The organism is Alkalihalobacillus pseudalcaliphilus, assembly GCF_028610675.1.
GTDB lineage: Bacteria > Bacillota > Bacilli > Bacillales > Bacillaceae_D > Alkalihalobacillus > Alkalihalobacillus pseudalcaliphilus.
The window spans coordinates 57,672-115,342 of record NZ_JAQQWS010000007.1; the positions used below are offsets into that span (position 1 = coordinate 57,672).

The 57,671-nt window shown below is 37.4% G+C and carries 54 protein-coding genes, 1 pseudogene and 1 other annotated feature (2 of these 56 cut by a window edge); of the genes and pseudogenes, 18 read left to right on the plus strand and 37 right to left on the minus strand.

Annotated elements, in window-relative coordinates:
* The 8 genes from PQ479_RS14675 to PQ479_RS14710 all read right to left on the minus strand — a co-directional run.
* Positions 1 to 1,147, minus strand: partial view of an ABC transporter permease gene (locus PQ479_RS14675; RefSeq protein ID WP_047988405.1) — the 5' portion only. The gene continues 95 nt to the left of window position 1, outside the view; 1,147 of the gene's 1,242 nt are visible here — the first part of the coding sequence; its start codon is at positions 1,145 to 1,147; its stop codon lies beyond the left edge, outside the window.
* Positions 1,140 to 1,835 carry an ABC transporter ATP-binding protein gene (locus tag PQ479_RS14680; RefSeq protein WP_047988404.1) on the minus strand — a complete coding sequence of 232 codons (696 nt, stop codon included), beginning with the start codon at positions 1,833 to 1,835 and terminating at the stop codon, positions 1,140 to 1,142. Before PQ479_RS14680 ends, PQ479_RS14675 begins: the two co-directional genes overlap by 8 nt.
* The gene (locus PQ479_RS14685) at positions 1,810 to 3,057 is read right to left on the minus strand and encodes an efflux RND transporter periplasmic adaptor subunit (RefSeq protein WP_047988403.1); all 1,248 of its coding nucleotides are present in this window, start codon (positions 3,055 to 3,057) and stop codon (positions 1,810 to 1,812) included. Before PQ479_RS14685 ends, PQ479_RS14680 begins: the two co-directional genes overlap by 26 nt.
* Positions 3,058 to 3,661: 604 nt before the next feature.
* Positions 3,662 to 4,495 carry a metallophosphoesterase gene (locus PQ479_RS14690; protein WP_047988402.1) on the minus strand — a complete coding sequence of 278 codons (834 nt, stop codon included), beginning with the start codon at positions 4,493 to 4,495 and terminating at the stop codon, positions 3,662 to 3,664.
* A 46-nt stretch (positions 4,496 to 4,541) separates the two neighbouring features.
* Complete coding sequence (locus PQ479_RS14695; RefSeq protein WP_047988401.1) at positions 4,542 to 5,192, minus strand: pentapeptide repeat-containing protein; 651 nt, start codon at positions 5,190 to 5,192, stop codon at positions 4,542 to 4,544.
* 4 nt (positions 5,193 to 5,196) lie between these two features.
* Positions 5,197 to 5,985: a hypothetical protein gene (locus tag PQ479_RS14700; RefSeq protein WP_047988400.1), complete on the minus strand. Its 789-nt coding sequence runs from the start codon at positions 5,983 to 5,985 to the stop codon at positions 5,197 to 5,199.
* Positions 5,986 to 6,139: 154 nt separating this feature from the next.
* Positions 6,140 to 6,838 carry a chitin disaccharide deacetylase gene (gene chbG / locus PQ479_RS14705; protein WP_047988399.1) on the minus strand — a complete coding sequence of 233 codons (699 nt, stop codon included), beginning with the start codon at positions 6,836 to 6,838 and terminating at the stop codon, positions 6,140 to 6,142.
* Positions 6,839 to 6,866: 28 nt separating this feature from the next.
* Positions 6,867 to 7,595 carry a GntR family transcriptional regulator gene (locus PQ479_RS14710; RefSeq protein WP_273717064.1) on the minus strand — a complete coding sequence of 243 codons (729 nt, stop codon included), beginning with the start codon at positions 7,593 to 7,595 and terminating at the stop codon, positions 6,867 to 6,869.
* A gap of 282 nt (positions 7,596 to 7,877) precedes the next feature.
* On the opposite strand from PQ479_RS14710, the gene PQ479_RS14715 reads away from it, so the two are divergent.
* From PQ479_RS14715 to PQ479_RS14740, 6 genes are all read left to right on the plus strand, one after another.
* Positions 7,878 to 9,170: a PTS sugar transporter subunit IIC gene (locus PQ479_RS14715; RefSeq protein ID WP_047988397.1), complete on the plus strand. Its 1,293-nt coding sequence runs from the start codon at positions 7,878 to 7,880 to the stop codon at positions 9,168 to 9,170.
* Positions 9,171 to 9,185: 15 nt separating this feature from the next.
* Positions 9,186 to 9,509 carry a PTS lactose/cellobiose transporter subunit IIA gene (locus tag PQ479_RS14720; protein WP_047988396.1) on the plus strand — a complete coding sequence of 108 codons (324 nt, stop codon included), beginning with the start codon at positions 9,186 to 9,188 and terminating at the stop codon, positions 9,507 to 9,509.
* Positions 9,510 to 10,051: 542 nt separating this feature from the next.
* On the plus strand, positions 10,052 to 10,357 hold the full coding sequence (locus PQ479_RS14725) for a PTS sugar transporter subunit IIB (protein ID WP_047988395.1): 306 nt from the start codon (positions 10,052 to 10,054) through the stop codon (positions 10,355 to 10,357).
* 267 nt (positions 10,358 to 10,624) lie between these two features.
* Positions 10,625 to 11,824: an N-acetylglucosamine-6-phosphate deacetylase gene (gene nagA, locus PQ479_RS14730; RefSeq protein WP_047988394.1), complete on the plus strand. Its 1,200-nt coding sequence runs from the start codon at positions 10,625 to 10,627 to the stop codon at positions 11,822 to 11,824.
* The gene (nagB, locus tag PQ479_RS14735) at positions 11,811 to 12,551 is read left to right on the plus strand and encodes a glucosamine-6-phosphate deaminase (RefSeq protein ID WP_047988393.1); all 741 of its coding nucleotides are present in this window, start codon (positions 11,811 to 11,813) and stop codon (positions 12,549 to 12,551) included. The genes nagA and nagB overlap by 14 nt, the downstream gene beginning before the upstream one ends.
* A 4-nt stretch (positions 12,552 to 12,555) precedes the next feature.
* A complete protein-coding gene (locus PQ479_RS14740) occupies positions 12,556 to 13,296 on the plus strand; it encodes an SIS domain-containing protein (protein ID WP_273717065.1) in 741 nt (246 codons plus the stop codon).
* A 487-nt stretch (positions 13,297 to 13,783) separates the two neighbouring features.
* Here PQ479_RS14740 and PQ479_RS14745 read toward each other — a convergent pair whose 3' ends face one another.
* The 4 genes from PQ479_RS14745 to PQ479_RS14760 all read right to left on the minus strand — a co-directional run bounded on the left by PQ479_RS14745 (position 13,784) and on the right by PQ479_RS14760 (position 20,133).
* The gene (locus PQ479_RS14745; protein WP_047988391.1) at positions 13,784 to 14,512 is read right to left on the minus strand and encodes a GntR family transcriptional regulator; all 729 of its coding nucleotides are present in this window, start codon (positions 14,510 to 14,512) and stop codon (positions 13,784 to 13,786) included.
* A 108-nt stretch (positions 14,513 to 14,620) separates the two neighbouring features.
* Complete coding sequence (locus PQ479_RS14750; RefSeq protein WP_053070370.1) at positions 14,621 to 16,420, minus strand: putative bifunctional diguanylate cyclase/phosphodiesterase; 1,800 nt, start codon at positions 16,418 to 16,420, stop codon at positions 14,621 to 14,623.
* A 762-nt stretch (positions 16,421 to 17,182) separates the two neighbouring features.
* On the minus strand, positions 17,183 to 18,166 hold the full coding sequence (gene trhO / locus PQ479_RS14755; RefSeq protein ID WP_420535553.1) for an oxygen-dependent tRNA uridine(34) hydroxylase TrhO: 984 nt from the start codon (positions 18,164 to 18,166) through the stop codon (positions 17,183 to 17,185).
* A 281-nt stretch (positions 18,167 to 18,447) separates the two neighbouring features.
* The gene (locus tag PQ479_RS14760; protein ID WP_047988389.1) at positions 18,448 to 20,133 is read right to left on the minus strand and encodes a 2-isopropylmalate synthase; all 1,686 of its coding nucleotides are present in this window, start codon (positions 20,131 to 20,133) and stop codon (positions 18,448 to 18,450) included.
* 96 nt (positions 20,134 to 20,229) lie between these two features.
* Positions 20,230 to 20,471: a binding site (T-box leader), on the minus strand.
* A gap of 765 nt (positions 20,472 to 21,236) precedes the next feature.
* Here PQ479_RS14760 and abc-f point away from each other — a divergent pair.
* Together abc-f and PQ479_RS14770 are read left to right on the plus strand one after the other, a co-directional pair.
* Positions 21,237 to 23,101, plus strand: a pseudogene (gene abc-f, locus PQ479_RS14765) (ribosomal protection-like ABC-F family protein).
* Position 23,102: 1 nt separating this feature from the next.
* The gene (locus PQ479_RS14770; protein WP_047988388.1) at positions 23,103 to 23,858 is read left to right on the plus strand and encodes a GNAT family N-acetyltransferase; all 756 of its coding nucleotides are present in this window, start codon (positions 23,103 to 23,105) and stop codon (positions 23,856 to 23,858) included.
* A gap of 208 nt (positions 23,859 to 24,066) precedes the next feature.
* Here the strand turns inward: PQ479_RS14770 and PQ479_RS14775 are convergent, their stop codons facing one another.
* The gene (locus tag PQ479_RS14775) at positions 24,067 to 25,134 is read right to left on the minus strand and encodes an undecaprenyldiphospho-muramoylpentapeptide beta-N-acetylglucosaminyltransferase (protein WP_047988387.1); all 1,068 of its coding nucleotides are present in this window, start codon (positions 25,132 to 25,134) and stop codon (positions 24,067 to 24,069) included.
* A gap of 360 nt (positions 25,135 to 25,494) precedes the next feature.
* Between PQ479_RS14775 and PQ479_RS14780 the strand changes: the two genes are divergently transcribed.
* Both PQ479_RS14780 and PQ479_RS14785 read left to right on the plus strand, forming a co-directional pair.
* Positions 25,495 to 26,883 carry a TldD/PmbA family protein gene (locus PQ479_RS14780; RefSeq protein ID WP_047988386.1) on the plus strand — a complete coding sequence of 463 codons (1,389 nt, stop codon included), beginning with the start codon at positions 25,495 to 25,497 and terminating at the stop codon, positions 26,881 to 26,883.
* Positions 26,883 to 28,235 (plus strand): TldD/PmbA family protein, encoded by a 1,353-nt coding sequence (locus tag PQ479_RS14785; RefSeq protein WP_053070369.1) that lies wholly within the window; start codon positions 26,883 to 26,885, stop codon positions 28,233 to 28,235. The genes PQ479_RS14780 and PQ479_RS14785 overlap by 1 nt, the downstream gene beginning before the upstream one ends.
* A gap of 108 nt (positions 28,236 to 28,343) precedes the next feature.
* On the opposite strand, the gene PQ479_RS14790 is transcribed toward PQ479_RS14785, so the two are convergent.
* From PQ479_RS14790 to PQ479_RS14805, 4 genes are all read right to left on the minus strand, one after another.
* A complete protein-coding gene (locus tag PQ479_RS14790; protein ID WP_047988385.1) occupies positions 28,344 to 29,177 on the minus strand; it encodes a hypothetical protein in 834 nt (277 codons plus the stop codon).
* A 196-nt stretch (positions 29,178 to 29,373) separates the two neighbouring features.
* The gene (locus PQ479_RS14795; RefSeq protein WP_047988384.1) at positions 29,374 to 30,138 is read right to left on the minus strand and encodes a hypothetical protein; all 765 of its coding nucleotides are present in this window, start codon (positions 30,136 to 30,138) and stop codon (positions 29,374 to 29,376) included.
* A gap of 222 nt (positions 30,139 to 30,360) precedes the next feature.
* Positions 30,361 to 31,179: a hypothetical protein gene (locus PQ479_RS14800; RefSeq protein ID WP_047988383.1), complete on the minus strand. Its 819-nt coding sequence runs from the start codon at positions 31,177 to 31,179 to the stop codon at positions 30,361 to 30,363.
* A complete protein-coding gene (locus PQ479_RS14805; protein WP_047988382.1) occupies positions 31,172 to 31,726 on the minus strand; it encodes an RNA polymerase sigma factor in 555 nt (184 codons plus the stop codon). The genes PQ479_RS14800 and PQ479_RS14805 overlap by 8 nt, the downstream gene beginning before the upstream one ends.
* 139 nt (positions 31,727 to 31,865) lie before the next feature.
* On the opposite strand from PQ479_RS14805, the gene PQ479_RS14810 reads away from it, so the two are divergent.
* A complete protein-coding gene (locus PQ479_RS14810; protein WP_047988381.1) occupies positions 31,866 to 32,633 on the plus strand; it encodes an alpha/beta hydrolase in 768 nt (255 codons plus the stop codon).
* Positions 32,634 to 32,674: 41 nt separating this feature from the next.
* Here PQ479_RS14810 and PQ479_RS14815 read toward each other — a convergent pair whose 3' ends face one another.
* Together PQ479_RS14815 and PQ479_RS14820 are read right to left on the minus strand one after the other, a co-directional pair.
* The gene (locus PQ479_RS14815) at positions 32,675 to 33,541 is read right to left on the minus strand and encodes an aminoglycoside 6-adenylyltransferase (protein WP_047988380.1); all 867 of its coding nucleotides are present in this window, start codon (positions 33,539 to 33,541) and stop codon (positions 32,675 to 32,677) included.
* Positions 33,516 to 34,058 (minus strand): GNAT family N-acetyltransferase, encoded by a 543-nt coding sequence (locus tag PQ479_RS14820; RefSeq protein WP_047988379.1) that lies wholly within the window; start codon positions 34,056 to 34,058, stop codon positions 33,516 to 33,518. Before PQ479_RS14820 ends, PQ479_RS14815 begins: the two co-directional genes overlap by 26 nt.
* 302 nt (positions 34,059 to 34,360) lie before the next feature.
* Here PQ479_RS14820 and PQ479_RS14825 point away from each other — a divergent pair, with 302 nt between their 5' ends.
* Together PQ479_RS14825 and PQ479_RS14830 are read left to right on the plus strand one after the other, a co-directional pair.
* Entirely contained in the window at positions 34,361 to 35,236 is an 876-nt protein-coding gene (locus PQ479_RS14825) for an AraC family transcriptional regulator (protein WP_047988378.1), read from the plus strand.
* Between the two features lie 269 nt (positions 35,237 to 35,505).
* On the plus strand, positions 35,506 to 35,694 hold the full coding sequence (locus PQ479_RS14830) for a hypothetical protein (protein WP_047988377.1): 189 nt from the start codon (positions 35,506 to 35,508) through the stop codon (positions 35,692 to 35,694).
* A 46-nt stretch (positions 35,695 to 35,740) separates the two neighbouring features.
* On the opposite strand, the gene PQ479_RS14835 is transcribed toward PQ479_RS14830, so the two are convergent.
* The 3 genes from PQ479_RS14835 to PQ479_RS14845 form a co-directional block, all read right to left on the minus strand.
* On the minus strand, positions 35,741 to 36,037 hold the full coding sequence (locus PQ479_RS14835; RefSeq protein WP_047988376.1) for a TIGR04104 family putative zinc finger protein: 297 nt from the start codon (positions 36,035 to 36,037) through the stop codon (positions 35,741 to 35,743).
* Positions 36,038 to 36,101: 64 nt separating this feature from the next.
* Positions 36,102 to 36,812 (minus strand): DUF3784 domain-containing protein, encoded by a 711-nt coding sequence (locus tag PQ479_RS14840; RefSeq protein ID WP_047988375.1) that lies wholly within the window; start codon positions 36,810 to 36,812, stop codon positions 36,102 to 36,104.
* A gap of 66 nt (positions 36,813 to 36,878) precedes the next feature.
* Positions 36,879 to 37,886, minus strand: coding sequence for a S66 family peptidase (locus tag PQ479_RS14845; RefSeq protein ID WP_047988374.1), 1,008 nt, complete (start codon positions 37,884 to 37,886; stop codon positions 36,879 to 36,881).
* A 787-nt stretch (positions 37,887 to 38,673) separates the two neighbouring features.
* Here PQ479_RS14845 and PQ479_RS14850 point away from each other — a divergent pair.
* From PQ479_RS14850 to PQ479_RS14860, 3 genes are all read left to right on the plus strand, one after another.
* Positions 38,674 to 39,417: an ABC transporter ATP-binding protein gene (locus PQ479_RS14850; RefSeq protein ID WP_047988373.1), complete on the plus strand. Its 744-nt coding sequence runs from the start codon at positions 38,674 to 38,676 to the stop codon at positions 39,415 to 39,417.
* Entirely contained in the window at positions 39,414 to 40,580 is a 1,167-nt protein-coding gene (locus PQ479_RS14855; protein WP_047988372.1) for an ABC transporter permease, read from the plus strand. The genes PQ479_RS14850 and PQ479_RS14855 overlap by 4 nt, the downstream gene beginning before the upstream one ends.
* Positions 40,581 to 40,770: 190 nt before the next feature.
* Complete coding sequence (locus tag PQ479_RS14860) at positions 40,771 to 41,679, plus strand: PhzF family phenazine biosynthesis protein (RefSeq protein ID WP_047988371.1); 909 nt, start codon at positions 40,771 to 40,773, stop codon at positions 41,677 to 41,679.
* Positions 41,680 to 41,789: 110 nt separating this feature from the next.
* Here PQ479_RS14860 and PQ479_RS14865 read toward each other — a convergent pair whose 3' ends face one another.
* The 10 genes from PQ479_RS14865 to PQ479_RS14910 all read right to left on the minus strand — a co-directional run bounded on the left by PQ479_RS14865 (position 41,790) and on the right by PQ479_RS14910 (position 50,820).
* Positions 41,790 to 42,512: an ABC transporter permease gene (locus tag PQ479_RS14865; protein WP_047988370.1), complete on the minus strand. Its 723-nt coding sequence runs from the start codon at positions 42,510 to 42,512 to the stop codon at positions 41,790 to 41,792.
* A gap of 1 nt (position 42,513) precedes the next feature.
* The gene (locus PQ479_RS14870) at positions 42,514 to 43,221 is read right to left on the minus strand and encodes an ABC transporter permease (protein ID WP_047988369.1); all 708 of its coding nucleotides are present in this window, start codon (positions 43,219 to 43,221) and stop codon (positions 42,514 to 42,516) included.
* Positions 43,214 to 44,134 carry an ABC transporter ATP-binding protein gene (locus tag PQ479_RS14875; RefSeq protein WP_047989501.1) on the minus strand — a complete coding sequence of 307 codons (921 nt, stop codon included), beginning with the start codon at positions 44,132 to 44,134 and terminating at the stop codon, positions 43,214 to 43,216. The genes PQ479_RS14870 and PQ479_RS14875 overlap by 8 nt, the downstream gene beginning before the upstream one ends.
* A 127-nt stretch (positions 44,135 to 44,261) precedes the next feature.
* Positions 44,262 to 45,611 (minus strand): sensor histidine kinase, encoded by a 1,350-nt coding sequence (locus PQ479_RS14880; protein WP_047988368.1) that lies wholly within the window; start codon positions 45,609 to 45,611, stop codon positions 44,262 to 44,264.
* Positions 45,608 to 46,270, minus strand: a complete 663-nt coding sequence (locus PQ479_RS14885) for a response regulator transcription factor (RefSeq protein ID WP_047988367.1) — start codon at positions 46,268 to 46,270, stop codon at positions 45,608 to 45,610. Before PQ479_RS14885 ends, PQ479_RS14880 begins: the two co-directional genes overlap by 4 nt.
* A 195-nt stretch (positions 46,271 to 46,465) precedes the next feature.
* Positions 46,466 to 47,683 (minus strand): ABC transporter permease, encoded by a 1,218-nt coding sequence (locus tag PQ479_RS14890; RefSeq protein ID WP_273717066.1) that lies wholly within the window; start codon positions 47,681 to 47,683, stop codon positions 46,466 to 46,468.
* A 14-nt stretch (positions 47,684 to 47,697) separates the two neighbouring features.
* Positions 47,698 to 48,396, minus strand: coding sequence for an ABC transporter ATP-binding protein (locus PQ479_RS14895; protein ID WP_047988365.1), 699 nt, complete (start codon positions 48,394 to 48,396; stop codon positions 47,698 to 47,700).
* A gap of 65 nt (positions 48,397 to 48,461) precedes the next feature.
* On the minus strand, positions 48,462 to 48,902 hold the full coding sequence (locus tag PQ479_RS14900) for a DUF4064 domain-containing protein (RefSeq protein ID WP_053070368.1): 441 nt from the start codon (positions 48,900 to 48,902) through the stop codon (positions 48,462 to 48,464).
* Positions 48,903 to 48,926: 24 nt separating this feature from the next.
* Entirely contained in the window at positions 48,927 to 49,907 is a 981-nt protein-coding gene (locus tag PQ479_RS14905) for an ABC transporter permease (RefSeq protein WP_047988364.1), read from the minus strand.
* On the minus strand, positions 49,900 to 50,820 hold the full coding sequence (locus PQ479_RS14910; protein ID WP_273717067.1) for an ABC transporter ATP-binding protein: 921 nt from the start codon (positions 50,818 to 50,820) through the stop codon (positions 49,900 to 49,902). Before PQ479_RS14910 ends, PQ479_RS14905 begins: the two co-directional genes overlap by 8 nt.
* Before the next feature lie 814 nt (positions 50,821 to 51,634).
* Between PQ479_RS14910 and PQ479_RS14915 the strand changes: the two genes are divergently transcribed.
* The gene (locus PQ479_RS14915) at positions 51,635 to 52,009 is read left to right on the plus strand and encodes a hypothetical protein (protein WP_047988362.1); all 375 of its coding nucleotides are present in this window, start codon (positions 51,635 to 51,637) and stop codon (positions 52,007 to 52,009) included.
* A gap of 82 nt (positions 52,010 to 52,091) precedes the next feature.
* On the opposite strand, the gene PQ479_RS14920 is transcribed toward PQ479_RS14915, so the two are convergent.
* The gene (locus PQ479_RS14920; RefSeq protein WP_047988361.1) at positions 52,092 to 52,811 is read right to left on the minus strand and encodes a YesL family protein; all 720 of its coding nucleotides are present in this window, start codon (positions 52,809 to 52,811) and stop codon (positions 52,092 to 52,094) included.
* A 252-nt stretch (positions 52,812 to 53,063) separates the two neighbouring features.
* Here PQ479_RS14920 and PQ479_RS14925 point away from each other — a divergent pair, with 252 nt between their 5' ends.
* Positions 53,064 to 53,363, plus strand: a complete 300-nt coding sequence (locus PQ479_RS14925) for a hypothetical protein (protein WP_047988360.1) — start codon at positions 53,064 to 53,066, stop codon at positions 53,361 to 53,363.
* 243 nt (positions 53,364 to 53,606) lie between these two features.
* Here PQ479_RS14925 and PQ479_RS14930 read toward each other — a convergent pair whose 3' ends face one another.
* The 4 genes from PQ479_RS14930 to PQ479_RS14945 form a co-directional block, all read right to left on the minus strand.
* Complete coding sequence (locus PQ479_RS14930) at positions 53,607 to 55,280, minus strand: extracellular solute-binding protein (RefSeq protein WP_337957113.1); 1,674 nt, start codon at positions 55,278 to 55,280, stop codon at positions 53,607 to 53,609.
* Between the two features lie 82 nt (positions 55,281 to 55,362).
* The gene (locus tag PQ479_RS14935; RefSeq protein WP_047988359.1) at positions 55,363 to 56,259 is read right to left on the minus strand and encodes a carbohydrate ABC transporter permease; all 897 of its coding nucleotides are present in this window, start codon (positions 56,257 to 56,259) and stop codon (positions 55,363 to 55,365) included.
* Between the two features lie 27 nt (positions 56,260 to 56,286).
* Positions 56,287 to 57,252 (minus strand): ABC transporter permease, encoded by a 966-nt coding sequence (locus tag PQ479_RS14940; RefSeq protein WP_047988358.1) that lies wholly within the window; start codon positions 57,250 to 57,252, stop codon positions 56,287 to 56,289.
* Between the two features lie 59 nt (positions 57,253 to 57,311).
* Positions 57,312 to 57,671 carry the end of a beta-N-acetylhexosaminidase gene (locus tag PQ479_RS14945; protein ID WP_047988357.1) on the minus strand. 1,548 nt of this gene lie beyond the right edge of the window, so the window shows 360 of its 1,908 coding nt (coding positions 1,549–1,908); the start codon falls outside the window, past its right edge; the stop codon is at positions 57,312 to 57,314.

Below are 57,671 nucleotides of genomic sequence, written 5' to 3' on the forward strand. Positions count from 1 at the left end.
AACCGATGAGCATTGATGGGATCGAGAGCATAAATGGCAATCCATAAAAGTGAGAAATTAGTTTGGCCACTCCAACTCCAACACCTATCCCAATAGCTCCTCCTAAGCTCGTTAATACTGATGCTTCAGTTAAAAACTGAAATAATATCACATGTCTTTTAGCTCCTAATGCTTTCTTAATACCAATTTCTCTTGTACGCTCTGTCACTGAAACAAGCATAATGTTCATAACCCCAATTCCACCTACTAATAATGAGATACTTGCAATCCCAATTAACAGAAATGTGAAGGTACGCTCATATGCTTCCATCTCTTGAGCAATTCTTTCTAAATCCATTACTACATATGATGCTTTCTCTGCATCAATGAAATGCAAGTCTTGGTTTAATAGTTCGGCAGCCATTACACCAGCCGCTTGGATAGAATCTGTATCAACAGCTTGAACAGCAATCTGAGTCGCTGAATCAAACCCTCCGACCAAAGGCCAAATACCTTTAGGAATCATAATCTTAGATTGTTCCCACCAGCCCCAATACGGGTCTTCTTCATCCCTATCTGGACGATCATTATAAATACCAATAACTCGAAACGGACTACCTGAAATATCGATATAACTTCCTAAAATAAACCCGTCAGGAAATAACTCATCACGAGCTGTTTCATTAATAATTACGAATTGATTTTTCCCTAATAGCTCTTCATCGGTAAAACCTCTACCCTCTACGATTTCAACTGGGAATAATTCTAAATATGTTTGATCGACTCCGTATAACTCTGGCCATGACATATTCGCTAAATGATAGGCTTCTCCCCATGACTGATGGTAAGTTGAGATTAAATTTACACGTGGATCACTCTTAATCATATCTAAAGTTTCGGACTTAATAGGTGGTGCAGCTATATAGGACATGCCTGATCCACTCCACGGGTCATCCTCACCATACATGTTGTTTTCTTCATATACAACATTAATAGTATTGTCCCCCATACCAATTAAATCACGCTTCATCGCCTCACTATTTCCTTCAATAATTGAAACGATTGCAATGACTGCGGCAATCCCAATAATGACACCCAACATCGTAAGTAAAGAACGCATTTTATGAGCAAAGATAGATTGAAAGGATAATTTAATATTTTCAAACATTTGAACTCACCTCTTCCACTTGCTCCTGACTACGCAGTTCACCATCTCGAATATAAACAATCCGATCAGCTTTATCCGCTACCTCTTTATCATGCGTAATCATAATAACTGTAACGCCTTCTTTATTTAATTCCGCAAAAAGGCTAAGAATTTGCTCACCTGTTTTTGTATCTAATGCTCCTGTTGGTTCATCTGCCAAAATAAAGCGTGGATTATTCACTAGTGCACGTGCAATCGCTACACGTTGCTTTTGCCCACCCGATAGTCGAGTCGGCGAAAAACCTACTCGGTCAGCAAGACCCACCTTTTGTAAAACGTCTAACGCACGTTGCCTTCGTTCTTTTTTTCTCATTCCTGCGTAAACTAAAGGCAATTCAACGTTTTGGAGGGCTGTTAATCTAGGTAATAAGTGAAAAGTTTGAAAAACAAATCCAATTTCATTATTACGAAGCTTAGCTAGTTTCCCTTCTTTACCTTGTAACATATCATTTTCATCTAAAAAATACTCGCCACTCGTTGGCTTATCTAAGCAGCCAATTATATTCATAAGTGTTGATTTACCTGATCCAGACGGTCCCATTATCGCAAGGAATTCACCCTCTTTTACGTGTAATTGAATATCACGTAAAATCGGCACATCATCCTTACCTACTTTGTATGATTTATTCAAATTCTTCAATGAAATCATCAAACATCTGAACCTCGCTTCCTTCTTTGATGCTCGGATCTGGATACACCACATAATCATCCATCGTTAAACCACTTATAATCTCAATTAAACCAAACTCATTAACTTCTCCAACTTCAACGATTTGTTTGACCGTCTGATTGTTTTCATCCACTTTCCATACATATGGCTCTTCTTCATCCATACCTACATACCAATCATAAATTTGAACGTGCTCACTAGTTGGCACCTCTTGCTCCATATAAGGCTCTATATTCACATGAAAACCAATTTCTAAGCCTTCATGCTCATCAATTTGAACCGTAAATGGATAATTCGATGATTGCGGATTCCCACCACCATAATACATGTCCATCATCATATCATCGCCACCTTCTTCAAAACCAACAGGCAGCTTTCCGATATCAGTAATCGTACCAAACCATTCTTGACCGTCATAAACCTTTTTCATAATTCTAACTTGACTACCTACTTCTAAAGAATCTAATAAAAATTCATTTACCTGACTTTTAATAAAATAAGATCCTGTCGAAACAATCGAGATAACAGGGGTTTGAGCTCCTTCTCCAATTGCCCCTTCAATAATATCGTGGTTAATAGTCTGCACAATACCTGCTTGCTTTGCTACAACAATATGGTCATTTCCTTCTTTTTCCTTCTCTATCGCTTCAATTTGTTTTTGCGTATGTCCAGCTTCAAGATTCTGTGAGCGCAAGTCAAAATTAACCTGCTCAAGTTCTTCTTCAAATATTTCTTTCTCTTCTTTAGATTCTGCTTCTTTTATTGATTTTTCTAATCTCGTTTTTTGTTTCGTTGTTCGATTAATTTGCATATAAGCCATCTCTAATGAGATCTTTAATTGGTCGAGCTCTAAGGAGTCATCTTCCATTACCTCATATTCAAATAAAGGTGTTCCTTCCTCAACGGTATCACCTTCAGCTACAAGGAGCTCCGCAATTTTCCCTTTTTCCGGTTCATAATAAACTCGCTCTGATTTCTCAGGTTCAATTTTCCCTGAGTATGTATACGGTGAATACATATCCATGCCCATCGCCATCATTGACACAGGCTCCGCGTAAAGCTCCGATCCATGATCATCAAACCCTCCACCAGCTTGGACAGAACTATTCCAATACATATAAGCTCCAAAACCAGTTCCACCTAAAGCTAGTACACCTGCAATTGACAGCGTGACAATTAAACCAACTTTTTTCTTTGTCATAACCTAACCCCTTTAAATTAAATTCTTTTTCTTTTTAGCAATCTATAAAAATAGATTCATATAAGAGACGCTTTAGGATGGTAAAAAGTTTCAATATTTTTCAATTTTTTTTAAATATTTTACATTACCCTTCTTAAGAGCTCTTTCTTGACCATTTCCCTTGACGAAATGTCTTGGTTTACAGTCTATCGGCACCATAAAATTAATAGCCATTCTTTTTCGGTTACATACAATCGAGTAGTCACTGAGAGTGTGAGAGATCGTCATTATATGCGGTTATTTGCAACTAGTAGGCTTCCAGTAGCTTTAGGAATTGCCATTAAACCCCTTTTATCTACTACTCGTTCTTCTCTTCCACCTTCACCAGTTGCCATTAACCACTCTACACCTCAAACCACACGCCTCTACCAGCAAAAATGAGAGTTCAGGCAGCTCTGTACAACACGGCTTTTCATGCAATGTGTTGTTTACTCTCGTCAATTGGTGCAATATGATCGAGCCTAATCCCTTTCGTTGACCCCTATCAAACAAAGAGCCGTTGCCACATTACCTCGGTAATATGACAACGGCATTAAATCAGATTTTGCTCCGACTAAAATAAGATTCATTTGATGGAAATTCGAATAACTTCTGGCTGATTAAATAACCTCTGAGGAATGATACTGTTTCCTAAACCACGATGCACAATCATTATCGTCTCATCTTCCTCATAGGCCCCTTTTACATATTTCGGAAAGAAGCCTTGATTTGGAGCAACTAACCCACCATTATAAGGCAAACCTATCTGACCACCATGGGCATGGCCTGAAAGAACTAGATCAATATCAAATTCTTGATACAAATAAAAAAAATCCGGTCGGTGTGCTAGCAAAAGTGTGAAATCGGTTTCAGCGTTATTTCCGTCCATTGCCTGCTGCATAAATTCCACGACAGTTTGCTCCTCTTCTTGATTTAGCATTGCCGGATCATCAATTCCGATCAAGGTAAATTCCCTCTCATGCACCGTGACATTCATAGATTCATTCCTTAACACGACCACTCCTAGCTGGTCTAACGCTTGCTCTAATTGCCCATACTCACCTGACCACCATTCATGATTACCCGTTACAAAATAAACAGGGGCCAATTGGACTAAGCCTCTCATAAGTTCAAGCGGTTCTTTAGAATCAGCTTTTTTAGCATCGATAAGGTCACCCGTCATAAAAATAAGATCCGGTTTCTCGGCACTTACTTTTGTTAAAAGCTTTTGTTGCTGTGTCCCGAATCCCTTACTGTGAAGATCTGAAAGATGAACAACCGCCAATTCCTGACCGTGCTGAATATCCAAATCAATTTCATGCTCCGTCACGACAATACGGTTATTTTGGTCATGAAAGAATAACGCCCCTACTAATACGGCTATTAACACACCTATAAACCATTTAATTCTTCTCCTCATACGACCGAAACCTACCTGATTATATTTGTCCTTCTTTCACACATGTTCATCCCTTTTCATTAACGACCATTCCAAACGCCTTCACAAAACCGATCGCTTGTTCAGGAGAAATGATGCAGCCTTTAAGCTTACCACTTGTCACAGCAATTCGTTCGAAGTAGCTTGCACTTAAATCGATTCCAGCTAAATCGACTTCATAAAAAGAAGCTTCATCAAGCTGACATTCTTGAAATTCTACTTTCATTAATTTCGCCTCAAAAAAGTTTGCATGTTTTAACACCGATTTCTCCAGCATGACATGTTTGAAGCTTGTAAATTGGCACTCTAGATAAGGAGCTAACGTATCTACAAATAATACATGCTGAAAATGTGCCTCTGCTAGCTGTGTACCCGCCATTTTACATTGACGGAATTCAACTCGATGAAATACAGCCTGATTTAACCGAGCATTTGAAAAGTCACAATGGTCAAAAATAACATCCACACATTCTAATAGCTGAAAAAAGCTACCAATAAATGTTACGTTTTTAAAAATCATTTGGTCAAAGAAAACTTTATCATATTCTTCTACTTGAATCATCTCGTTTTCTATGACACAGCTATCCATATATTTATCTTGCTCATAACAATCAGACCAAGACTTCACCTCTAGGTGTTGCTTGATTTTGGGTAATTGTCTCTTAAATGAGGCAGCCATTACATCACTTCTCCCCTTGTTTTTTCGGCGTAAATCTTATTAAAGCTTTATAACCAAGCCTCGTTAATTTATATTGTTCGTCCAAATATCCATCTTTTTGTAAAGTATGAACATGTGAATCTTTCAGTAGACTTTTAATTGATTTAATTCTCTGGTTTAATTGCTCCAGATTAGGGTCTTCAAAACTATCTAACTCTAATAATGTGGCTAACTCCTTAACTGGATCCTCTTTTACAAACAAACTCTTCGTATCAAGAAATGCCTGCTGAATTTTTGCTTTAGCGTTACTTAGTTCGGTAAGTAAGGTTGTGCGTTCTACTTGTTTTTCTTCAAATCGGCTTCGGAATTGCTGCTTCTCAATCTCATCGAGGTCCGCTTTTTTAAATAAATCTTCCATTAATAACGTTTGATCCAGTTCAATTTTACGTAAAGCTTGTTCCTTTTCCTTAACCCCTTCAAAAATCCGCGTTTGCTCATTCGTTGCCTCGACAGTCACAGTAGCTTCTTCTTCCCCTACTTCGTTTGCAATCGGAGCTGTTTGCTCTCCTTCCTTATCCTGTTTTCGTTCTAATAAACTCTTCATTTCTCTTAATTTTTGTAACACAATAACCGCAAAGCTGACTAAAAATAAAAGGACGGTAGCTCGGTAGACAACTTCATAAAAAACTGATAAATAAATGATACCTAAACTAGTCATCCAGCCAACGAGGCATATAGCCCATTCCTTGCCAGACTTTGGCTTAAGCATCATAAGTGATAATGGTTTAATTTCTGTAGATTGTTCTTGCTTCATCTTTATACTCCTTTATCTTACATCTCTCATTCATTAGATTTTACTTACTTCTACTATATCATAATTAAAAACCGTTCTTTTTATAAAACTACTGACAAATGAAGTGAAATCATGAGTTAAATAACACGACGTAAAAAAAGAAAAGGGAGCAACGTTAGGAGCTCACCTTTTCCTCTTTCATCCACTCTTTTAAAATGCGCAACTCTTCTCTTCTTTTTTCCACATAAGATGATTGCCTTTTTAAGGAGTCATCCACATATCCAGGGTGACACATGATTTCCAACGTGTGATAACGATGTTTATTGATTATTTCTTGTAAATGCTCTAGCTTTAAATTTTCACCATAAAACTGATCATGAAAATAGCTTGTTCTTTTTGTAATGAGTAAATCCCTAATGCCAGTGAGGTGACGAAAAGGGAGCTGGTATCGTTTCGCTAACCGAACAAGAACGGGGTGCAGCTTGCTCCACCCATGAATATGGTGATGACTATCTATATGATTAGGTAAATATTGAAACTGTTTATAAAAACACTCAATCTGTTTCATCCATTCTTGCTCTACTTCATCTAAGTTAATTTCCCAGTCTTCTTGTTCAAATCGACTCGACAACTTAAAATAACCTGTTTCGTCTACTAAACTAGGAACATCAGTAATAGGCTTTCCTGATGTTAATGTTAAATGGATACCAACTATTAAATTTGGATTTTGCAAGGATAATTGCCTGGCATGTTCACTGGCTTCTCCCGTTATCATAAACGAGGTTGAAGTTATTGCCCCAGCTTGAAAGCCATCAATGATTCCCAAATTGACACCTTCGCATAAACCGAAATCATCGGCATTGACGATAAGCATTTATAGTCTCCTTTCTCTTATAGGCAAGTTAATAGGAGCGCTCAATAATAAAGTTAGCTTTATCACCACGGAAATAAGCCTTTGAATACTCAATCTTTTTTCCATTCTCTAAATAAGCATCGGTTTCAATCATAAAACACGGCGATCCTTCTTCAATTTCCAGCACCTGTGCTGTGTACGGATCCGCTAAAATGATTTCAATTTGTTCAACCGTTTTCTTAATCATAAGTTGATAATCATCTCGTATTAAAGAATATAACGAAACTTCACAAGCATCCCTATTTAGCCCTGGGGTATCAGCCCATGGTAAATAAGATACTTCATATTGAATAGGAATATCATCGGCAAAACGAACACGTTCTAACTTATTAACAGGTGCTCCCTTATCTAATCCTAATCCTCTGCTAATGAAATCATCACTTGGAATAACTAATAAATTCGTCACCTTAATAGATGGACTTTTCCCCTGTAATTGCAGCTGAGTATTAAAATTATCGACTGTGGCTGTTAAAGATTGTTTGACTTTATTGTCGGCTACATACGTGCCACTACCTTGAATTTTATATACATACCCTTCAATATGTAATTGATTTAAAGCCGTTCTCACGGTTGTTCTACTCACATCAAACATTTCACAAAAATCTGCCTCAGTAGGTAGTTTTGTATTAATTCGATATTCACCGCTTTTAATCGCTTGTTTAATTTCATCTTTTACACGAATATGTAAGGCTTTTCCCTCTAATTTGTCTGGTTTCAACTCACTATCTCCCATTCATACCATTTTCATATCTTTTATTGTAACATATTTTCAGAAAACAAGTACAAGTTTGTCAATTCAATTGGATAGCATTATCTCAACTTGTCGTGACAAATAAAAAGTGGTTAGGTTTTCAGCGAATAAATGTGGATAGGCTGTGGCTTTCATGACAAAACCTTGCTATCATAAGTAATAGATTCAACATTTAGGTATATAGCAACAGAGCCTTGGTCATGTACATTTTCCGTACATCTTACCGAAACTATATTCGGAGGATAAGTCATGAATAAATTAATGGAAATATTAGAAAAGCGATTACTCCCACTAGCTGCGAGAATAGGTTCACAGCGTCACTTGACTGCGATTAGAGATGGTTTTGTCGCGATTATGCCGATTATGATTATTGGTTCCTTTGCGATCTTGATTAATAATCTGCCAATTGAAAGTTTCCAACGCATCATGTTAACTTCATTTGGCGAGCAATGGAAAGTAATTGGGACGGCGATAAGTAATAGCTCGTATGCCGTTGTTAGTCTTTTAATTACTTTTTCTATTAGTTATAAGCTTGCACGCTCCTATAAGCTTGATGGCTTATCGGTAGCCCTCATATCTATATGCTCCTTATTTATTTTGTTACCGATTACAGATACTCGTACACTGACATTAGATTGGACGAGCTCTCAGGGATTATTTGTGGCTATCCTTACTTCCATCTTGGTTCCTGAATTATTTCGTTACTTTATCCGCTCTAAATGGACGATTTCGATGCCAGAAAGTGTACCAGAGGGCGTTCAACGCTCATTTCGTGCATTAGTTCCGGCATTGCTCATTTTATTAATATTTAGCTCACTCAAAGCTGTACTACTTTTTTTCTTTAATCAAAGTGTACATCAATTTATTTATTCCATTATTCAGCTACCGTTACATGAGTTATCTAATACGTTATTCAGTGCACTCATAGTCGCTTTTATGAGCCACCTACTTTGGTTTTTCGGGTTGCACGGTTCCAATATTTTAAGCCCGATTATTGAACCTCTCTATCTTCCCTTAATTCTAGAGAACCAAAGCTTTTTCCACCAAGGGATGAGTGCTTTTGATGTTCCATATATTATTACGAAACCTTTCTTTGATACCTTTGTTTATATGGGTGGGATTGGCACAACTTTAGCTTTGCTCATAGCGATTCTCCTCATTGCCAAAACACGGCATTATCGTTCGATTGGTAAGTTAAGTGCACCTGCAGCTGTTTTTAATATCAATGAACCGATGTTATTTGGACTACCGATTGTATTAAATCCATTTTTGCTTATTCCTTTTGTCCTTGTGCCCATCATTTTAACGATGATAAGCTATTGGGCACTATCCCTTGGTATCGTTCCTAAAACCGTCGCGATTTTACCTTGGACAACTCCCCCTTTTATTAGCGGATACTTAGTAACAGGTGGAGATATTCGGGGGGCTTTTTTGCAAGCCTTCAATTTAGTAATAGCTATCATTATCTATATTCCTTTTATTTTACTTTCTGAGAAAAGTGTCATGAGTAAGCACTTTCTACTAAACTTACACCGACAATGAAAGAGTGAGTCAAACATGGAACTTAATGAACAACTAGCATTTTCGCTAATTTTACACGCTGGTGAAGGTAAATCACTTGCCTTCTCCGCCTTACAAAAAGCCAAAAAAGGGGAATTTGAACAAGCTAAAATGGATCTTGAAGCGAGCAAAAAAGAAATCAGTAAAGCACACCAACAACAAACCAAGCTCATTTCATCGAACAGCAAACAACTACCATCGCTACTGCTCATTCATGCCCAAGACCACGTCATGAATGCTATGAACAGCCTAGAACTAATAACAGAACTGATAGACATGCACCATCAATTACAAACACAGATAACACCCCAAAAAAGATGAAAGACGTTTTAGCTCAGCGCCTCCCCCAACAGGACGCACAGCATGATTTCCGGGAGCAACGAGCAACGCACCATGTTCGCCGGTAACTTTCATATAAAATGCCCATGGCGGAGCAAAAACCTGCTCCGCCACCAACAAACATGAAAGTAGCGGATCGCCCTTAACAACTCGGCTTTTTATTTAATTGATGCTTTTGAGAATTCTCATATTCAGCTGTAACCATGCCCAACTAAGGAAGACCTCGAAGAGTGCTTCCAAAACTAATTTCAGTTCACCGCACACGAGCCCCAACCAACTAAAAAAATAGTTTGTACGTTTTGGGATTAGTATTCAATATCCAAGTGTTTTTGGACCGTTAGCCATGCTCGCTTGGCTACTTCACGCTCGCGTGAAGTTTTGAAAATCGAAACCGCCATTCAGATGAATTCATTCATCTGATAAGGCGATTTCGATTTTCAAAAACGGACCAAAAACAAAGACCGAAAGGTCAACATACATGAGCATTAGCACTAACTTTCATATAAAAGAAAGGACACACATAAATGAAAATACTACTCATCTGTTCAGCAGGCATGTCAAGCAGTATCTTAGCAAAGAAACTCCAACAAACCGTTCATACAAACAATTTAGACTACCAGATCCAATCCTGTTCTGAGTCAACCTACGAAGAAATGTTAGAAAATACCAGTATCATCTTAATAAGCCCACAAATTCGCTTTCTCGAAAACCGTATTAAAGCATCAGTCGCACATACACCGATCCAAGTAGCTATCCTCGACCGAGCTGCATTCGGAACACTCAATACCCAAATAATTATCGAACAAATTCAAAGCCTGTCATATGAATGAACAAAACGAAAGCAAATACCTCCAACTAGGTATTTGCTTATTCACTCCACTCTGGTCTATACACATTCCAGTAACCTTCATCTCCTATCAATCCAATAACACACCTTTACTAGCTATTGATAAGAACTAGTCATTGTCTCTTCTCATCTTTCTAAATTTAGACAGCCTATTTACATTAGTTTTACATGCATTATCAATATTGGTCTATACAACTATTCAAATAATTGTTATACTATTCATATAAGTAAAACAAAAGGAGCTCTTGAAATGACCAATAGTTTTGTTTTAAGTGGTGCAACCATCATCTCAGAAGATCGTACCCATACAAATAGTACCCTTTACATTGAGAACGGAAAGATTGTGAACATTCTTCCGCAATCACATGAACATGTCACTCATTCTAATCTTGAAATCACTCTCCCTGACAACGCCTTCATTCTGCCAGGTTTTATCGACCTCCATATTCACGGAGCAAATGGTTCCGATGTGATGGATGCAACACCCGAGGCTCTATCTAATATCGCTCATACAATTGCCCAAGAAGGAACGACTTCTTTTTTAGCAACAACGATTACCCAGTCGCCTGAACTTATTAAAGAGGCACTCAAAAATGTTGCATCCACCGTACAAAATGAACAACAAAATACGGGAGCGAAAATACTTGGAGTCCATCTTGAAGGTCCATTTATTTCAGCTCCGCGTGCCGGCGCTCAACCGCTCCATTATATAACAAACCCATCAATTGAACAGTTCAATGATTGGTACACTGCATCTAATGAGTTGATTCATCTTGTTACCTATGCACCTGAAAAGGAAAATGGTCTTACCTTTACAAGACACCTAAAAGAGCTTGGTGTAATCCCTTCTATCGGCCATTCAGATGCTGTTTTTACAGAAGTAAAGGATGCTATTTGTGCCGGTGCTCGTCATATCACCCATCTATACAATGGAATGAGAGGCTTCCACCATCGTGAACCAGGCGTAGCAGGAACTGCTCTTTCCAGCTCAGAGCTATTTGTGGAACTTATCGTGGATGGCATTCACGTCCATCCTGATGTTGTGAAAACTACTTTGGCCGCAAAAGGTGCTGATAAAATCATTTTAATCACCGACTCTATGAGAGCAAAATGGCTTGAAGAGGGAACCTATGACTTAGGTGGTCAAACAGTGAAGTATCAAAACGGGCAAGCTTTATTGGATAATGGCTCATTAGCGGGAAGTGTTTTAAAAATGAATGAAGCTGTTAAAAATATGGTGCATTTCTCAGGTTGTTCATTAGAAGAAGTGGCCGTCATGGCAAGTGCAAACCCAGCAAAACAACTTGGTCTTTTCGACTCAAAAGGCAGTATTCGAAATGGTAAAGATGCTGACCTTACTGTTCTTAGCCACGATTTTGAAGTACTCCTAACAATCTCAGAAGGAAGAATAGTCTATGATAAAAGAGGTGTTGCACATGAAAATCATTGAAACGAACAACTATCAAGAAATGAGTGAAAAAGCTGCTCATTTTTTAATAAAAAAAGTCCAGGATAATCCTGCTATTATACTCGGTATGGCAACAGGTGGCACACCCGAAGGAATGTATCGTTTATTAATTGATGACCATAAAAATAACCATACCTCGTATCAGGGTGTTACAACTTTTAATTTAGACGAATATATAGGACTTCCTAAGGACGACGCAAATAGTTATTATTCATATATGTGGAAAACATTATTTGATCATATTGATATCAACGATGAACACGTACATTTACCGAATGGTTTAGCAACAAATATTGAAGAAGAGTGCAAAAATTACGAACGTCTAATCAAACAATACGGTGGTATTGACGTCCAAGTTTTAGGTATTGGAGAAAATGGGCATATCGGTTTTAATGAACCAGGCACTGCTTTTGATTCACACACACATGTTATCGAACTAACCGACTCAACAAGAGAAGCGAATTCACGCTATTTTTCTAACATTTATGAAGTGCCTAAAGAGGCAATCACAATGGGTATTCATACGATTATGCAAGCAAAAGAAATTGTCCTACTCGCATCTGGAGAGAGAAAAGCAGAAGCTCTTAACCAACTTTTACATGCAGAAATCAGTGAAGCTTTTCCTGCATCTATTTTGCAGAAGCATTCAAATGTAACCATCATCGCTGACCGCGATGCACTGAAGCATATTTCTCACGTAACCGTATAAAGGAGTGAATCTATTGTTTTCACGCTATTTGCAGCAGCTTCAGAACCTGCTGAAAGATATCGAAATCAATGAAAAAGAAGTTATTTTAACTACAGCAAAAAAAATCGCAAATACGTTAGCCGATGATGGTTTACTTTATGTGTTTGGCTGTGGGCATTCACACATGCTCGCTGAGGAAGTGTTTTACAGAGCAGGCGGACTTGTTCCTATATATCCCGTCCTAATCGAAGACCTAATGTTACATCGAGGTGGTGCACGCTCATCCGATTTTGAAAAGGATCCTGATTTTGCATTCACTTTTCTAAAGGACATTCATTTTACCGAAAAAGATCTTCTAATAGTCGCTTCTACATCAGGAAGAAACCCAGTTCCCATTGATGTAAGTCTTTATGCTAAAAATAAAGGGACACACGTAGTAGGTATTACATCAATCTATTATAAGGAACAACAGAGCTCCAGACATTCAACTGGCTCCCACCTATCGGAAGTCGTCGATACGGTGATTCATAATCATATTCCTGTTGGTGACGCATTAATTCAATTCGACAATGAAAGTATTGGCGTTGGACCAGGCTCTTCTGTCACAGGTATCGCGATTATGAATAGTTTAATCGTAGAAGCAACAAACCAACTTTTACAATTAGGTGTGAATCCTCCCATTTTTCGAAGCGGTAATGTGGATGGTGGAGCCGAGCATAATGAAGCCTTGCTTGCCAAATACCAGCCGCTCATTGATAAGCTTTGAACAACCTTATTGGTGCTTTCTATCATAGTTCCCCCTAAGATAGTTAGTTATAGACGGCAGAAATGCCAAAAAACCCGCATTTCACGTGCGGGTTTTTATATGGAAGTTATTTAATGCTGGTATGCGGAGTTCTACTCGTCGCTACCGAAAATCATGCTCCGCGTCCTATGGGGTGGCGCTGAGCTAATCGGCTACGCCGCTGGATCTCAGCTCTGCCACTACGTCCCATGGGAGTCTCCGCATGACTCGTCCGCTGGGTTACTGCTCATTCTCAAGTTCTCAAAACAATCTAACACTATTCATTTAAAATGAGAATGAAAAAAACTAATTAATTAAAGTGCCAACAGTTAAAGTGCCAAAACCTACTTTCATCTTTGTTGGTAGCGAAGTGAATTGGGCTTCGCCATGCGAGTTTTGTATGAAAGTGCGAACATAGAGCGTTAATCATCGCGACCGAAAATCATGCTGTGCGTCATTCACGTCGCCGTTATGATTTTCGATTGATATTGATCATAAATTTATAACGATCGCCTCGATAGCTTGATTTAACTAATTCAAGTGGTGTTCCATTTGCCAGAAACGTCTTACGCTCAATTAATAGGATTGGACTTTGTTTAGGGATATCTAATAGCTCTGCTTCTGCTTTAGTCGCAGTTGCTGATTCGATTACTTGTGTAGCACTCCCAATGTGCAACTTTAATTTATTTTCCACATAGTTATAAATCGAGTTTGCCACAATTTCTTCCGTTAAACCTAAAACAAGATTAGCTGGAATGATATTCGTTTCAAACGCAATGGGGATATCATCACCTAGTCGAATCCTTTTTATTTCATATACTGGAGTGTGTTCCTCAATCATTAATTCCTTAGCTACTACCTGGGTTGCTGGAATAATTGAAAAATCTATCAAACGACTACTCGGCGTTAAACCACGTGAGCGCATGTCTTCTGTAAAACTCGTTAAACCATGTAATGCCTGCTCTATTTTTTTCTCTTGAACAAAAGTTCCACTACCTTTTTTCTTGTATATCAGTCCTAGACTAACAAGGTTATTAATCGCTTGCCTCACGGTCATTCGACTTACTTGATAGTATTCCGCATACTCTCTTTCCGATCTCAACATATCACCAGGCTCTAAAATCCCACTCATAATCTGCTCTTTTATCTGTTCTTCAATTTGATAATATATGGGTAATGGTGAAGATTTATCTATCAAGAAAAAGCCCCCTCTTATATAGTATTGGTATATACCATTATACTACATATATTTTTGGTCTAGTCAACCAATTAATCACTATGAAAAAAGGCCTCAAAAAGAGACCTCTCACCCTGCAAACTGACCTATTAGTTTTTTCGTAACAATTTCAGGCTTTTCAGGTTTACTAAATAGAAAACCTTGTACCCAATCACAACCTTCTCCTCTTAACCAGTCAACTTGGGCTTGTTCCTCCACTCCTTCCATTAAGACACGGAGGTTCATATTATGACCCAATTGAATCATGGAACGAACGATCGCTTCTTGAGCTTGATTACCTAATAAATTTTTTAGGAAGGAGCGGTCAATTTTTAACATTTCTAAAGGAAGTTCATTTAAATGTTTAAAAGAGGAATATCCTGTACCAAAATCATCTAACGCCATTTTAATTCCCATATTTTTGAGGGCGTTTAGTTTTTCTATCGTTTCATCCGTATAAGCTATCGCTGATGATTCCGTAATCTCTAGCTCCAAATAATTCGGATCGATACCAGTCTCAGCAATAATCAGCTTCAAATCATCAATAAATGAATCATTAGTAAATTGTATTGGTGAAATATTAACAGCCATTAGAATTGGTGACATACCTAACCTTTGCCATGCTGACCATTGTATACACGCTTGTTTTAATACCCAATCGCCTACTTCGATAATAAGTCCAGACTCTTCTAAGACAGTTATGAATTCACCAGGGGAAATTTGCCCTAATTCAGGGCTTTTCCAGCGAAGTAACGCTTCTGTCCCTTTAATTTTCTCGGTTACTAAATCGACTTTCGTTTGATATACAAGATAAAATTCATCTGCTTCTAAAGCCGTATGTAAAAGTTCTTCCATAAGAAGTCTTCGCCTAACTTCCTTTTCAATTGTTGCATTAAAGAACGAAATTTGATTTTTTCCTGCTTTCTTAGCATCATAAGTAGCAAAATCTGCGATTCGAATTAATTCATCAGCACTTGTGACATCATCTGGATAACAACTAATCCCACCGCTTAATGTAACCCTAATTCTCTGATTGGCTATAATAAAAGGCGTTTTAACCTGAGAAATGCAAGCATCAGCAATGGCTTCAATCTCTTGAACTCGCTCATCAAATATTATAATAACAAATTCATCCCCACCAATCCTGGCTAGAATATCATCGTCACTAATCACTTTCCTAAAACGATTTGAAAGCTGAATGAGCAATTGATCGCCCGCTAGGTGACCAAAAGAATCATTGGTAAACTTCAGCCGGTCTATATCCAAAAGTAAACAGGATATTTTTCTATTTAAACGAATCGATTCATTTATTTTTTCATCAATATAATGGCGATTTGGTAGCTTTGTGAGCTGGTCATGAAAAGCCATATGACGTAGTTCTGATTCTAACTGCTTATTTTTTGTAATATCAAGAAAGAGCCAAATATGTCTTATTTGATGATTAATCACCGCTTTTTGTTTGGTAACACGGATAAGCATTTCTTTAGTCGCTGATTTTAATTGAATATCAATAGTTGAACATTCAAAGTCTACTAAGTTTGGATCTAGTTCAGTGAGATCCTCAGGTGCTTCTCTACCAAGTTGTTGGAGTATGTGATTAAAAACATCATTCGTATGAATAACCTGTTCATGGTCATCTGTAATGATTAACCCATATTCAAATGAGTTAATTACCTCGCACTGTAATTCATCTAATTCATGAATGACTTTGGGACATAGATGATATTTTAATAGGTAAAACATAGCACAGATTACTAATAAAGCAGGTATAATTTGTACTACAAATAACCCATTCACTAGTGAGGTAAAACTAATGCTAGTTTGTACATAATCTGGCCAAGCATGGATAAATATATTTTGGTTATTAATCATCCGAGCTAACAGCTCCATACTATCACCTATTCATTAATTTAGAATAAACATGCACTTATTATTAAGATAACATACTAGGACTTTATCCACACTATTTTTTTACTATTTATTTTAAAATTTCCTATTTATCAGTAAAAATATAATGTAATATCGCTTTACGTGATTTATTTTTTGTACGTTGGAATTAAATTCCTAGTTATCAGATTTGTATTTTCATACATTTAGGACGTAGATAATCTAGCATTGATTTTGTACGAAAGTGTACTTATGGGTGATAGTTTGTGCCTTGAAGTTAGCTGGACATCCATCTCGTGATAAATGTCCTTAACAGGACGTGCTCCCTGCTAGTTCAGCCGACTCCTAATGGTGATCGAGTTTTAAACGTGCCATCTGTTTAAAAAGTCGCCATTACTTTCATCTTGTTGGAGCCGAAGTCAATCGGCTTTCCTATGTGGGTTTTGTATGAAAGTGATCTGATGATTATTTGCGAAGTTCTACTTGCCTCTCCCGAAAATCATGCTCCGCGTCCTTCGCGGGGTGGCTGTTTACGTGATATGCTGAATCTTTTTGGAATCCGCTCTTAGGAGCAATATCCAAAAAGCCTCGGGGCTATGACACAATGTAAAAATACTCAAAATCGTTTATGAATAAAAAGCCACCAGACAAAGGGCAAAGCATACTTTTTATGAATGTGTACTTCGTGGAATAACAAAAAGACAGAACTGTGTATCCTGCCTTTTGCTATCCTGTATAAGATTTAGACACTCTTGAGCTCGATTTTTACACTTGCTCGTAAGCAACTTCACCGGATCTTTTTTCCTCAATTTTGGTTAATCTTTCTTCAACCTCTTCTTCAGACATTTTATTTTCAACAATGTAACGATTTCTTGGGTGTACGCGGCATTCATCTGAACATCCACGCATATAGAAGTGCTCATTCTCTTCTGATGTTAGGATTTGTTTATTACATTCTGGATTACCACAATTCACATAGCGTTCACAAGGTGTTCCATCATAATGATCTTTACCTACGATCACTGGATCGACTTGATTAACAGGTACGCTTATTCGTTCGTCAAATACATATAATTGTCCATCCCATAACTTTCCTCGAACCTCTGGATCCTTACCGTACGTAACAATTCCACCATGTAACTGACTCACATCATCAAAGCCTTCGCGTTTTAACCACCCTGAAAACTTTTCACAACGAACTCCACCCGTACAATAGGTTAAGATTTTTTTGCCTTCAAATTGCTCTTTGTGATCTCGAATCCAATCAGGTAGCTCCCTAAAGCTGCGAATATCAGGTCTAACTGAATCACGGAAATGACCTAAATCGAACTCATAATCATTTCTTGCATCAATAACTACCGTATCTTCATTTTGCATCGCCTCATAGAATTCTTTAGGGCTTAGATAGTTACCCGTTAATTCTAATGGATTAACATCATCTTCAAGGCGTAGCGTTACTAGCTCAGGACGATATCGTACATGCATTTTTTTAAAGGCATGCTCTTCCTCTTCATCCTCTTTAAAGACAATTCCATGAAAGCGTGGATCGTTCTCTAGCTCAGCTTTATAAGCCTCCGTTTGCTCAACTGTACCAGAAACAGTCCCGTTAATCCCCTCATCAGCAATAAGGACACGTCCTTTAATGCCTAATTCCTTACAAAATTTCAAGTGCTTTTCTGTGAAATCTTCTGCATTTTCAATCGTTGTGTAAAAATAATACAGAAGTACACGCATCGGTTTGTTACTCATGATGTTGCCTCCTTACGATTTCCTCTTTGTATAATATTTCTAACTGTTCTTGTACTAATTACGTACAAAAAGGCGCTACTTTTAGCACCAAAGATTAAACCAACAGACCATCCAAACGCAGATTGGTGTTCCGTTTTTGTATAAAATATACCTAACTATTTAACCAAATTTCCCTCTAAAAATCAACCTCTTCCCCACATTTATCTCACCACGTACCTGTTTGTAACTTATGGTAAAGAATATGAAAGAGACACCCAAAGTGGATGCCTCCTCACGATTAATTAATTCGATACTTCTTTTTGCTCTCCGACACGTACTAACTTATTAATGCAGCCAAATAATGCCTTTACCGAAGATGTCATAATATCTGGGTCAAGTCCACAACCCCAATGTAGCTGTCCATGTTTATCAGAAACACCTACGTAAGATACGGCTTGTGATTCAGAGCCTGTTTCTAATGCATGCTCTCTGTAAATAAGATTAGAATAGTCAATATTTAAGTGCTTTTGTAATGCTTGACTAATTGCGTCCAAACGACCGTTACCACTTCCCACTAATTCCTTCTCTACTCCATCCTCGCTAATACGGATAATCGTTTGATAATCATCATAATTAACAAATGTATAACCTAAAAATTCGATCGGATTGGTGATGTTCACATAGTTCTCAAAGAAAATGTCATAAATCTCTTCAGGCTGAAGCTCGGCGTGCTTTTTATCGGAAACATCCTTCACCGCATAACCGAAGCTTTCCCTCATCTCTTTTGGTAAATCCAAGGCGTAATGTTGCTTCAGAATGTAACCAATTCCACCTTTACCAGACTGTGAGTTAATACGAATAATGTCTCCTTCATACTCTCTACCTATATCTTTTGGATCAATGAGTAAATAAGGCACACTCCAAGCTGTCTTTGGCTTTTCTTCACGGTATGCCATGCCTTTAGCAATCGCGTCCTGATGCGAGCCAGAAAAAGCCGTAAAAACAAGTTCTCCTGCATATGGATGTCTTTGCGGTACTCTCATTCTTGTTAATCGCTCGTATACATCTCTAATTTGATAAATTTTTCCAAAATCAAGTTCTGGGTTAACACCATGCGAATACATATTTAGAGCCAACGTTACGATATCAACATTGCCCGTTCTTTCCCCATTTCCAAATAGCGTTCCTTCAACTCGTGTTGCCCCAGCTAACATCCCTAGTTCAGCATCCGCCACCCCCGTACCACGGTCATTATGAGGATGAACGGACACAATGACGTGTTCACGATATTTTAAGTGAGTTGACATATACTCAATTTGACTCGCATAAACGTGTGGCATTGACATGGATACCGTTGCAGGCAAGTTAATAATGACTTCATTTTCCGCTGATGGTTGCCAGACATCGAGGACGCGATTACAGATCGCTAGAGCAAACTCCATCTCCGTTCCAGTGAAACTTTCTGGTGAATATTGAAACTGAAAATTGCCTTCTGTTTTTGCAGCACATTCTTGAATAAGCTTTGCACCAGAAACAGCAATTTCAATAATATCCTCTTTTGGTTTTCTAAAAACTTGTTCTCGCTGAGCAACAGATGTCGAGTTATACAAGTGGACCACGGCTTTTTTTGCCCCTCTTAATGCTTCGAATGTTCTTTCAATTATATGATCCCTTGATTGTGTCAGAACTTGTATTTTCACATCATCAGGAATTAATTCCTGCTCGATTAACGCTCTTAAAAAAGCATATTCAGTTTCAGAAGCGGCTGGAAATCCTACTTCTATTTCTTTAAAACCCACATCGACCAGTAGCTGAAAATACTCTAGCTTTTCTTCTAAACTCATTGGAATGATTAATGCTTGATTGCCATCACGTAAATCTACACTACACCAAATAGGTGGTGCATCAATGTACTCTTTTTTCATCCATTCATTACTTGTAACTGGTGGAAGGAAATAACCTCGCTCATATTTACTTACATTTTTCATTTTTTAACACTCTCCCCTTCAAGCATTTTGTATTTGGTGAAAAGCTTTTCTCTATTAACTCGTCACCGAGACATATAAAAAGCCTCCCGTCTCCTTGGAAGAGACGAAAGACTTGAAATCCTACGCGGTACCACTCTTATTCACACATTTGTGTGCACTCAGATAGTAAAGGAATAATCCTTTTACCTCCTTAAGTAACGGTAAGGGACCGGCTTCATCTACTGAGATTCAATGAAGCTACTTCAAGGCGAGTTCAGAATGAAGTATGACTGTTTTGCACCAACCAACAGCTCTCTTAATCCACTACATTTCCTACTACTCCTCATCAACGCATTTATGAAATATTTTGACTATTGTACTACAATTATCAGAATTATTCAATATGTCTGAAGGTATTTTTCTTTTTTGAATAAATCTTGGAGCTGATGCTACATTATACAATTTTTGGATCTGGCAAAAAGTGAAGCTAAGTTGTAGGAAAAGTGAGGACGGGAAGTAACAATAACTCGGAGAGAAAAGTGACGACAACGAAATAGCGTGGAGAGCCATTTTTGTTGTCCTCAAACCGAGATGACGACATCGAAATGAAGTGGAGGCGTTAATGTTGTCCTCGAAGCGGTATGCTCGTCGCTACCGAAAATCATGCTGGCGTCCTGTGGGGTGGTGCTAAGTTAATTGTCGATTTTGCTTATCTTTTCTGCCACTTGATTGAAGCTCTTATTTTGTATTTTTCATCAGAGCTTTAACTATCTACTTTAAATCAGCCTTGCTTATCGACTGACTATTCTATATACTTAGCATATCTGAATGGAAACGGGGGGTGTGGGAGATGTGTAAGCAAGCTGTTTGTGTGCGTGATAATCGTAGTAGATTTATGCTCGTTTGTCGTGCAAAATTTGCTGTTTTAGTTACAAAGGGAGAGATCTGTCCTTTTTTAGTAACTAAATAAACAAATGACACAATCAGTGCATCACCTTTACCCACATATGAATGAGGTGAACGGGGAAAACCTTTTGTTCTCTCGTTTTTGGTGAACGAATTCTGATTCGTTCACCTTTTTTATCTTTTGAGGTGATGTTCTTTAACTTAGGAGGAACATCAAAATGTACGGACACATACAACAAGTATCAAAAAGCTTTGGGGGTGACCCCCTTTTTGAGGAGATTAGTTTTGATATAAAGGCCCATGATCGAATCGGCCTGATTGGAAGGAATGGAAGTGGAAAAAGCACGCTGTTAAAAATGCTCGCACAAGAGGAAACGCCTGATAATGGTGCCATCCATTTTTCTAAACATACAAAAATCGCCTATTTATCACAAGTACAATCACCCACTTTTATGGGGAATGGTAAACAGTTTTTAGAGACCGCGTTTATGGAACTAATAGAAATAGAAATGAAAATGAGTGAGCTTGAAAAGGAAATGAGTCACACAATCGGCCAAAGATTAGAACAGACAATTGTTCAATACAGTGAGCTACAGGAGTATTTCACTTCGCATGGCGGTTATGAAATCCGTTCTAAAATAGAACAAGTCGCTGCCGGTTTAAAAATTAGCCACCTCCTTACGCAACCTTTTCAAAGTCTAAGTGGAGGAGAACAAACGAAGCTGGCCCTAGCACATGTGTTATTAACTGAGCCAGATTTGCTTTTATTAGATGAACCAACCATTTAGACTTACAAGCCATTGATTGGTTAACTACTTTTTTAAATCGTTTTAGCGGTGCATTTATGATTACTTCACATGACCGTTATTTCTTAGAGGAAACCGTTAATCGAATACTCGATTTAGAGGATGGTAAGCTCCTCTCCTACGCATGTGGATATCAGCAATTTATCAAGGAAAAAGAAGAACGATTATTGCAGGAATTTCAAAATTATCAAGAACAACAAAAGAAGATCAAAAAAATGAAAGAGGCAATAAAACGGCTACGTATCTGGGCCAATCAAGCCAACCCACCTAATGAGGGGCTTCATAAACGGGCTCGAAATATGGAAAGAGCTCTCGAAAGAATAATGCTTCTTGATAGACCCGTCCTTGAACATAAGAAGATAAAATTAGACTTGCAAGCAACAGACCGAAGTGGTCAAGACGTGATAACGATCACGGACTTAGAGAAAAGCTTTGAACACCGCTTATTATTCTCTAACGTCAACTTGCTCGTTCGTTACGGCGAGCGCGTCGCTTTATTAGGTGACAATGGAACGGGAAAATCAACATTGCTTCAATTAATTCTAGGTCAATTAACACCAAATAGTGGCGTAGTAAAGTTAGGTAGCCAAGTTAAAATAGCTTATTTATCTCAGAAATTATATGTGGCACATACAAATAAAACGGTTATCGAGGAATTCCGTGAGCATGTCAACGTGACTGAAGGTGAAGCTCGCTCACTATTAGCTCAATTTTTATTTTATGGCTTTAGCGTCTTTCAAAAATTATCATCTCTTAGTGGTGGTGAAAAGATGCGACTCCGCCTTGCAATCATTATGCAAACGGAAATGAACGTTCTTATCCTTGATGAACCGACAAACCATCTAGACATTGAATCATGTGAAGTATTAGAAGATACACTATCAACATTTCAAGGAACCGTTCTAGCTGTCTCACATGATCGCTATTTTATCGATAAACTTTTTCATAAAATTGCTTGGATTCACGATCAACAACTCTATGAATTCCCAGGAAACTACAGCTGGGCGAAAGAGAAAATGAAGGAGTCCATCATGCGGAATGAGAAAGCTCAACCTATCCCGATTAAACATGATCATCAAAATAAATATAAGTCGACTTTAAACCATCATCATGAATTGGGACAGAGCATTGAGACTTTAGAGAATGAAATAGAATTACTAGAACAGAAACTACTAAAGGAAAACGACCTTGAGAAGATGCAACACCTACATGCTACGAAAGAGAATTTAGAGTATAAGTGGACTGAACTAATGAAACGACTTGAAGGAGACTATTAATATGGATTATTCGATCGATCAAACATATGAATATGGACAAACGGCACTAGAAAACGCTCTATTTCGGGTCAATCATTTTACGCAACTAAAAGTTATGTATGATGCCAATTATTTAGAGTTTAAGCAGAATCCGACACTATCATTATTTATAAAAAGCGAAGAAGTACTAAAGCAATTTCATCTTGAGCGTGGACAAACGCATTTAAAATTTTTCTTTCCAGAAAATAATCAAATTGATACAATTTTAGAAGAATATCTAAAGCAAAATCGTTATCAACTTGACCGTACGGAATTATACGTGCGCCGACCTGTTCCGTGGATATCAAACGAGAAACCTCCACAGCTTATGATTAAAAAAGTCACTCATTCGACTCCCATAGCAAACGACTACCTCGACCTCCAATACCGGTTTTGCTTAACATTTGGTCAGGAATATGCGTTAGGCAAAACGGCTTTAATGAAGGAGCAAATTAACAATCCATCGTATGCAATTCTGCTCGCTTACTGGAACGAAATACCTATAGGATTCATACATGGGATTAGCATCGATGAAAGCACGTTTGAACTTGATAACTTTCAAATTGATGAGTCCTATCAAAGAAAAGGAATTGGTACGCATCTTCAAGCAGCTTTATTTCAGGAATTCCCAAAGCAAACAGCGATTCTTCTAGCAGATGGACAAGACTCACCCAAAGAGATGTACAAAAAGCAAGGGTACCAATTCCAAAGCTTTATGTATGAAGCTCTAAAAGAATAAAATATGCTTCTTTCTGTTGTATGAAAGTTGCTTAAAACTGATATGCGGAGCTATACTCATCGCTCCCGAAAATCATGCTCCGCGTCGTGCGGGGTGGCACTGATGACACGCCATAAGAAAAGGATAAAAGGTAAGCATACCCTCTTCAAATCTTCATCTACAAGGCTTAAAAAAACCGATCGGAATTGAGCTCCGATCGGTTTTGTTTTTATTTTGCGGCAATCGCCCTAATTTCAGCTACAAGCTTATCTAATGCCCCCGCTTGATTGCCTTCTCTCATTTTCCTTCTTATCTCTTCTTTTTTGACGGTTATCATATCTAAATGATCCTGTAACGATTCACTCGTTAACTCTTCTTCTTCCAATGTAACCGAATATCCCTTTGCTTGGAATGATTCTGCATTCAAAATTTGATCACCTCGACTTTGTGCTCTACTTAGTGGAATAATGACCATTGGAATTTCTAAAGCTACAAATTCGAAAATAGCATTAGAACCTCCCCTTGTAATGACAAAATCAGTTGTTGCTAAAATATCAGCAAGCTCCTCATGTACATATTCGAACTGACGGTAGCCTCTTCTGTTCTCTAACAAAGCATCGATATTACCTTTGCCACATAAGTGGACAATCTGATAACGCTTCGTCAATTCATCAAGATTATTTCTTACGGCTTCATTGATTTTTCTAGCACCAAGACTTCCTCCCATAATAAGTAACACCGGTAATTGACTATGAAACTCAAGAAATCTTCTTCCTTTATCCTCGGACCCTTGTAGAATTTCTTTTCGAATAGGAGAACCAATTGCTTCGGTTTTGCTAGCTGGCAAATACTTTTTGGTCTCATCAAAAGATGTGAAGATTTTTGTAGCAAAACGTTGGGATATCTTATTGGCAAGTCCAGGTGTTAAATCACTTTCATGAATATAAATCGGTATTTTAAGTGTTGAAGCTGCTATGATAACGGGCACTGATACGAATCCACCTTTTGAAAAGACGAGATCTGGCTTCAACTTCTTCAGAATCCTTCTTGCGTCTAAGCAACCTTTCAAAACTCTAAAAATATCCTTTACATTTTCAAAATCAAGATACCTTCTTAATTTACCGCTACTTATAGAGTGGTAGCGAATTCCTGTTTTTTCAATTAGCTCTTTTTCAATGCCATTTTTTGAACCGATATAGTCAATTTGAAAATCCTCATGACGGATTTCTTTTATAATAGCGAGGTTTGGAGTGACATGGCCTGCCGTTCCTCCACCTGTAAATACGAGTTTTTTCATAATTCCTCCTAGAACGTGCTTTCTATGGTTCCTTGTTATCATTTGTTTACATACTCAATCTGCTAACATCTTTTTTACTAGTAACTCGTTGTGCTAAAGAACATATAAATAAAAAAGACTGATTGTATTGTATCACTAATCGTTAAGATTGCTAAGAAGCATTCTACTTATTTTCTATAATATTTAAAAATAGTTTGTATCATGAATCTAATATGTGGATTTCAGGTTATAAATGAACGTAAAATCAACCATGAACTTTATTATATTAACATAACAATCTAAATTATCAGACTTATTTGTGTACATAATGAGTAGACATCATGTATGATAGATCTGACCACAATTTAAAGGGGGATACATATGCTTTCAAAAGCAGTTATTGAAGACATCATTACCGCGGCTCTTAGTACGGGTGGTGATTTTGCCGAAGTATTTGTAGAAGATAAATGGAACACAAATATTGACTTAATCGGTGGTAAGGTCGAGTCAAGTATCGTTGGAAAAGACTTCGGTATTGGTATTCGTATATTAAAAGGACTACAAAGCGTCTATGCATATACGAATGAATTCAGTCGTGAGCCATTAATTGCCGTAGCACTTGAGGCGGCAGCCGCCATTCATGGAACACCGAAAAACCTCACATTAAATTTAACCAAACAAGAATATGAAAACAAACACATCATTCAACAAATCCCAAAAGAAGTTTCAAAGCTTCGTAAGGTCGAAAAGATGAAAGAAGTTTATCAAGCAGCTAAACAGTATGACAATCAAATCTCACAAGCTTTAGTTGGTTATAACGATGAGGATCAGCATGTACTGATCGCTAACTCTGAAGGTACATTTATTCAGGATCGCCGTGTTCGTACACGCTTTAAAGTGCAAGCCGTTGCCTCTCGTGGGACAGAGATGCAAACTGGTTTTTATGGACCCGGTGCACACCAAGGCTTTGAGTTTATAGAAGGTGCTGATTTATCTTACTATGGGGAAGAAGCTGCTAGAATCGCTGTTACAATGCTCCATGCAAAAGAGTGTCCAAGCGGTAAATTCCCGGTTATCATCGACAATGAGTTTGGTGGTGTTATTTTCCACGAAGCATGTGGGCACGGCTTAGAATCTTCTTCTGTTGCGAAGAAAAATTCTGTTTTCGCTGATCGAGTTGGCGAACGTGTTGCACCTGAAATTGTTACGTATATTGATGATGGAACACTTGCGAATGAATGGGGCTCTGCCAATATTGACGATGAAGGTGAAGAATCTCGCGAAAATATATTAATTGAAAATGGGATTCTTAAGGGCTATCTAATCGATAAACTTGGTGGTAGAAGAATGAATACAGCTTCTACAGGGTCTGGTCGACGTGAGTCTTATAAATTTGCTCCTACTTCTAGGATGACAAATACGTTTATCGCACCTGGACAATCAACACATGATGAAATTATCGCCAATACCGAGTTTGGTATTTATGCAAAATATATGGGCGGTGGTTCTGTGAATCCTGCAACAGGTGATTATAACTTCGCCGTCAATGAAGGCTATATCGTTCGTAATGGTAAAATTGCAGAGCCTGTCCGCGGAGCTACTTTAATCGGAAACGGACCTAAAACATTACAAAAGGTTGATATGGTTGGAAATAAACTTGCACACGGCGCCGGAATGTGTGGAGCATCGAGTGGTTCGATTCCAGCTAATGTCGGTCAGCCTATGATCCGTGTCAGTGAAATTACGGTTGGTGGAAGGGGGAACGAGTAATGGATATGATTCAATTCAAGGAACAACTTTTTGAACAAGGAAACAAACACGGCTTTACTGAAATGGAACTTTATTATCAATCCACGAATCGTTTTAATACACAATTATTTAATGGGGAAGTTGATGGCTATAAAGTTTCTTCTGAAGGTGGTGTTTCTTTCCGCGGAATTTATAACGGGAAAATGGGCTATGCTTACACAGAAAAAATCGCCGATTCTGAAATTGAATTTTTAATCCAAGAAGCAGCTGATAATGCTCTTATCATCGAGGACGACAATCCAGAGGAATTATTCGCAGGTTCTGATAGCTACGCTGATATTTCTTTATATTCTCAATCCCTTTCTGAAGTATCCTCAGATGATAAAATTAACCTACTAAAGGAAGCCGAAAAAGAGTGTTATGCATTAAGTGATTTAATTCATAGCATTAACTATTGTACGCTAGAATCCCGTGAGAGCGAAACATTTATCGCTAACACAAAAGGCTTAGAAAAACGTGAAAAAAGGAACTTTATTTACATTATCTTATCTGCCGTTGTTAAATCAGGTGATGAATTTAAAAGCGCAATGAAATATTGGGTCACTGATGACTTTTCAACTTTTTCTCCAAAAGAGATGGCCAAAGAGGTTGTCGATGAGGCATTAAGTTTTGTTGGGGCTTCTTCTATTAAAAGCGGCCAGTACCCGATTATACTTAGAAATACGGCTGCTTCATCTTTATTACAAGTATTTTCATCAAGCTTCTCAGCAGATGATGTTCAAAAAGGAAAATCATTATTAGCTGGAAAATTAAATGAAACGATTGGTCATTCACTTATTACCATTATTGATGACCCACATGATCGAAATGGGGTTGCGAGCCAAACTTTTGACGGAGAAGGCGTTGCGACCGCCAAGCAAACGATTGTTGAAAATGGTGTTCTCTTAACCTATCTCCACAATTCAAAAACAGCTCAAAAAGATGGTGTTAAGTCCACTGGGCATGCTTATAAACCATCATATAAAGGTTCAATCTCAATCTCGCCTTCTAATATGTATATTCAACCAGGTTCCGAATCGCTTCAGCAACTCATGGAAAGCGAGTCTGAAACGATTGTAATTACGGACTTACAAGGACTTCATTCTGGAGCCAATTCGATTACAGGTGACTTCTCCCTTGCGGCCAATGGATACCTCGTTCGCAATGGAAAAATCGAAAGGCCACTTGATCAAATCACCGTCGCTGGGAACTTCTTTACTTTATTAAATCAAGTTGAAGCGATTGGTAACGACTTAGATTTTAGCATAATGGGATCTGGCTACCTCGGTTCACCAAGCCTAAAGGTAGGAACACTATCTGTAGGTGGAGAATAATGGATTCATCGAATTAGAAGTTCGGACATAACTTATTTACTATTAGGAAAGAGGCCGCGTTCAGAATCGGCCTCTTTCGTTATATAGATCTTGTACGAAAATAAAGAACTACCTTCTAATTTCAAAACGAATGTCATAAACAACTCTTCTTGGCTCTAAGTTTGTATCAACCCTAACATAAAGTGGCTCATTAGCAGCTCCTCTAATTGAATAACTACCAGTAGCAGCACTCCCTGTTCGATTAATATAAACCGAACCATAAATAGGATTAGTACCTAGTAGACGAACTCTTAACACTCTGTAATACACACCATGCCCGGCAATGCTATAACTCCCATCACCTGTACGGACGACATTATGTCGAAGCACATTTAATATTAATGCACCCGTATTAACATTAAAAAGACAGGACGTCGGTATTTTTGACCCAATATTAAATCGCTCTGTATGCGTACAAACATGAATACCATTCATCTGAGTAGTAATAGGCTCTTCTTTTTCAATTAAAACAGGCTTAGCTTGTGCAAGAACGATAGCATCAGGGTCCTCTTCTGATACATCATCTTTGATAACAATCCTCCACCGATCGCCTAATTTTTTCACATCAACAGGTGTTTGAGCTTTATAGCCATCAAAATAGGTTTCAATGACAATAAAACGATAATGTTCATCATTCACTTTACTAGAATCTATAATTTCGAATTCCATAATACCATTTTCAAATTCTCCATACATCGTTTCATACAAATCAATTTGTTGATGCTTTAGAAGAAAGCGGTCATCAAGAATCACATGAACAGCTTTTTCAAAATCGTGGTCAATAAGAGCTTGAATTCCTTCTGACAATGCCTCCTTTGCATCATCATGATTATCGGCAAAAACTAAGGTAGGGAATAAAAGACTTACAAATAAGATAAAGGGAAAAATATAATGCTTTTTCATGCATAACCTCCTAGTATTCTTTTATTTACAACCATATCCATATAATAACATTTATCAACAACAAAAGTAGTGATTTTTCTGAAAATAATGTAAAAATTTCGCTATTTTTGGTATTTTTATGATACAAATAAAAACAGCCTAATATAAAAATGACAGTTAGCCTATTTGAAACGGCTAACTGTCTAGGCATGTGCATTTAATCATCCAATGTCCCAACTACCTTATTCTCCTGCCACCAAGTTACCTCCACCTTTCCTTCTTTCGCTGCAATCCCACGGATCACGATATAGTAGGTGGAATCCTCACTAGGCTCGACGCCTAACACTCCTTCTTCTAGCGGATGTTCGGTCATCGGACGTAGATTATGCTCTTCATCATAAAGACTTACACCGTGCTCCCCACCATCCCGAAAATGATGGTCTACCTTAAAAAATAGTTGTTCTCCTGCTTTTGCCTCAATAGGGATTAAGTGTTCCCCATTAAATGCTTCATACTGAATGAGAACCGTCTCTCCCTGCCTCACCTCTGTCCAACCTTCTTTGTTGGTCCATTCAAAAGGTGTCAAGCATAATGCAAGTACAGGCAACATATAAGCAGCTCTAGCCATACGTTGCCTTTTTGCCCATTTCTCTCCCATTAAAAAAATCAACGCAAAAATGGCTCCTACCGTTCCAGCAATCAACCCAAATTCATTCGGACTCATTATAATAAAAATAAGATATCCGAACCCTATGTATAACAGAAACCCAGTTACAACTCCCGCCTGCTTCCACTTCTTCCTTATCCAACCAATTAAAAATGAGCTTATGATTCCATAAACAAAAATAAATAACCAAACCCATAAGGTCGTGAGAGTCTCATGTATTAGAAATAGATTAAAAGAAACAGATAAACTGATATATAAAATAAAAAACGACATTGCTAAACTAGCTCCAATTAGTTTAGTCTCTAGCTCCTTCATCCTATCCAACTCCTTCTATGTCTAATTAATTTGATCATATCATATATTAAATGGATTCAAAGCTTACTGACTGGATTGAATCACAGAAATGATTAGACTTTTGCGACTAGCGATAACAAGCAAACACAGGCCTTTTGTAAAAAGATGGGTGCAAAAAAGGCAACTGGATTGGTTATTTAATTAAAAACGTGAGTGAGGTATTAGCCTCACTCACGTTTTCTTTTATTTCCATTGCCACTCATTCATTAAAACCTCATAGTGGGCGGCCCAACCGTCTCCAAATTCAGGAGCTGCGGATTGCCATATGACATAATAGTAATCGTGCTCAAACCGTAATGATGCATAGGTTGCTTCATACTCGGCGTCATGAACTTTTACACTGACTATAGAATCCTCCTCCATAAGCGACTCAAATTGTTGATAATCAGCTAAAATAACTTCCTCAAAAAAGTCCTTCGCTTCCTCCCTTTCTTTTGTATTTAATAAAAATATCCTCATATTTGTTTCAGGATCAATCGTAGCTTGTAGCTCAATGAGCTGGTACTGCTCTTCTTCCCTCTCGACAATTTCCCACATATTTCCCCGGTAATAAGTGGAGAATGGAATCGTTTCACGATCTAATAGCTGATAATCAATCGTATCAAATTTCCCCTCAATTTCGACTTCCTCCACAATTATTTCTTCTCTACCAGATAACCCGTATAAGTCTGGCTCGTCGATCTGCTCATTCTTTTTTGGCTGTTCCCATTTTTGCTCGGTTTCATCTGGTTTGTCTCCTAATGGTCCACCTATTGGATCCATTGGCGCATTACTTACCCATAGAATACTTACTAATCCAATCGTTGCAATCATCGCGAGAGAGGCTGTGAATACAGGGGAACCGATCCTAAACCAGCTCTTTTTTTTCTTTGCCTGCTCTCGTGCATATTTAATTTCTTCTTGAACAAGTTTAAAGGTTTCATTTTTGAATTGCTTAGAAGGTTCTACAGAGATTTGTTTAACCATATCGATCACCTTTTGTTCGTCATTCCTGTTATTCATTCCATACCCCTCCTTCTCTCTCATGAAATGATTCTTGTAGCTGTTTCTTAGCTCGATGCTGAAGGGATTTGACTGATAAAAGAGTTTTTTTCATAATTTCCGCTGTTTCATTTAAACTAAAACCATCAATGAATCTGAGCTGAATCACCGACCGATAATCCTGAGGTAGCTTAGCTAATATGTCTAATATTGCTTCCATATTATCGTTTTGCCATTCACTTTCCTTATTAGTAGTCGCTAATGCTTCCATTTCACCTTCGTAAAAGCCTCTTACTGACTTTTGACGTTTATGTTTACGGTGGTAATCAATAATGACATTTCGACCAATTGTAAAAAGCCACGTTTTGAACGTAGATTTTTGCTGATATTTGTGCAAATAACGTGCCATTTTACTAAAAACATCCTGAGTCACTTCCTCTGCATCATGATAATTGCCTGTTTGAATGAAAGCATATTGGAATACGACTTGAAAATAACGATCGTAAAGCCTTTGTAAGGCGTTGTCATCTCCCTGAAGTATTAACTTTACTAGCTCTTCATCTCCCATGCTTTTCACCTTCTTCTTTGTTAGTCGTTATATAAGACGGAGCCTTTTTTAAAAAGATTCATATTCATTTATCTATTTTCAACATAGTCCTTTTGATTTAAGATAGACATAATGAGATGTAGAAAGGATGAAATCGTATATGGCTTTATTGCAAGTTCAATTTTTCTCTGAAGTATTAGGGCTTAGCTCCTCTATGAATGTTATTTTACCAGAACAAACACACACACAAATTGGGATGGAGAATCAATTACATACGACCAAACATAAGACATTATACTTATTACATGGATACAGCGATGATCATAGCATTTGGTTAAGAAGAACATCGATTGAACGTTACGTCGCTGCGACTGGAATAGCCGTTGTGATGCCGGCCGTTGATCATAGTTATTATACGGATATGGAATACGGAAAGAAGTATTGGACATTTGTTAGTGATGAGTTACCTCAGATCGCTCGCTCCTTTTTCCACCTGTCAGATAAACGAGAGGATAATTTTGTTGCTGGATTATCGATGGGAGGCTATGGTGCTTTTAAGTTAGCATTAAATCATCCTGATCGATTTGCAGCGGCTGCGTCTTTATCTGGAGCCCTCGACATTCGCTCCCGTACACTTGCTGATGCTGGCAGGAAGTTTGACCTCATTTTAGGAGGAAAAGACCCACAAGGCACTAGTGCCGATCTGTTTCATTTAATTGATAAGCACAAAAATAACCCCAATCGTCCCTTACTGTATCAAAGTTGTGGAACGGAAGACTTTTTGTATGAGGATAACCAACGTTTCACTGCACATTGCCAAAAGTCAGGTTACGAGTTGACTACTGATTACGGCCCTGGAGATCATAATTGGGAATATTGGGATGACCAAATTCAAGCAGTTCTTAAATGGTTGCCCATTCACTCCTAACCTTATAAGAATCCCCCCTCTTCCAACTGATAGAGGGGGGATTATTGATACTTTATTTCTCCTTCACTATATACAAACTGCAAAAATCCACGCACATTGTCCTCTTCCTCACTCTTATATGTAAAGGAAAGCTGTTCTTCCACAAATTTTGCCGTGCGATGAAACAAGTCACAAGCCGTAAATAAAGCATGCCACATATCCTCGTAACTTCCTCTCGCAAAAGTGAGCAGCAACTGCTGCCATATATCTTCATCCAAATATTGTTCAATATATTTATAATTTTTTCCTACACTTAGAGAAAAATCCGTTTCAATGCCAACTCTCCAACTTAACATCTTCAGCAACATCGGTCGGACAATTTGATTGAGATGATCCTGAGCATACAAAATCTCCCGTCGTGCTAAGCCTTTAGCCACATACGTCGTCACCCACCAAAATTCATTACAACAGTCATGATAGAACTCCTCAGATGGCTGTTGAATCCAATATGCTTTATCTGTAGAAGTTGGGTAAAGACGATCTGGTTCATCTTTATTGAGTAATACCTTCGTTAAGCCGTTCTCCACTAAATAATTTTCTTTCTCTTCATATGGAACTAAGATTAAATCAATTCTCGTATAATCATCAAATAGCATTAAATAGGAAAATCTGTTCCCTAGCTCAGGTGGAAACATCGCCATATTTTCTGGCATTTGCAAAATCGTCCTTTTGCCAAAGACATCGATCCAATTCGGGTCTTGAACAAATGCATCGATATCTGTTACGACATACACAACATCATAATCCTGAAGCCAATCCTCTGGCACATTTTGATTTGTTCGTGATCCATTTAAACCAACGAGCCGAATTCGATCATCTGCCTTGGCAACTTTTAATACCCGTTCATATATTTCCTTTGCTGTCCTCATGTTGATTAGATTCCCCCTCCCATACATAATGAACAAAATAGACGTCCTCACCAAGGAATTTGAATGAATCCGCACTTTCCTCAACCTTGATAAAACCATTCTTTTCTAATACCTTTTGAGAAGCGAAATGATTAGAAGTCGTTTTTGCTTTAAGTTTTGTAACCAGTTGATTAGTCGACAATTCATTAATGAGCTTTGCTAATGCTTGTGTCGCAATCCCCTTACCAACCACTTCTTGCCCCAGTCGATACCCAAGCTCTGCCTCACTCGTTTTAATATCCGTGACATTCATACGGCCTATGATCCTTTTCTTCTGATCCTTGATTAAATAAAATAAAGACTCGCCCCGCTCTTGCTCTTCTAGCAAAAGTTGATGACGCTGTTGAAATTCAGAGACTTGATAAAATGCCTCCCCTCTACTCGGAATCATCGTTTCAAAGAAAGAACGATTTTGCACTTCAAAATCAAACAAACTTTTCTCATCTTCTTTTTTCAGATACTCTATAGTAAATAACAATATTTTCTCCCTTTCTTACGCCTAGTAACGAAACAAAGCAGCAAATGCTCTTATAACGAACTTGATTGGCCATATAATTAATTCTGGTATATAAAAAATCAAATCAAAAAACCAGTGATCCTTTTTCTTTTTCTTTTTCTTTTCCACAATCAACACTCCCGGAATATTCGAATAGTTATTTCTATTTTACCTGTTATAGATGGAAAATAGCCATTCATTTATCAGACCCGTTAGAACTTGATAAGTGAAAAGCGGGTCGCATGGAGGGCAACATGTTATCTTTTTCTTAGGAGGTTATCGAGATGAATTTTCTAAAACAAATGAATCAAGCCTTACATTATATCGAAGAGCATTTAACAGACGAGATCGACGTTGCAAAGGCCGCCTCGGTCGCCTATTGTTCAGAATACCATTTCAGAAGAATGTTTTCTTCTTTAGCTGGGATACCATTGTCAGAATATATTCGCCGACGAAGATTAACACGAGCTGCTTTTGATTTATTACAATCCGAGCAGAAGATAACGGATATTGCTCTTCAATATCAGTATCAATCTCCTGATTCATTTTCCAATGCTTTTTATCGCTTGCATGGTATTCGGCCATCTGAGATTCACAATCAACAACAAGCATTAAAAGCCTATCCGATGTTAACTTTCCAATTAACGATGAAAGGTGGTAATCCAATGAATTATCGTATTGTAGAAAAAGAAGCCTTCACCATTATTGGCTTAAAAAAGAGAGTTAAGTTGATTTATGAAGGTGTTAATCCAGAAATTGCCTCGATGTGGGAAAGTTTATCAGCCGAGAAAATCGCAGAGTGGAAATCGCTTTCTAATGTGGAACCAGTTGGTATGGTCAGTGCCTCTACCAACTTCAGTGAAAGGACCCAAGAACAGAGTGAACTCGATCACTATATCGGTGTTCTTACAACCAACCCGGTATCAGCTCAAACGGATTCACTTGAATTAAGTGCTGGAACTTGGGCTGTATTTACAGCAGAAGGCCCATTTCCAGAAACATTACAAACGACGTGGGCTCAAATTTATTCTGAGTGGTTTCCAACCTCTAACTATGAGCAAACAAATGGACCGGAAATCCTCTGGAATGCCGACAAAGATACAACATCACCCACTTTCAAAAGCGAAATTTGGATACCTGTTATCAAAAGAAGCTCATAAACCAAATGTAACGTGAATTCTTATATAAAACCAGTGACCCTTACTTCCCATAGTAATAGGCACTGGTTTTCTTATATTTAAAAAGGGTAGATAGATGACAACTATCCAAGCAAATGTTCAGTCAACCTAGATATGGTAATAGTCAGTTTTCTTGAAGGACTTGCATCATCGCATTTCCTGATTAATTAATTCGTTGATTATGGTAAAATCTAGATATAGCTTTACACGGCTATGAGCGATCCCCAGTTAAAAGGAAGGAGGAATACTATATGTTATCGATCAACTTAATATTGGGATTTTTTAGTGTTATTCCAATTATTCTTTCACTCTTATTTTTTGGATTTATCCTTTATTTCCTCATTTCAATTCTTAGACATATAAGTGCTGATAATCATAATCAAGTGTTAATCATCAAGAAATTAGAAGAAATTTCTAAAAAACTCGATCGAAAACCATAGCTTCCAAAATTAATGACAAAAACCTTCCAAGCGGAAGGTTTTGTTCCTATATTAAATGCTGTTCTTCGTTTGCTAATTTTATCATTAAAGGCGACAAACAGATAATGATAGCTGCAGAAACAAACATATAACTCAAGACGATTACAGGGTGAATATTAAACATATTGAGCACTAACCCAAGAATAGGGATAAAAGGTAAAAAGCTCATCTTTTGTTTCGTTTTTTTTGTAACGTATTGTTTATTATGACAATATGGACAAGGAATAGCTGGATCTAACGTAAAGGATCGCTTGAATGTTTGCCTCCAGCTCCACTGCTTTTGACAACGTTGACAGAAAGGCATTCGCATCTTCCTCCAATCATAGCTAGTACTCAAATTGTACCATTATTTAATTACGCTTTTATTTTCATTCAGCCCAAGCTCTCTCAAGCTCCGCAAACCAGGCTTCTGTTTCCTCCGGATTCTTAGCATTCAAAAATAAATATTCTTGATCCGTCATAATAAAAATATAGGGACCTTCTCCGCTCTGAATAAATAAACGCCCACCACCGAGACCTTCTAATCGGTAATGTCCTAATCTTCTTTCTAGTACAGACATACCATTTGTTCGCACTTGTATGAGTGGCAGCTCATCGGTTTTATCAATCGTATGAATATCATCATAAGACCATTCCACCCCATACAAACCTGTTACCTCCAAGTAATCCTCATGAAATTTCACATTTGTAGGGATTAAGAATACAGCAAAAATACCAACAAGTACGACAATCGACCCGATTAGAATATAAAAATTACGCTTACGATCCTTTCCTGTTTCAAGCTTGTTTGCGATCAGTAAATGGGCAAATGTATAGATCAACATAATCACTAAAGATATTTCAACTGCGTAGGCAACACCTAGAAAGACTAAGATAACCCCAACTAATAAAATGATACCTGAGTTAAGTATAATCTTACCCATCTTTTGCGGGTAACCTAATTCATATAAGCGCTTTTTCTCTTCCTCAGATTTATTCCAATAACCAGAAATTAATCCATAATACTGCTTCACTAAAATTAAATAAGCAAATATAAATAAAAATGCTACGATAAAAATCATTAAAAATGCCAATTGCATTACCTTCACCTCACCACATGATGTACTGCCTTATATACGTTATGATACGATAAAACGATTCAAAAATTAAGGTAAAAAACTTTGCTTTAATCTCCCTTTTCCATTCTCGACAAACACTTCAGCATAAGCACCGTTAATAAACGTATTTTGCGGAGGCACATGCCCACAGTCAATATCATGAATAACTGGAACCCCTAATTCCTTTTCTATCTCTTGATAAACGTCTTCAAATTGATACCCTTCAATATCAGCTGTGACCGCACTTCGTCCAAATAATATAGAAGTACAATTTTTAAACCATCCAGCAAGCTTCATTTGAATGAAACTACGTTTTAAATCTGTAACACTCATCTCACAGTTTTCGAAATACCAGATAATCGGTTCATCTTGATTTAAGTGCTGGCTTCGAAAAGCTTGAACGTCACCAAATGGTGTTCCAACTAAATGATGAATGACATCGATACACCCACCTAATAGACGTCCTTCAACTTTGACAGTTGGTTTTGCCGTCTTCCATTTGGTCGTTTCTGTTAACTGGAGGTCATCCGTCGAATGGTCCCACTCTTTTTGGTAATAGGGGGAAGAGACTTGTTCAACCGATTCTCCAAGTTTTGTCGTCAACACTTTTTTCCACATGACACTAGTAGCATCCACCTGTTCACTACGAAGGTCGACTAAATTAGGACCGTGGGCCGTCGCAATTCCTGTCTTTAATGTGATTGCTAACAATAATAAACTAGTATCTGAATAGCCCATCACCCATTTAATCGGTAATTTCGTAAAATCAATCAATTCAATGATTTCTATTAAAAGCTCTCCTCCCCATGGGGGAATTATTGCATTAATTCGTTCATCCGCCATAAATTGTTGGAATTCGCTTGCTCTTTTTCGAGCAGATGCCGATTTGGCTTTTTCTTGTGTCCAAGCTGTATCTCCAAACCATAGCGTGAACCCTTGCTTTTGAAACTGCTGCTGGGCTTTATGGAGTAGGATATGTAATTCTTTCTCCACACCTGAGGACGGAGCGGTTACACCAATTTTAGCCTGATGAAAAAATGATGGATACTGGATCATGTGAAAACCCTCCTTTTGTATGAAAGTTTAATGGGTGATGCACGGAATCTCGTCAAGTTCACTTCCAGTATGACAGATTACGACTAATCATTAAGCTCAAGAACTCATTGTGACATCCTGCCCCTTGAGTAACTGTCACCTTCAGCCTGTTTCGGGTAGTTACTCACCTTCTTTCTTCGAGTAACTGTCACGTTTAGCCTTTTTCATGTCGTTACTCACCCGCTTCCCTTGAGTAACTGTCACCTTCATGCCTTTTCGTGTCGTTACTCACCTTCTTCCTCCGAGTAACTGTCACCTTCAGCCTGTTTCGTGTCGTTACTCACCTTCTTCTTCCGAGTAACTGTCACCTTCATGCCTTTTTCGTGTCGTTACTCACCCTCTTCCCTTGAGTAACTGTCACCTTCATGCCTTTTCGTGTCGTTACTCACCTTCTTCCTCCGAGTAACTGTCACGTTCAGCCTTTTTCGTGTAGTTACTGACGTCTGTATCTGCACATTTTGGCTCTCTTTGTTCAGACACTCCCTCGCACCAATCGAATATCTGCTTTGGTAGCCTATTTCTCGTCACTTACTCCTTCACATCCTTCGAATAATTGTCTTACTCTCCGCTACAACTATTGACCTATCGCACTAGTCCTACCTGTCAATCTATTTCAACTGCTCCTCCCATTTTAAACGTTATCGGCATGCTTCTCCACAAAAAATGTCATTTTCTAACTAAAAGTGCTACTTTCCACTACTTATTCACGTATAATAATAAATAGTTAACAGATATTGGAGGGATGACTTTGATTAAAGTTGAACAAGTATCGCGTTCATTTCGTGATAAGAAAGTAACCGTAGAAGCATTAAAGAAAGTTACCTTTGAAATAGAAAAAGGGGAAGTTGTCGGGCTTCTAGGTGAAAATGGGGCAGGTAAAACAACTTTGCTTCGGATGATCAGCACGATTTTAGAGCCTAGTGAAGGCACTATTCATATTGATGGCATTGATATTCATAAACAGCCGATGGCCATAAAAAGTAACATTGGCGTTTTATTCGGAAGCGAAACAGGGATGTATGACCGTTTAACAGCTAGAGAGAACCTTACATACTTCGCCCAGCTATATGGAATGACGAAGCAAGAAACAAAAGCTAGAATTGAAGATTTGGCGAAACGTTTTGGAATGGAAGATTATTTAGATAGAAAAGTGGGAGGTTTTTCTAAAGGGATGAGACAGAAAGTGACGATCGCACGTACACTCATTCATAACCCTGATATTATCTTGTTAGATGAACCTACAACAGGACTTGATATCACTTCCGCCAATATGTTTCGAGAGTTAATTCATTCTTTACGTCAAGAAGGAAAAACGATTATATTCTCCAGTCATATTATGGACGAAGTTAGTCAATTATGTGAATCAATTATTATGATTCATAAAGGCGAAATGGTTTATAACGGTACAGCGGAAGACTTATATCAAGAAGAACAAACTCGTGATCTGAACTTTATTTTTATGTCGCGCCTCGTTAGGAGTGCAGAACATTGACCTGGAATATTTATAAAAAAGAAATGCTCGACATGTTGAGGGATCGTAAAACAATTGTGATGAGCGTTATTATCCCTATAGCTTTTAATTTGTTATTAATGTTCTTTATGACCAACTTTATGTTTAATGACTCAGTTGATGAAGTGAATATTGCTGTGTCGGACCATGATTCTATGTATATCACAGAGTGGCTTGAGGATTTAGAAGGTTCTGTCGTCACATTCAGTCAAAATCCGCGTGACCTCTTATTAGAAGGTGACGTTCATGTTGCTCTTTTATTCGATTCTAATTTTGATGAGGCATTAGAAGCTGGTCAATCTCCAGCCATCCAACTCCATTTTGACCCTGCTAGTATGAATTCGAGTGGTGCAAGCGAACAAATCTCGGTCCTATTTTCAGAAAAAATGTATGAAATCGTTTCAACAAACTTAATTGAATTAAATGTTGAAAATCATGTCATTGAACCTTTTTATACAGTACCTGTAGCACTAGATGAAGATAGTGATCAAGGTGCACTCATGATGTTAACCATTTTTGCTCAACTAATTATTGTTTTGTCTGTTCAATTAGGTGGTTTTTCACCAGCTGCTGACATCATCGCTGGAGAAAAGGAAAGAAAAACGATGGAAGCTTTATTAATGTCGCCAGTTAACCGATTGCACCTTATCGTTGGAAAATGGTTAACACTCGGAAGTCTGTGTTCGATGAGTGGATTTTTCTCCGTCATTACCTTTACCTTATACGTGTACTTTGCCGGTGGTGAGTTTGCTCAAGCGATGCAAATTGAAAATAATCTCGGGACCTTACTTCTAAGTTTAACCGTTGGTATCGTATCATTTGCCTTTATTATGGCTAGTCTTTTCATCATGATTAGTTTGGTTTCTAACACCGTCAAGGAATCTGGAAATTACTTATCACCATTAACGTTCTTAACGATGATCCCTTATTTCCTATTAATCGGAACTTCTGTGAATGAATTTACCATCTATCATTTTATCATTCCAGTATTTAATATCTTTGCATTAATTAAAGAGCTTATTTACGGCGTGTATAATCTGACCCATATTCTATTGGTTGCGGGAAGCTCAGCCATTTTTATCAGTATCCTATTTGCGATAGCATATCGAATGTTTATGAATAGTAAGTTCGTTTTAGGAAAATAGCTGACGTTCAATAAGCCGTTTGATGTTACAATCAAACGGCTTCTATACATATAGATCTAACATAGAACACAAAGTGATTTTAATTCGAAAACTCTCACAGCAATTCCTCCATTTTAGCCCCTTAAGATGCAAAAAAATGATAAACTAATAACAAAGTCATACATACTTTTATGAGGAGGAGACATTTCGCATGCAATCGGTCACGGTGTATCATTACGACGCATTTAGTTTACAACCTAATGAAGGAAACCCAGCAGGCATCGTTTTAGAAGCTGACCACTTAAGCGATCAAACCATGCAAGAAATCGCTTTTAAAATTGGTTTTAATGAAACAGCTTTCCATTTATCTTCAAAAAAAGCCGACCTACGTTTACGCTACTTTACACCTGGTCATGAAATGAACCTTTGTGGCCATGCGACCGTAGCAACACTATACGCATTAAAATCTAGAGGTTTACTTGGAGACAAAAGCGAACTAACTATCGAAACGAATGCAGGAATTCTTCCCATACAAATCGAAGAGAAAAATGATGACTATTTTATTACACTCAAACACGCAGCACCTCAATTTAGAGAATTTATTGGTTCTCCAGAAGAACTGACCAAATCTATCGGCTTAAAACCTAAAGATATTTCAGAAGACCTGCCGATTATGTATGGCAGTACCGGAACTTGGACATTACTCGTTCCTATTCGTTCTTTATCATCTTTTTCGAAAATGAAGCCTAATAACCAAGCTTTCCCATCTATTTTCAAAGAAATACCAAATGCATCCTTACACGCTTTTTGTATGGAAACATTTGATCAAGAAGCAGATATGCATGCCAGGCACTTTTCATCTCCTTACTCTGGAACGATTGAAGACGCTGTAACTGGCACAGCCTCTGGTGTTATGGCGGCCTACTACCAGAAATTTATGAATCCAAACAAAAAAGAAGCAATAAAATTAGTGATTGAGCAAGGCTATGAAATTGGTAAAAATGGACGAGTCTATGTATCGGCAACACCTGATACTCATGGGGATGTAACAATTAAGATGAGCGGTCAAGCCGTATATGTGAATACTTTTGAGATAAAATTGATTGAAAAGATTAAATAAGCGCTATGATTACATAACGTGATAAAGATAAGATAACTTAATTAGAAAATGAGAAGAGCTTCTTCACAATACAACTTTTGTGAGAAGCTCTTTTTCTTATAATGCTTAACCTAAACTTCTTTATTCTTTAAATAAACAAACCCTCCAAGGAAAAATACGATAAAAAAGCCAAAGATCGCAATGAGGAATGGGAGAAATGAAACCGTAAACTCCCAGCCTAGCCCTTCAGGTAACATGAGAAAAAATGGTTGTACCCATGGATAATAAGGAGCAATCGTCTCAGAGTTAGCAATCATAATACTCGGGAGTGTAAAAATCACATTAACCGTCAGTGGAGCGGCAAAGCTTGACCACATGCTAGAAAGCCAAAGCATCAAAGCAGCAATAGGTAGGGCTGCAATCCAGCCACCAAAAAAGACTTGAACCATCACAACAATCGGAAGCGGATCGGCCATCCCTTTCATAACCCCAACTAGTACCCACGTTCCAATAAATAAAAGCTGCATACTACCAATCACCAAAAATAATAACGTAAATTTTGATAAATATATATGTGTTCGATTAATAGGTAATGTAAGTAGCTGCTTCCATCCCCCTTCTTGATGCTCATATCGACAAAGAAAACTTGCCATCACACCGATTAATAAAGGGTAAAAAAGAAGTGAATAACTTAAAGACATATAGGTTAACGTGATATACCACTCATTTGAACTCCCCTCAAATAACGGTGGTGCATACCCAGCTATAAAAGTAAATAACGGTATAATCAAAAGTAGTGGTAATATATTGGTTTTACGAAGTTTATACCATTCCATTTGTAATAACTTGTTCATCTTATTTAACCTCTCTCTTATGAAAATGTAGAGCAGCCATTAGAAGTATCAGCATGCCCATCCCTACTCCTGCACCTACAAATTCAATGGTTGACCAATCACCATATAAAAGCGGCCACTTCCATAACACCCAATCAGGAGCAAAATGCCCATACACAGCAAAGACAGATGCAAAGATTCCAATGGTTAAGGGGATAGCTTGATTTTTCATCGTTACCGATAACCATAGCTGTATGACTAATATAGGAATACCTGCTAGCAATGGATAAAAGCTGTTCTTGAAAAATGGCAGAAGCATTTTAGGCTCTATTCCAAACCCCAGTCCAAGGCCTAGAAGATTGGAGCCGATAAATACAAGAGAACAAGCAACACATAATAAGCTTGTGATTAAAATGAATTTAGAAAGAAAGACCTGATATTTCATTATTGGTAAGCTTAACAGCTGCTTCCAAGAGTTTCGTTCATGTTCAACCGAAGCAAATAAGGAAGCTAATATCGTCATACCTAAAACTAATCCCGGTGCAAGAAACATATTAATATTATTCATTAATACTTGAAAATGATCTGCTCCGTTTCGTACTAAATAATCATAACGAACAGCATAATTAACAACTTGAAGACTAATCACTCCAAATGGACCTAGACAGACAAGAAACCAAACCCACTTTCTTTTCATCTTTAAAGCATCAGCCTGTATGCTTTTAAGCATGATTCAATCCCCCTTGGGCGGTTACATCTAAAAAGATCTCTTCAAGTGACCTTCTCACTTCTTCAACTCGATAAATATCATGACCTTTTTCTACTAATATTCGAATAGCGTTGGCAATTTCAGCTTCACTTATCACCCCAAAAACAATCGTACCTTGTTTGATTTCACTTATTATCCCTATTTGCCATAAGTCCTTTTTCGCTCTTTGGAGATCAGCTGTCTTGATTCTTATTTGTGATTGAGCTTTTGCTCGTAACACTTCAATAGAATCCTGAAATATGAGCTTGCCCTTTGAAATGATTCCAACCTTATTTGCTACTTGGTCTATTTCATGTAAAAGATGACTTGAGATTAAAACGGTAATCCCAAATTCTTTAGGCAGACTTTTAATTAAATCACGAATTTCATGAATCCCTGATGGATCAAGCCCATTTGTAGGCTCATCAAGTATAAGTAGCTTCGGTTCACCTAATAAAGATGCGGCAATGCCTAGACGTTGCTTCATCCCTAAGGAATATGCCTTTACCTTACGATCGGCATATTTGGTTAGTTGAACAATTTCTAATACCTCATGAATTCTACGACTTGGTACTTGCAATATTTTTCGTAATGCTTCTAAATTCTCATACCCCGTTAAATGTGGGTAATAAGAAGGTGATTCGACTAATGAACCGATTTGCCTGAGGGCATGCAAATGATTTCCTTTTGTACTCTTACCAAAAAGATGAACCTCCCCTTGACTAGGCTTCGTTAATCCTAGCAACATTCGAATTGTCGTTGTTTTACCTGCTCCATTCGGTCCCAGAAATCCGTAAATATCTCCCTCCTCTACCTTTAAATTCACATTAGATACCGCATAATCTTGGTTAAATTTCTTTGAAAGTTGTTTCGTTTCTACTATAAATGCCTTCATCATCATCACCTCACCTTAACTTTAAATGACGCTATTTAAAGGACGGTGTGACTGTTGTTTAAATTTTGGTTAAAAAAAGTACTTAGAATTAGTCTCTAAGCACTTACTCCCGTAATATTGTCTCATCTCAACTTTTTATCACAATCTTAGTCCCCTTATCAGATGTGTACACTTCCCATTTGAGTCCCATTTCCTTTACCATTAAATCAACAATAACCATACCTAAGCCTGCCCCTTTTTGTTCACTTTGATGCTGCAAGCCTTTTCCTTTGTCTTCAATAAGCAATTGATCATGTTTTAATTCGATCTTAATATATTTCCCACTATTTGCATGCCTGCTTACATTTTGCAAAAGATTATCTAGGATTCTCTCTAACCAATTTTCATCAACATACCAGCTTACTTGTTCACCTTCTATCTTAAATTCGATTTCAAATCCTTGTTGTTCGAAAAGCGAATACCAGCTTACTATTACTTTTCTTAGAAATCGCGGCATTTCGACATCTTGAGGTTTATATGTCATTCTGCCACTTTGTAATAAGGAAAAAGATAATAAGTGATCAATTAAATTAGCTAAAAAGTCGATTTTTTGATCAATCGCTACTAATGCTTCTTCCCCTTGTACAGTAAGCTTTTCCTTTTCTAATAGACCAATTTGCTTGCGGATTATCGTTAATGGTGTTCGTAAATCATGCGAGAGGTTGGCAATGAGTTCCTTCCGTAATTGCTCCTCCTCAAGCTCTCGGTCTTTGCTCCTATGCAGTTCTACAATCATTTCATTAAAGCTTTTCTCTAGATGTCCAATTTCATCTGCATTTGAAATTTCCACCTTATTAGGCAACCCTTTTTCTCCTTGAACAGACATCGCTTCACCTAGGTCTATTAATCTATTTCTCACCTTTCGGAAAAATAAAAAGCATATAAAAATAAAAAACGACATGACGATTAAAAATACAAAACCAAATATGACTTCATAGTGTTCGCTTAACCTTTGTATGGGAGGCTCTAAATAATCACGACTGACCTGAATCACCATAAACCCTTGATCAGATTCTGCCCCTAAAAATGCAACAACAGTAAACGGATCGGCATCATAGCTACTCTTCATAAATTGCACCGTATAAGATGGCGTCCAGCTTTCAGGTAAATGATCATCGTAGTTATATGTCGACTGTAATTGACCTTCTTGATCAACCCAAAATATCGAGGAATCATGATAATGTTCACTTAATTCTTTTAATCGATGATTAATTTCTTCTATCTCTTGATTACCTAATTGACTAGCTTCCTCATGCCACATCTCCGTTAAATCACGATAGCCAGTATAAGGAGTTTCTTCATAATTTAAAAGGATACCAGGAAAATAGACAACCATTGATACCAAAGGTACACTTAATGGTATAAAGGCAAGAGCAATTAATAACAACAGAACAAATTTAAACTGTATCGTGGTGAGCTTGTCTAAAAAACGCTTCATTTCCTCATCCTATAACCAATGCCCCGTACCGTTTCAATGATCGTCGGTTCAGATGGATTTTTTTCGATTTTTTCACGCAAATAACGAATATGAACCATCAAGGTTTTATCTCCTTCGACATATGGATACCCCCAAATCGCTTCAAATAGTTGCTCCTTAGTTAATATTTGTTGAAGATGCCTTGTAAAATAAAAGAACAACTGAAATTGTTTACCCGTTAATAGAATCTCTTCTTTGCGATCACTCCTTTTAATCATTTTACTCTTCTCATTAATGATTAAATGCTGTAAATGGTATATATGTTGTTCAACTTTATCATATCTTCGTAAATGTACTTCGACTCGTTTGGCAAGCTCCTCCATATGAAATGGCTTTGTCATATAATCATCGGCAAGTTCTAGTCCTTCTAATTTATCATCCAATGCCGAACGAGCAGAGAGCATTAACAACGGCACATCAGGAAATGAGCGCTTTAACCTCTTTCCTAACGAGAATCCATCTAATCCTGGTAACATAATATCTAGAATTATAAAGTCAGGCACCTCATCATTTAACAGTAGCCCAGAAGCCAACCACTCTACTTGATACCCCCTATTCTCAAGCTCTTCCTTTACCCAGCTTCCAATTTCCAAATCATCTTCAATATATAAAATTTTCATCTAAACACCCTCAATGATTAAGTAAGCTAATTTTCCAACGGTTTAAAAAATGATCTTTTTCAACTAACGCAAATACACCTTCTTCAGTCAGATGTTTAAGGCGATTCGAGTGCTTTTCGCTTCTTCTTCAGGAAGGTTTATGAATAATTCCTTTTCCTCCTGACTTATATCCCTTCGCAACTGAATCCCTCCTTATTAAAAAACTAACATCTGCTTCACACACATATAATAAGTAAATCCACCAGATAAAAGTGCCATTGGAACAATCCAAACCGGCGATAAAGCAGCTAGACCCATTGTTGCCCCAATCATCATCGCACCTGGTAACGATAACAAAGCAATTCCTTTTTTTATACCATCGATCGTATCGTCATTTTTGGATAGCGGATATAGTTTAAAGAATGTATGTGACTTCAGCTCTTCCCAACAAGACTTAATAAAATAATTCAAGAAAAACAGCATCACAAAAAAAGCAATCCATTTAATCCAATCAGCAGGTACTAACGTAATAGCTAAAACGGATACTCCTGTGATTCTTAAGACACCATGAACCTTTATGGAATTACGGATAAACAGTTTAATAAATAGCTCCGCGGTTATATTTTTTGTCGTTCTTTTCTTGAATATCTTGGCTGAATTGCGTAGTAAAATCATCGGTTTTTTTCTTTGCCTTTGATTCACCCGATAACCTTCAACCCCAATCAAAAACGAAGCCGCTTGCATTTTTCTCTTCGTTTCACGTAAACAGTCCTGGAAAAAAGTCTCGGTCATGTAAAGCCTTTTCCTTAAGCAAAGCACAGTCAATACGGATAAAGCAAAAATAAAGATAAATTCCATAATAAAAGGACTGAACACATAAGCAGTCACAATCAAAACTGTCAGCACAAATAAGATAATCGTCATGATGATTTTTTGCCAACGTGAAGACTTTAATTCAAGCCATTGATTGACAAATTGAATATTAATTCGTAATAAACAAATAAATACTAATAAAAGAAGATAAGTGCTGAGACTTACTTGCTGGTACACTAGAAATAGTGGTGCTATAAGTAAACCTAAGATTGTAGTCCAAGCTATGGTCATCCAAACCGAATAACAGAGTCCATATTTCATAAGCTTTTTAAGCCACTCTTTATTCTTCCTTAAAAATAACAAATCTCCTTCTAATATAAATAACCTGAGCGTGCCCGACCAGGAAAACATAATAAAGAATAACATTAAAAACATAAGTGGCACTTCAAAAGCCCATTCCATCTCACCTTGCCAAAGAGCATGGAGCTGATAGCCACCGAACACAGCAGCCGGTAGTAAAATGTAAAACCAAACAACCCAATCGACAATCATTTTCCAAATCTTATATTGGTAATGCCATTCATTTTTGACACGTTGTAAAAATAAACGACCTGGAGTCATGCTCCCTATTGTTTTCATTTATCCATCAGTTCATAAAAACAGTCCATCAATGACCCCTCCAATTTGCTCACTTTTTGAATTTCACTTAGCGTTCCCGCTGCGATGACATGGCCGTGATTAATAAGTAAAAAACGGTCACATATTTTTTCCGCCGTATCTAACACATGCGTAGACATAAGTATGGCCGCCCCATTTTTTCTCTCTGCTTCAAGAATTAATAGGAAATCCTTAATCGCTTTTGGGTCAAGTCCAATAAATGGCTCATCGATAATATACAGCTTCGGTTTCGTTAGCACAGCAATGATAATCATGAGCTTCTGCTGCATGCCTTTAGAAAAGGAACCTGGATAATCATGTTTCGCGTGCTCTAAGCGAAAAATATCCAACAAAGTATGAACCCTCTCTTCATAATCTGCGTCTTCAATACCATGTACGGCTCTTACAAGCTCGATATGTTCCCATAAAGTTAATTCATCATAATAGGTTGGGTGCTCTGGTATGTAGGCATAATCCTCTTTCCTTTGAAAGATAATTTCTCCTTCAATCTCATCAACTAAACCTAGAATCGTTTTAATCATCGTACTTTTTCCAGCTCCATTTGGACCAATCAAACCTACTAATTCGCCCTTATGTAACTCGAAAGCGATTTGTTCAATCGCTCTTTTTTTGCCACTATAACCAGCATGTTTAATGGATACTTGTAATACACTCAAAAAAGCTCTCCCCTTTATGTAGTGAATAAGAGGAGTAACTTCTCGTCACCCCTCTTATATCCTAGTTATTCTTCTATTATTTCCTGTGGTTTGCGAGCTAAACACATAATTCCAGCTATTAAGTAGAAGATCCCAGCAAAAATTGCTACACCTTGTGTTACAATGATCGAAACAACGGACGCTCCAATTAATAACCAACCTGCTAGTTTCGGCTTTTTATTACCTCGTAGTACCACCATGGCAATAATTCCTAGTACAATCGCAATCGAAAAGACGGCAAAAATAAGCATGGCTGGTATACTTTGAATAGCCTCAAGCATTCCATCGACGTTCATATCGGCTGTAACGCCTGGCATTTCTGTTTGTTGTCTTTGAAACTCTTCCCTTATAAGTGCTTCCCCATCAGCTGTTTGCAAGAAGAAAATGCCCATCATTACTAGCGAAAGAAATCCATAAATTAACGCCCCAATAATACCTAATACTACTTCTCCAGTTCGTTTCATCATGTTCCATTCTCCTTTTCTACTCTTCTAGTTTCCAGCTACATCTCTTTTCGTAAAACTGATCCATGCCAATCCAATAAATACAAGATAGTAAACAATGAGTACTGTGATCGAGAACCCAAGTGTCATCCCATCCATTAATGGACCTATACCATTAAAATAACGACTTAAATCGGTATTAGCAAATAAAATATACTTGGCCCAATCATACTGTGAAACAAACTGGACAATCGTATTACCAGACAGCATGAGGAAAATAGCAATACCAATTGAAAAACTACTACTTCTAAAAATCGTAGAAATCATAAAAGCAAACGTCGCCATCATAATTAAATTTACACTACTAAAGCCAAATTCCTTCAAAAACTCAATTAAATAACTCGTCTCTACTAATCCATCTGCGCTATTCATAACGAGCGTTGGATTCATCCCGTTTAGTCCAAAGAAAATCGCACCAACGAGTAATGAACCTATCATCATAAATACTAGAGCTGACAGGGCAAAGATTAGCACTGAAACATATTTAGACAATAAAATCTTCGTTCGTGATACAGGTCTGATTAAGAGAAGTTTAATCGTGCCCCATTTGTACTCATTCGCAATAATTCCAGCTCCAATTATAATCGTAAACAAGCTAATGATGGAAGAAAGCATACTGTTATCAAACAAGTAACTCCAGCCATCATAACTAGGCGGCTCAATTTGATTCTCTAAGTAATATTCGTTAATCGCTATTTGTTCTTCGTTATATTCAATCATATATTCCCAGCCACTTGCGTCATCCTCCGACCATGACTGATTCTCCTGCTGCATACGTTCATTACTCTCTGTTAACTCTTGCTCCCAATTTTCACTATAGCTAGGTAAATGAATATCATCAAAGGCCACTTTTGTGATAATTGCCCCGGCTATAACTAGCAAGAATAAAATAATATACATCGCCCATGTCGATTTCAGACGGTAGATTTTATTTTGTTCATTTTTTATTAGTTGCATGAAATTACTCAATCACATTCTCCCCAATCAAATCAAAGAATTTGTCTTCTAACGTTGTTTTTACTGTTTGTACTTCATAAACTAAAATCTCATTTTCTAGTAAATCCTTTAACATAGTAGGAATCATGTCTCTTTTTATTTCTACTAATAGGGACTCATTTTGTGTTTGAGCGGAGTACCCTTTTTCTGAAAGTAAAGTAACTGCGGCTTCCAAAGGTTCAACTGTTAATTTGATTTGACTTAATTGCTCGCTTGGTTGACTTTCGTCTTTCACCTCTTGAATCGCAATCAACTCACCATTTTTTATGACACCGATTCGATCACACATTAATTCGATTTCAGATAATAAGTGACTTGATACAATGACTGAGACATTTTCTTTTTCAGCTAGGGCTCTTATGTATTGACGAATTTCACGAATACCAGCTGGGTCTAAACCATTCGTTGGTTCATCTAAGATGAGGATCGATGGCTTGTGTAAAAGGGCTTGTGCAATTCCTAAGCGCTGACGCATTCCTAAAGAGTATCTCCCTGCTTTTTCATTAATCGCTTTTTCAAGCCCTACTAATTGAATGACCTCTTTGATTCTTTCATCCTTTATACCAGGAATCATATTGGCAAAGTGTTTTAAATTCTGCCACCCCGTCATAAAAGGGTACATTTCGGGATTTTCAACGATACCACCTACTTCTCGAATCGCTTCCTTGAAGTTAGATTGAATACTTTTCCCTTGAATTAAGATTTCGCCTGAGGAAAGACTCATCAAGCCAACCATCATTCGAATCGTTGTTGTTTTACCTGCTCCGTTAGGTCCTAGAAACCCAAAAACCTCACCTTTTTTTATCTCAAAAGTTAGGCCTTTGATAATTTCCTTTTTGCCTATTTTCTTTTTGACATCTGTAAGCTTCATTGCTGGTGCAACCAAACTACATACCTCCTCCATTGTTCTTTACTTTATATACGAACCTACTTGTGAAAAGTTTCATATTTTTGTATGAAAGTGTACCATAGGCGATAGTTTGACCCTTCGGATATCGCTGCGGGAATGGGGGCACGCTTTCCTCCGCTAAGGTTGGTGCAGGCTTCTTGGTTTGTGCACTTCTCATACAAAATAAATGAATGAAAAGTAACAAAAGTACCAAGTAAAAAGATTAAATGCTAATTGAATAAGTTCCACCAGTCAAAGAACCAACACCACTTTCATTTTTGTTGGTGGCGAAGTGAATACTGGGCTTCGCCATGTGCGTTTTGTATGAAAATTGAGGCTGATACTCATATGCGGAGTTCTACTTGCCTCTCCATGTTCACACTAAGTTTCATAAAAAACTGCCATGATGACTTGCCTTAGCAACTCATCACCAACAAACATGAAAGCAAAGGTTTGTTTTTTTAGAATGTTGTATGACGGTTTTGAACTTGAGGAATAACAGTAACCTAGCGGACGAAAATATGCGGAGACTCCCGCGGGAGATAGTGGCGGGCTGAGATCCGCTGGCTGCGCCGATTAGCTCAGCGCCCCCCCGCAGGACGTGGAGCATAATTTTCGGTAGCGACGAATAGAACTCCGCATTCCAGCATTAGCGAACTTTCATACAAAAATATGTGACCTTCAATCAGTATAGGTAATTTTGTTGAGCTAGTTGTTATATTTTATATTTTCTTTATAATTTGATTTGGCCGTTACAATTTTTTTGTATGATGAGGTCTGTTATAATGAGGGAATTCAAGGGGGATGGGATATGTTTAGAGGTAAAGCTTATTGTGAAGCAAACTTGTATTTTTATAAAGATAATGAATGGGTTGATAGAGATATTTCCCGAAAAATAGAACATCTATTAAGTTATCAAACGAATACGATTGATATTGTTGATGTTCGATTAATGGTCAATCAATATGACGATAAGCATAAACAGAACTTCATACAATTAGCCATTTTTGCTGAAGTGCTAGTTCCCTATCATGCTCATATTACCCATTTAAACGACTATCGAATTAATGCTTGTCGTTTGCTTAGAAAAGCGTATCCTAAAGCAGGGGCCATCATGGCACACTCTATTGATACATACACACCTTTGCGATGGAAAGGATTTCAAGACAAACCACTCCGTTCCTAAAAGATGCCCAAGCAAGCAAAAAAGAACCTTTTTTTCAAAGGTTCTCTTCCACCAAGTATTAAAACGACATGCTTTGACTCAATTATACCGCCGTTTGTTCATCCTGTTTTTTATATTTTTCTTGCTGCCTTAAGGCTCGATTAATGATTAAATAAAAGGCATAAAAGGCCACCATGGCACATACCCCACCACTAAGGAAAATCGCAAATATAGGATGAAATGTATAGAGCATATACACAGTAAAACCAGCCACACCAACCATTGATATCGTATAAGGCAAATATCCAATAGATAGAAAGATAGCTTTTTTTAATGACGCAATCAATGTAACTTGAAAATGGACCGTATCAGAGAAAAAATGAGCGTTCCAGCTAATTAAAAAGATGGTTGTGATCATATAAAAATAAAACAATGGAGACTGCCACTCAATTTGAGCTAAGTAATAATTATAAATCCAGAGCACCCACAATAGTGTAAAGAAAATGCCGCCCACTAAACTCCTGCGATAGTTTTCACGAAAACCTTTCCAAAATGATTGAAAGATAGGTACTTCCGCTCTCATCACAAATTTCCTTGCGACATAAAACAAAGCCGTCGTTGCAGGAAAGAATACAAGTGGGCTAATCACAATAAGAGAAATAATTAATCCAGTCAGACTTTCAAATGTTGGAGCTAAGAGGATATTGGCTAATAGAAACAAAATCGGTATGTTAAATAATAACCAAAGCCCATTTATATACATTATTTTCATTACCCATTCTGACACTTCAAAAAGCCTTCCCCAAACACCTGATAATTCCATACGAAGCCCCCCTAGTAACTATAAAGCTCTCCTTCTATTTTAACCAAATTTAACACTTTTCCCAACCCTTTTTTCAGAATTGACTGACGAAAAATTCATTCTAATAATTTATCGATTTTTCTTATTTATTGAATCCTTCTGCTTGCATCTAACCAAATGATATTAGTCTATTAATACTTATTGATATTATAACGATGTAACGTTATAATAATTATGTATTCTAAATAATCAGAAAGTATAGAGGTGGTCATCATGACAAGATTTAAATTTATTCAGCTAAGTATTATGTCATTAATTATTGTGTTGGCTTTTATCTCATCTCCACAAGGTACTATCGCAGCACCTACAGCTAATTCCTACTCCGAAAATGTAATTGAAATTCAAGCAAGTAAATATGTTACTGTATCAAGAGTTTATGCTATGTCTGAAGGCTATCCAAATGCCATCCAATATAATAGCGGTGGCTATATAGGTACATTACTTGTTTGTGATGTAAGAGTAATATCTGGCCTGTTCCATGCAAAATATTGTGGCACTGTTTATAGACCTTAACACAAGACTTTACCTATTTTATAAATTAATAACCTGCAAAAATTTCTAAACAAGAAATTTTTGCAGGTTTTTTATATAGATACTTTATCATTCTCACTATTATGAAGAGTAATTTTCACTAGAACCTTTTTGTACGACACTATAGTTTATAGTATAAAAAAACAGTCCAATGAACATATAATAATATTCATCGGACTGTATTTTACTTTATAAACTATAATTTGTCTAAATTTAATATAATAATTAGTTACCTAGTCTATCAAGGTTTTCTTGCCACTTTTCTGTTTTCCAGTCTAGTAGAGTTTGATAACCAACTGCCATAGCTTGTTCATGAGCTTCTGCTAATACACTTTCGACATCTTCATCACTACTTGCCATCAAGGCTTTAGCACGGTATTCTTCAAAAATTTCTCCAACTCTTTGAGAAACGATAGCTTCTTCGGAATCAGGTAATGGTCCAATCCCTACAAACTCTGTTTCATCTTTCTGAGTTTCCCATAGTATTTCATGCTGCCAGAAAGTTGTCCAGTTAATCTCATCTTCAGGTAATTGTAATTCAAATGCAGCTTTTGCATTATCCAAGAATTTAGAGTTTCCATTCCATTGGAAATTCAAGGTGCCATTATTAATTTCTGTTAAGCCTTCTGGATCACTTACATATTTATCTGTGAAGTTAGGAAGGACTCCTTCTTCAACCCATCCATCCCAATACTCACCTTCAGCACCATACATCGATAACATTTGACCTTCCGGGCCTGTTAACCAATCTAAGAAAGCAAATACTCTTTCTGGATCTTCAGCTGAAGTTGTTATTACACTGACATTCCAACCAGTTTGATTATAATCACCTGGGTGAATAGCATTAGGGTCTAAACCTTCTTTATGAATTGGATTCACGAACATATAGCCGCCATCTGGATTATCTCTTACTAATTGATAATGACCATCGCCACCAAAGTCAGTTGGGCTTGCACCAATAAATACGGCAACTCGGCCTGTATGAACTTTTTCAACAACGTCATCTCTTGTTTGTGTTAAAGCATCTTGAGTTAATAAGCGCTCACGGAATAACTTACTTGCAAATTTTAGAGATTCAACGTAAATTTCACTATCAAATAATGAAGTTAATTGGTCACCACTTCTAGCAACTTGGTTACCTACATCTGCAGGAGAGAACCCTTCAGCAAACGCAGAGTAAATCGTATTAACACCTTGTGCATTTACACCTACTTCTAAAGGTACAACATCTGGATAATTCTCTTGCACTAACTTTAAGTATTCGTATAGATCATCAGTCGTTACTAACGTTGGTGATCCCAACTCTTCATAAATTTCTTTATTTACCATCCAACCTGCATTACCAAAAGGTTGGTCATTATACCAGTTAGGGAATTGATAAATTTTTCCATCCTCAGAACGTAACATATTTAAAGCATCTTCACTAATCCAATTTTTTAAGTTAGGATACTTCTCAATATAATCATCTAACGGGACGAGAACTCCACCGGCACGTAGTCTTTCAACGTCTGCACCTTTATCTGTCCAAATAAAGTCAGGTAAGTTTCCATCAACAATCATTGTACTTAATCTTTGTGCAGCATTACCACCACCATCAATCGAAATAATATCGATATCATACAATTCTTTGATGTTTGCCGTTGCAGGATCATCTCCCCAACCAGGCATTGTATACCAATCATAGTTACCAAACATCGTTAAGCTAAGAGGTTCTGAACCAATTTCGAATAGTTCTGGCTCTTCGTCTCCACCATCAGCTACATCATCACCAGTTTGTGTTGTATCTGGATCTTCTTCTTCTGGATCTGTTCCTGTGTCGTTATCACTACAAGCTACTAATAATAACGCCGTTAACAATGCTGCCAAGATTAAAAGAAAACGATTCTTTTTCATCAACATACCTTAAATCCCCCTTATTATCTTAAAATATATATTTAAAGCACAGGAGTGCTTCAAATTGAAGTAAGGTAACGCTTTGGAACTATTCTTTTAAAGAGCCAATTAGAACACCTTTAACAAAATACTTCTGAATAAAAGGGTACACCATTATAATTGGCAAGGTGGCAACCATCATTGTTGCCATTGATAAGGAACGACCGGTGACCTGCATCTGTTGAGACATCATTGCTTGGGCACCAGCATCAAGATTTGCCATAGCAGCTGTTACAGTATTAGAGTTAAGAATTTTCTGTAATAATGTTTGAATCGGAATTAAATTCTCACTAGTAAGGTAAATACTTGGAATAAACCAATCATTCCAATGTGCTACAGCTGTAAATAATGATAATGTAGCAATTACTGGACCTGACAATGGCAGTACTACTCGTAAAAATACTCCCCAATAACCACATCCATCTATTTTTGCCGACTCTTCCAATCCTTTAGGTAATTGATTAAAGAATGTACGGAAGATAATCATGTTCCAAACTGAGATTAACATTGGGATAATCATGACCCAAAATGAATTCATTAACCCTAATTCACGGATAAGTAAAAATGTTGGAATTAATCCACCACTGAAAAACATGGTAAATACGCAGAATAACATAAAGAATTTTCTTCCAACTAATTCCCGTTTTGAAAGTCCATAAGCTAACATCGCTGTTAAGAAAACAGACATAATCGTTCCAATTACAGTTCTAAGTATCGAGATAATAAAAGCGTTCATTAATCGCTTATCTTGAAATACAACGGCATAGTTTTCAAATGTAAATTCGCGTGGCCAAATTGTGACACCACCTAATGCTGTATCTTGACCCGTATTAAATGAAATTACTAATGAATTCCAAAATGGGTAAAAAGTCGAAAAAGCAAGCAATGTTAAGCTAATATAAATGATTGCCATCATAACTCGATCGCCTGTAGTGGGTCTAAGCATTGCAAGATTCCTCCTTCCTATCTGCTCCTACCATAAGCTGTTACCAGATCTTCTTGCGACATAGTTGGCAGCTGTTAATAAAGTAACACTAATAACGGCCTTGAATAATCCAATGGCAGTGGCATAGGAATATTGACCATTACTTATCCCAACTTTATAAACATACGTATCAATAACATCACCAACAGACCATAATATCGGGTTATTACCGAGTAGTAATAAATCTTCGAATCCGGCATTTAGTAGGTTACCAATTTCTAAGATAAAGAAGATAATAATAATTGGCATAATCGACGGAATCGTAATTAAATAGATTTGTTTAAATCGACTTGCTCCATCTAAGGCAGCAGCTTCATAAAGCTGAGGGTCTACCCCGGCAATAGCAGCTATATATACGATGGAGGCAAAACCTATCGATTTCCATACATTGGTCGTTACAATAATTGTCCAAAAATATTCAGGTATCGATAAGAAATTAATCGGGTGTTCAATTAAATTGAGTTTTTCTAGTAAAATATTGATACTTCCATTATCCGTTGATAATAATGACATCGCAAAGCCGGCTACGATAACCCATGATAAGAAATGTGGTAAATAAGTAATCGTTTGAACCGAACGTTTAAATGCCATATTACGAACTTCATTTAAAGCTAATGCCAAGATAATAGGAGCCGGAAAACCAATTAAGATTTTTAAACTACTAATCACAAGCGTATTTCTCATAATTTCCCAAAAACGTGGGTCATTGAAGAATCGCTCAAAATGCTGAGTTCCTGCCCACGTACTGCCTGTAATCCCTTCAAAAATGTTATAATTTTGAAATGCCATGACAATTCCGTACATTGGAATATAGTTAAAAATTAAAACAAGGAGGATTCCTGGCAGCACAAACATTTGTAAATCCCATTGCTTGAAGAAACGAGTAAATGCGCTTTGTCTGTGTACTGGAATATGATCTAGTCCTTTATTTTTAGTTGTGCTTATTTTCGCCATACTTTTCTCCCTTCATTAAGCTATCATTTGGCTCAATCTCACATCTATGTTTACACCATTTAATAAATGGGTAATACATGGAAGAAAACGTTCGGTGAAGCCATTCTAAAGTAATAACTAGACCAGCCTGCCCCTGTTGATTCATGAACGTTTTTATTAAATGGGAGACGTTCCTGTTCTAACTCTTCAATTTGCTCAATGTCACCAGAGAGGTAAGCTTCCAAACGCATAATAGCCGTATCTAACCTTGATAGGACTCCACCATAACGAATATCAATGACTTCCCAACCAAACGGTTTATTCACATGTAGCCATTGCTTACGATGTGCGTGACGTAATTGTTGTACCTTTTCAATAATAACTGGAATTACGTCCTCGGCTATTTCTTTTAATTTTTCTCGATTTTGAGAATCATAGGC

What these genes read in the sequence shown, in the direction of transcription:
- PQ479_RS14680 (WP_047988404.1), bottom strand. Translation starts at nt 1,835, where the DNA reads ATGATTTCATTGAAGAATTTGAATAAATCATACAAAGTAGGTAAGGAT.
- PQ479_RS14685 (WP_047988403.1), bottom strand. Translation starts at nt 3,057, where the DNA reads ATGACAAAGAAAAAAGTTGGTTTAATTGTCACGCTGTCAATTGCAGGT.
- PQ479_RS14690 (WP_047988402.1), bottom strand. Translation starts at nt 4,495, where the DNA reads ATGAGGAGAAGAATTAAATGGTTTATAGGTGTGTTAATAGCCGTATTA.
- PQ479_RS14695 (WP_047988401.1), bottom strand. Translation starts at nt 5,192, where the DNA reads ATGGCTGCCTCATTTAAGAGACAATTACCCAAAATCAAGCAACACCTA.
- PQ479_RS14700 (WP_047988400.1), bottom strand. Translation starts at nt 5,985, where the DNA reads ATGAAGCAAGAACAATCTACAGAAATTAAACCATTATCACTTATGATG.
- chbG (WP_047988399.1), bottom strand. Translation starts at nt 6,838, where the DNA reads ATGCTTATCGTCAATGCCGATGATTTCGGTTTATGCGAAGGTGTCAAT.
- PQ479_RS14715 (WP_047988397.1), top strand. Translation starts at nt 7,878, where the DNA reads ATGAATAAATTAATGGAAATATTAGAAAAGCGATTACTCCCACTAGCT.
- PQ479_RS14720 (WP_047988396.1), top strand. Translation starts at nt 9,186, where the DNA reads ATGGAACTTAATGAACAACTAGCATTTTCGCTAATTTTACACGCTGGT.
- PQ479_RS14725 (WP_047988395.1), top strand. Translation starts at nt 10,052, where the DNA reads ATGAAAATACTACTCATCTGTTCAGCAGGCATGTCAAGCAGTATCTTA.
- nagA (WP_047988394.1), top strand. Translation starts at nt 10,625, where the DNA reads ATGACCAATAGTTTTGTTTTAAGTGGTGCAACCATCATCTCAGAAGAT.
- nagB (WP_047988393.1), top strand. Translation starts at nt 11,811, where the DNA reads ATGAAAATCATTGAAACGAACAACTATCAAGAAATGAGTGAAAAAGCT.
- PQ479_RS14750 (WP_053070370.1), bottom strand. Translation starts at nt 16,420, where the DNA reads ATGGAGCTGTTAGCTCGGATGATTAATAACCAAAATATATTTATCCAT.
- trhO (WP_420535553.1), bottom strand. Translation starts at nt 18,166, where the DNA reads ATGAGTAACAAACCGATGCGTGTACTTCTGTATTATTTTTACACAACG.
- PQ479_RS14760 (WP_047988389.1), bottom strand. Translation starts at nt 20,133, where the DNA reads ATGAAAAATGTAAGTAAATATGAGCGAGGTTATTTCCTTCCACCAGTT.
- PQ479_RS14770 (WP_047988388.1), top strand. Translation starts at nt 23,103, where the DNA reads ATGGATTATTCGATCGATCAAACATATGAATATGGACAAACGGCACTA.
- PQ479_RS14775 (WP_047988387.1), bottom strand. Translation starts at nt 25,134, where the DNA reads ATGAAAAAACTCGTATTTACAGGTGGAGGAACGGCAGGCCATGTCACT.
- PQ479_RS14780 (WP_047988386.1), top strand. Translation starts at nt 25,495, where the DNA reads ATGCTTTCAAAAGCAGTTATTGAAGACATCATTACCGCGGCTCTTAGT.
- PQ479_RS14785 (WP_053070369.1), top strand. Translation starts at nt 26,883, where the DNA reads ATGGATATGATTCAATTCAAGGAACAACTTTTTGAACAAGGAAACAAA.
- PQ479_RS14790 (WP_047988385.1), bottom strand. Translation starts at nt 29,177, where the DNA reads ATGAAAAAGCATTATATTTTTCCCTTTATCTTATTTGTAAGTCTTTTA.
- PQ479_RS14795 (WP_047988384.1), bottom strand. Translation starts at nt 30,138, where the DNA reads ATGAAGGAGCTAGAGACTAAACTAATTGGAGCTAGTTTAGCAATGTCG.
- PQ479_RS14800 (WP_047988383.1), bottom strand. Translation starts at nt 31,179, where the DNA reads ATGAATAACAGGAATGACGAACAAAAGGTGATCGATATGGTTAAACAA.
- PQ479_RS14805 (WP_047988382.1), bottom strand. Translation starts at nt 31,726, where the DNA reads ATGGGAGATGAAGAGCTAGTAAAGTTAATACTTCAGGGAGATGACAAC.
- PQ479_RS14810 (WP_047988381.1), top strand. Translation starts at nt 31,866, where the DNA reads ATGGCTTTATTGCAAGTTCAATTTTTCTCTGAAGTATTAGGGCTTAGC.
- PQ479_RS14815 (WP_047988380.1), bottom strand. Translation starts at nt 33,541, where the DNA reads ATGAGGACAGCAAAGGAAATATATGAACGGGTATTAAAAGTTGCCAAG.
- PQ479_RS14825 (WP_047988378.1), top strand. Translation starts at nt 34,361, where the DNA reads ATGAATTTTCTAAAACAAATGAATCAAGCCTTACATTATATCGAAGAG.
- PQ479_RS14830 (WP_047988377.1), top strand. Translation starts at nt 35,506, where the DNA reads ATGTTATCGATCAACTTAATATTGGGATTTTTTAGTGTTATTCCAATT.
- PQ479_RS14835 (WP_047988376.1), bottom strand. Translation starts at nt 36,037, where the DNA reads ATGCCTTTCTGTCAACGTTGTCAAAAGCAGTGGAGCTGGAGGCAAACA.
- PQ479_RS14840 (WP_047988375.1), bottom strand. Translation starts at nt 36,812, where the DNA reads ATGCAATTGGCATTTTTAATGATTTTTATCGTAGCATTTTTATTTATA.
- PQ479_RS14845 (WP_047988374.1), bottom strand. Translation starts at nt 37,886, where the DNA reads ATGATCCAGTATCCATCATTTTTTCATCAGGCTAAAATTGGTGTAACC.
- PQ479_RS14860 (WP_047988371.1), top strand. Translation starts at nt 40,771, where the DNA reads ATGCAATCGGTCACGGTGTATCATTACGACGCATTTAGTTTACAACCT.
- PQ479_RS14865 (WP_047988370.1), bottom strand. Translation starts at nt 42,512, where the DNA reads ATGAACAAGTTATTACAAATGGAATGGTATAAACTTCGTAAAACCAAT.
- PQ479_RS14870 (WP_047988369.1), bottom strand. Translation starts at nt 43,221, where the DNA reads ATGCTTAAAAGCATACAGGCTGATGCTTTAAAGATGAAAAGAAAGTGG.
- PQ479_RS14875 (WP_047989501.1), bottom strand. Translation starts at nt 44,134, where the DNA reads ATGAAGGCATTTATAGTAGAAACGAAACAACTTTCAAAGAAATTTAAC.
- PQ479_RS14880 (WP_047988368.1), bottom strand. Translation starts at nt 45,611, where the DNA reads ATGAAGCGTTTTTTAGACAAGCTCACCACGATACAGTTTAAATTTGTT.
- PQ479_RS14885 (WP_047988367.1), bottom strand. Translation starts at nt 46,270, where the DNA reads ATGAAAATTTTATATATTGAAGATGATTTGGAAATTGGAAGCTGGGTA.
- PQ479_RS14890 (WP_273717066.1), bottom strand. Translation starts at nt 47,683, where the DNA reads ATGACTCCAGGTCGTTTATTTTTACAACGTGTCAAAAATGAATGGCAT.
- PQ479_RS14900 (WP_053070368.1), bottom strand. Translation starts at nt 48,902, where the DNA reads ATGATGAAACGAACTGGAGAAGTAGTATTAGGTATTATTGGGGCGTTA.
- PQ479_RS14915 (WP_047988362.1), top strand. Translation starts at nt 51,635, where the DNA reads ATGTTTAGAGGTAAAGCTTATTGTGAAGCAAACTTGTATTTTTATAAA.
- PQ479_RS14920 (WP_047988361.1), bottom strand. Translation starts at nt 52,811, where the DNA reads ATGGAATTATCAGGTGTTTGGGGAAGGCTTTTTGAAGTGTCAGAATGG.
- PQ479_RS14925 (WP_047988360.1), top strand. Translation starts at nt 53,064, where the DNA reads ATGACAAGATTTAAATTTATTCAGCTAAGTATTATGTCATTAATTATT.
- PQ479_RS14930 (WP_337957113.1), bottom strand. Translation starts at nt 55,280, where the DNA reads ATGTTGATGAAAAAGAATCGTTTTCTTTTAATCTTGGCAGCATTGTTA.
- PQ479_RS14935 (WP_047988359.1), bottom strand. Translation starts at nt 56,259, where the DNA reads ATGCTTAGACCCACTACAGGCGATCGAGTTATGATGGCAATCATTTAT.
- PQ479_RS14940 (WP_047988358.1), bottom strand. Translation starts at nt 57,252, where the DNA reads ATGGCGAAAATAAGCACAACTAAAAATAAAGGACTAGATCATATTCCA.